The 57,671-nt window shown below is 45.9% G+C and carries 46 protein-coding genes and 2 riboswitches (1 of these 48 running past the window's edge); of the genes, 14 read left to right on the top strand and 32 right to left on the bottom strand.

Features of this window, described 5'->3' with window-relative positions; translation table 11 throughout:
* Positions 1-519, bottom strand: partial view of an adenosylhomocysteinase gene (gene ahcY, locus BLU87_RS05575; RefSeq protein WP_092345590.1) — the 5' end (the start) only. 921 nt of this gene lie to the left of the window's left edge; the window shows 519 of its 1,440 coding nt (coding positions 1-519); its start codon is at positions 517-519; its stop codon lies beyond the left edge, outside the window.
* A 223-nt stretch (positions 520-742) separates the two neighbouring features.
* Here ahcY and eno point away from each other — a divergent pair, with 223 nt between their 5' ends.
* Positions 743-2,026 carry a phosphopyruvate hydratase gene (gene eno / locus BLU87_RS05570; protein ID WP_092345588.1) on the top strand — a complete coding sequence of 428 codons (1,284 nt, stop codon included), beginning with the start codon at positions 743-745 and terminating at the stop codon, positions 2,024-2,026.
* 48 nt (positions 2,027-2,074) lie between these two features.
* Here the strand turns inward: eno and BLU87_RS05565 are convergent, their stop codons facing one another.
* The 3 genes from BLU87_RS05565 to cas6 form a co-directional block, all read right to left on the bottom strand.
* On the bottom strand, positions 2,075-2,473 hold the full coding sequence (locus BLU87_RS05565) for a Rossmann-fold NAD(P)-binding domain-containing protein (RefSeq protein WP_092345586.1): 399 nt from the start codon (positions 2,471-2,473) through the stop codon (positions 2,075-2,077).
* A 13-nt stretch (positions 2,474-2,486) separates the two neighbouring features.
* On the bottom strand, positions 2,487-2,783 hold the full coding sequence (locus BLU87_RS05560) for a TFIIB-type zinc ribbon-containing protein (protein WP_092345584.1): 297 nt from the start codon (positions 2,781-2,783) through the stop codon (positions 2,487-2,489).
* Between the two features lie 63 nt (positions 2,784-2,846).
* A complete protein-coding gene (cas6, locus tag BLU87_RS05555) occupies positions 2,847-3,800 on the bottom strand; it encodes a CRISPR system precrRNA processing endoribonuclease RAMP protein Cas6 (protein ID WP_092345582.1) in 954 nt (317 codons plus the stop codon).
* A 92-nt stretch (positions 3,801-3,892) separates the two neighbouring features.
* Between cas6 and tgt the strand changes: the two genes are divergently transcribed.
* Entirely contained in the window at positions 3,893-5,005 is a 1,113-nt protein-coding gene (gene tgt / locus BLU87_RS05550) for a tRNA guanosine(34) transglycosylase Tgt (RefSeq protein ID WP_092345580.1), read from the top strand.
* Positions 5,006-5,076: 71 nt separating this feature from the next.
* Here the strand turns inward: tgt and BLU87_RS05545 are convergent, their stop codons facing one another.
* From BLU87_RS05545 to dnaE, 6 genes are all read right to left on the bottom strand, one after another.
* Complete coding sequence (locus tag BLU87_RS05545; protein ID WP_092345578.1) at positions 5,077-6,492, bottom strand: dihydrolipoyl dehydrogenase family protein; 1,416 nt, start codon at positions 6,490-6,492, stop codon at positions 5,077-5,079.
* Positions 6,493-6,857: 365 nt separating this feature from the next.
* Positions 6,858-7,079, bottom strand: a complete 222-nt coding sequence (locus tag BLU87_RS05540; protein ID WP_092345576.1) for a tautomerase family protein — start codon at positions 7,077-7,079, stop codon at positions 6,858-6,860.
* Between the two features lie 154 nt (positions 7,080-7,233).
* On the bottom strand, positions 7,234-7,434 hold the full coding sequence (locus BLU87_RS05535) for a cold-shock protein (RefSeq protein WP_092345574.1): 201 nt from the start codon (positions 7,432-7,434) through the stop codon (positions 7,234-7,236).
* Between the two features lie 249 nt (positions 7,435-7,683).
* Positions 7,684-8,439 (bottom strand): septal ring lytic transglycosylase RlpA family protein, encoded by a 756-nt coding sequence (locus BLU87_RS05530; RefSeq protein WP_092345572.1) that lies wholly within the window; start codon positions 8,437-8,439, stop codon positions 7,684-7,686.
* 20 nt (positions 8,440-8,459) lie between these two features.
* A complete protein-coding gene (gene accA, locus BLU87_RS05525; RefSeq protein WP_175498278.1) occupies positions 8,460-9,425 on the bottom strand; it encodes an acetyl-CoA carboxylase carboxyl transferase subunit alpha in 966 nt (321 codons plus the stop codon).
* Positions 9,426-9,546: 121 nt separating this feature from the next.
* Positions 9,547-13,017 carry a DNA polymerase III subunit alpha gene (gene dnaE, locus BLU87_RS05520; protein ID WP_092345569.1) on the bottom strand — a complete coding sequence of 1,157 codons (3,471 nt, stop codon included), beginning with the start codon at positions 13,015-13,017 and terminating at the stop codon, positions 9,547-9,549.
* Positions 13,018-13,265: 248 nt separating this feature from the next.
* Between dnaE and BLU87_RS05515 the strand changes: the two genes are divergently transcribed.
* On the top strand, positions 13,266-14,303 hold the full coding sequence (locus BLU87_RS05515; RefSeq protein WP_092345567.1) for a GMP reductase: 1,038 nt from the start codon (positions 13,266-13,268) through the stop codon (positions 14,301-14,303).
* A 68-nt stretch (positions 14,304-14,371) separates the two neighbouring features.
* Entirely contained in the window at positions 14,372-15,685 is a 1,314-nt protein-coding gene (locus tag BLU87_RS05510; RefSeq protein WP_092345565.1) for a DUF3422 family protein, read from the top strand.
* 87 nt (positions 15,686-15,772) lie between these two features.
* On the opposite strand, the gene BLU87_RS05505 is transcribed toward BLU87_RS05510, so the two are convergent.
* The 6 genes from BLU87_RS05505 to BLU87_RS17595 form a co-directional block, all read right to left on the bottom strand.
* A complete protein-coding gene (locus BLU87_RS05505) occupies positions 15,773-17,011 on the bottom strand; it encodes an Ig-like domain-containing domain (protein ID WP_175498277.1) in 1,239 nt (412 codons plus the stop codon).
* A 10-nt stretch (positions 17,012-17,021) separates the two neighbouring features.
* On the bottom strand, positions 17,022-20,315 hold the full coding sequence (locus BLU87_RS05500; protein ID WP_092345561.1) for a putative Ig domain-containing protein: 3,294 nt from the start codon (positions 20,313-20,315) through the stop codon (positions 17,022-17,024).
* A gap of 115 nt (positions 20,316-20,430) precedes the next feature.
* Positions 20,431-20,508, bottom strand: a riboswitch (cyclic di-GMP riboswitch).
* Positions 20,509-20,666: 158 nt separating this feature from the next.
* Positions 20,667-20,745, bottom strand: a riboswitch (cyclic di-GMP riboswitch).
* A gap of 87 nt (positions 20,746-20,832) precedes the next feature.
* On the bottom strand, positions 20,833-21,420 hold the full coding sequence (locus BLU87_RS05495) for a Maf family protein (RefSeq protein WP_092345559.1): 588 nt from the start codon (positions 21,418-21,420) through the stop codon (positions 20,833-20,835).
* A gap of 37 nt (positions 21,421-21,457) precedes the next feature.
* Positions 21,458-21,835 carry a hypothetical protein gene (locus BLU87_RS05490; RefSeq protein ID WP_092345557.1) on the bottom strand — a complete coding sequence of 126 codons (378 nt, stop codon included), beginning with the start codon at positions 21,833-21,835 and terminating at the stop codon, positions 21,458-21,460.
* Positions 21,836-21,905: 70 nt separating this feature from the next.
* The gene (locus BLU87_RS05485; protein ID WP_092345555.1) at positions 21,906-22,919 is read right to left on the bottom strand and encodes a helix-turn-helix transcriptional regulator; all 1,014 of its coding nucleotides are present in this window, start codon (positions 22,917-22,919) and stop codon (positions 21,906-21,908) included.
* A gap of 122 nt (positions 22,920-23,041) precedes the next feature.
* Positions 23,042-23,923 (bottom strand): choice-of-anchor L family PEP-CTERM protein, encoded by an 882-nt coding sequence (locus BLU87_RS17595; RefSeq protein ID WP_092345553.1) that lies wholly within the window; start codon positions 23,921-23,923, stop codon positions 23,042-23,044.
* 321 nt (positions 23,924-24,244) lie between these two features.
* Between BLU87_RS17595 and BLU87_RS05475 the strand changes: the two genes are divergently transcribed.
* Positions 24,245-24,916, top strand: coding sequence for a 3'-5' exonuclease (locus tag BLU87_RS05475; protein ID WP_092345551.1), 672 nt, complete (start codon positions 24,245-24,247; stop codon positions 24,914-24,916).
* A gap of 12 nt (positions 24,917-24,928) precedes the next feature.
* A complete protein-coding gene (locus BLU87_RS17775) occupies positions 24,929-25,150 on the top strand; it encodes a SelT/SelW/SelH family (seleno)protein (protein WP_092345549.1) in 222 nt (73 codons plus the stop codon).
* A 17-nt stretch (positions 25,151-25,167) separates the two neighbouring features.
* Here BLU87_RS17775 and ilvY read toward each other — a convergent pair whose 3' ends face one another.
* Positions 25,168-26,052 (bottom strand): HTH-type transcriptional activator IlvY, encoded by an 885-nt coding sequence (gene ilvY / locus BLU87_RS05465; RefSeq protein ID WP_092345547.1) that lies wholly within the window; start codon positions 26,050-26,052, stop codon positions 25,168-25,170.
* Between the two features lie 152 nt (positions 26,053-26,204).
* Here ilvY and ilvC point away from each other — a divergent pair, with 152 nt between their 5' ends.
* Positions 26,205-27,677, top strand: coding sequence for a ketol-acid reductoisomerase (gene ilvC, locus BLU87_RS05460; RefSeq protein ID WP_092345545.1), 1,473 nt, complete (start codon positions 26,205-26,207; stop codon positions 27,675-27,677).
* A 275-nt stretch (positions 27,678-27,952) separates the two neighbouring features.
* Positions 27,953-29,503, top strand: coding sequence for an acyl-CoA dehydrogenase family protein (locus BLU87_RS05455; RefSeq protein ID WP_092345543.1), 1,551 nt, complete (start codon positions 27,953-27,955; stop codon positions 29,501-29,503).
* Between the two features lie 84 nt (positions 29,504-29,587).
* Here BLU87_RS05455 and BLU87_RS05450 read toward each other — a convergent pair whose 3' ends face one another.
* On the bottom strand, positions 29,588-30,076 hold the full coding sequence (locus BLU87_RS05450; RefSeq protein WP_092345541.1) for a ferritin-like domain-containing protein: 489 nt from the start codon (positions 30,074-30,076) through the stop codon (positions 29,588-29,590).
* A gap of 167 nt (positions 30,077-30,243) precedes the next feature.
* Here BLU87_RS05450 and BLU87_RS05445 point away from each other — a divergent pair, with 167 nt between their 5' ends.
* Positions 30,244-30,570, top strand: a complete 327-nt coding sequence (locus tag BLU87_RS05445) for a YajD family HNH nuclease (RefSeq protein ID WP_217637449.1) — start codon at positions 30,244-30,246, stop codon at positions 30,568-30,570.
* Between the two features lie 395 nt (positions 30,571-30,965).
* Positions 30,966-32,756, top strand: a complete 1,791-nt coding sequence (locus BLU87_RS05440) for a methyl-accepting chemotaxis protein (RefSeq protein ID WP_092345537.1) — start codon at positions 30,966-30,968, stop codon at positions 32,754-32,756.
* A gap of 51 nt (positions 32,757-32,807) precedes the next feature.
* Here the strand turns inward: BLU87_RS05440 and guaA are convergent, their stop codons facing one another.
* From guaA to BLU87_RS05400, 8 genes are all read right to left on the bottom strand, one after another.
* Positions 32,808-34,367, bottom strand: coding sequence for a glutamine-hydrolyzing GMP synthase (gene guaA, locus BLU87_RS05435; RefSeq protein WP_092345535.1), 1,560 nt, complete (start codon positions 34,365-34,367; stop codon positions 32,808-32,810).
* Positions 34,368-34,371: 4 nt separating this feature from the next.
* Positions 34,372-35,841, bottom strand: a complete 1,470-nt coding sequence (guaB, locus tag BLU87_RS05430) for an IMP dehydrogenase (protein ID WP_092345533.1) — start codon at positions 35,839-35,841, stop codon at positions 34,372-34,374.
* Positions 35,842-36,000: 159 nt separating this feature from the next.
* Positions 36,001-37,096 (bottom strand): peptide chain release factor 2 gene (gene prfB / locus BLU87_RS05425; RefSeq protein WP_217637441.1). Its coding sequence is split into 2 segments (ribosomal slippage): positions 36,001-37,026 and positions 37,028-37,096, totalling 1,095 coding nucleotides; the frame shifts between segments, so codons are not numbered across the junction.
* Positions 37,097-37,259: 163 nt separating this feature from the next.
* On the bottom strand, positions 37,260-39,344 hold the full coding sequence (locus BLU87_RS05420) for a TRAP transporter permease (RefSeq protein ID WP_092345532.1): 2,085 nt from the start codon (positions 39,342-39,344) through the stop codon (positions 37,260-37,262).
* A gap of 63 nt (positions 39,345-39,407) precedes the next feature.
* Entirely contained in the window at positions 39,408-40,436 is a 1,029-nt protein-coding gene (locus tag BLU87_RS05415; protein ID WP_092345531.1) for a TAXI family TRAP transporter solute-binding subunit, read from the bottom strand.
* A 196-nt stretch (positions 40,437-40,632) separates the two neighbouring features.
* Positions 40,633-42,003 carry a sigma-54-dependent transcriptional regulator gene (locus tag BLU87_RS05410; RefSeq protein WP_092345530.1) on the bottom strand — a complete coding sequence of 457 codons (1,371 nt, stop codon included), beginning with the start codon at positions 42,001-42,003 and terminating at the stop codon, positions 40,633-40,635.
* 13 nt (positions 42,004-42,016) lie between these two features.
* Positions 42,017-43,786 carry an ATP-binding protein gene (locus tag BLU87_RS05405; RefSeq protein WP_092345528.1) on the bottom strand — a complete coding sequence of 590 codons (1,770 nt, stop codon included), beginning with the start codon at positions 43,784-43,786 and terminating at the stop codon, positions 42,017-42,019.
* Positions 43,787-43,828: 42 nt separating this feature from the next.
* On the bottom strand, positions 43,829-45,022 hold the full coding sequence (locus tag BLU87_RS05400; RefSeq protein ID WP_092345526.1) for a class I SAM-dependent rRNA methyltransferase: 1,194 nt from the start codon (positions 45,020-45,022) through the stop codon (positions 43,829-43,831).
* Positions 45,023-45,217: 195 nt separating this feature from the next.
* On the opposite strand from BLU87_RS05400, the gene BLU87_RS05395 reads away from it, so the two are divergent.
* Positions 45,218-46,078, top strand: coding sequence for a class I SAM-dependent methyltransferase (locus BLU87_RS05395; protein WP_092345524.1), 861 nt, complete (start codon positions 45,218-45,220; stop codon positions 46,076-46,078).
* A 36-nt stretch (positions 46,079-46,114) separates the two neighbouring features.
* Here the strand turns inward: BLU87_RS05395 and BLU87_RS05390 are convergent, their stop codons facing one another.
* Together BLU87_RS05390 and BLU87_RS05385 are read right to left on the bottom strand one after the other, a co-directional pair.
* Positions 46,115-46,795 (bottom strand): YiaD family glycine zipper/OmpA-like lipoprotein, encoded by a 681-nt coding sequence (locus BLU87_RS05390; RefSeq protein WP_092345522.1) that lies wholly within the window; start codon positions 46,793-46,795, stop codon positions 46,115-46,117.
* 167 nt (positions 46,796-46,962) lie between these two features.
* Positions 46,963-48,276, bottom strand: coding sequence for a citrate (Si)-synthase (locus BLU87_RS05385; protein ID WP_092345520.1), 1,314 nt, complete (start codon positions 48,274-48,276; stop codon positions 46,963-46,965).
* A 347-nt stretch (positions 48,277-48,623) separates the two neighbouring features.
* Between BLU87_RS05385 and dusB the strand changes: the two genes are divergently transcribed.
* From dusB to BLU87_RS05370, 3 genes are read left to right on the top strand one after another with little or no spacing between them, the layout of a single operon-like run.
* Positions 48,624-49,604: a tRNA dihydrouridine synthase DusB gene (gene dusB / locus BLU87_RS05380; protein ID WP_092345518.1), complete on the top strand. Its 981-nt coding sequence runs from the start codon at positions 48,624-48,626 to the stop codon at positions 49,602-49,604.
* Positions 49,601-50,719, top strand: a complete 1,119-nt coding sequence (locus BLU87_RS05375; protein WP_092345516.1) for a two-component system sensor histidine kinase NtrB — start codon at positions 49,601-49,603, stop codon at positions 50,717-50,719. The genes dusB and BLU87_RS05375 overlap by 4 nt, the downstream gene beginning before the upstream one ends.
* A gap of 5 nt (positions 50,720-50,724) precedes the next feature.
* Positions 50,725-52,164 (top strand): sigma-54-dependent transcriptional regulator, encoded by a 1,440-nt coding sequence (locus BLU87_RS05370; RefSeq protein WP_092345514.1) that lies wholly within the window; start codon positions 50,725-50,727, stop codon positions 52,162-52,164.
* 65 nt (positions 52,165-52,229) lie between these two features.
* Here BLU87_RS05370 and dnaB read toward each other — a convergent pair whose 3' ends face one another.
* The 4 genes from dnaB to BLU87_RS05350 form a co-directional block, all read right to left on the bottom strand.
* Positions 52,230-53,600, bottom strand: a complete 1,371-nt coding sequence (gene dnaB / locus BLU87_RS05365; protein ID WP_092345512.1) for a replicative DNA helicase — start codon at positions 53,598-53,600, stop codon at positions 52,230-52,232.
* A gap of 199 nt (positions 53,601-53,799) precedes the next feature.
* Positions 53,800-55,221: a hypothetical protein gene (locus BLU87_RS05360; protein WP_092345510.1), complete on the bottom strand. Its 1,422-nt coding sequence runs from the start codon at positions 55,219-55,221 to the stop codon at positions 53,800-53,802.
* A 387-nt stretch (positions 55,222-55,608) separates the two neighbouring features.
* Positions 55,609-55,941, bottom strand: coding sequence for a quaternary ammonium compound efflux SMR transporter SugE (gene sugE / locus BLU87_RS05355; protein WP_092345508.1), 333 nt, complete (start codon positions 55,939-55,941; stop codon positions 55,609-55,611).
* Between the two features lie 134 nt (positions 55,942-56,075).
* Positions 56,076-57,215: a PQQ-dependent sugar dehydrogenase gene (locus tag BLU87_RS05350; RefSeq protein WP_092345506.1), complete on the bottom strand. Its 1,140-nt coding sequence runs from the start codon at positions 57,213-57,215 to the stop codon at positions 56,076-56,078.
* Positions 57,216-57,671 lie beyond the last annotated feature (456 nt).

The following is a 57,671-nucleotide window of genomic DNA, read 5'->3' as shown; positions in this document are numbered from 1 at the left end:
CTCACACCAGTCTTCAGGATCATCATCTGCCAGCTCAGGGACACTCCCTTTTTCCCATTCACTGCCCTTGAGCACAAACATGGTCGCATCGCCACCATCATCAAGGATCATATTTGGATATTCGCCTTCGGGCCAGGTAAGTGCCTGTTCTGTACACCACCAGTACTCTGCAAGGGACTCTCCCTTCCAAGCATAAACGGGGACCCCTTGTGGCTCTGTAACCGTCCCTTTTGGCCCAACAGCCACTGCGGCCGCAGCATGGTCCTGGGTAGAAAAGATATTACACGAGCACCAGCGCACCTGCGCTCCCAATTCAATCAAAGTTTCGATCAAGACTGCAGTCTGGATTGTCATATGCAGGGAACCAGAAATCCGTGCACCTTTTAGCGGATATTGCCCCGCATACTCTTTACGCAAGGCCATTAAACCAGGCATTTCCTCCTGAGCAAGCAAAATTTCTTTGCGTCCCCATTCAGCAGCCGTTAGATCTTTCACTTTAAAATCACGAAAAGTAGACACTTAGTTCTCTCCTTTGAAAAATTTAAATCGACGAAAGTCCTTCTTATCACAATTCAATTGATTGGAACAAGCCAAGCAAAATCATAGCCGTGATAAAACACCAGAAAAGGTCTTTATTTAAGCCGCTCTTGTGCTATAAATATTTATGTTTCATGCCTATAAACTGTCCCGAAATGAAAACGGGGCGATAACTTTTCACAGTTGACAACGCAAGGGGTTACAGATGAGTGAAATCATTGATATCTACGCCCGTGAGATTTTAGACTCACGCGGCAATCCAACAGTCGAAGTTGAAGTTGCACTTGAATCCGGTGTTATCGGCCGAGCAGCTGTACCCAGTGGTGCTTCTACCGGAGAACGAGAAGCACTGGAACTCCGCGACGGCGATATGAGCCGCTATTTAGGCAAAGGGGTGTTAAAAGCGGTCGAACATGTCAACGAAGTTATTGCCGTAGATCTCGTTGGCTGGGAAGCCAGTGATCAGGTGGGCATTGATCGAAAATTGCTTCTGCTCGATGGAACCGATTTTAAAAGTAAGCTCGGTGCCAACGCCTTGCTGGGGGTCTCTTTGGCTTGTGCGAAAGCAGCCGCTGAAGATGCCGGTCTCCCTCTCTACCAATATATCGGTGGAGCTAATGCTAAAGAACTACCTGTGCCGATGATGAATATTCTTAACGGTGGAGAACACGCTGACAACAACGTTGACATCCAGGAATTCATGATTATGCCAGCGGGAGCAGAGAGCTTCAAAGAGGCGTTACGCATGGGAGCAGAGATTTTTCACGCCCTTAAAAAAGTCCTAAAAGATAAAGGGTACAACACTTCGGTTGGTGATGAAGGTGGCTTTGCCCCGAACCTGAAGAGCAACGAAGAAGCTCTGCAGGTAATTATGGAAGCTATTGCAGCAACGGGTTATAAAGCCGGTGAAGATATCTTCCTGGCTATAGATGTGGCCGCATCGGAAATCTACAACGATGGCATGTACAACTTTGCCAACGAAAAACAGCCTCTCAAAACCGCCGCAGAAACAGTCGCATTTTATGCTGATCTGGTTGATCGCTACCCGATCATTTCTATTGAAGATGGACACGCTGAAAATGATTGGGATGGCTGGAAGCTGATGACCGAAAAACTCGGTGATAAAATCCAAATTGTCGGTGATGACCTTTTTGTCACCAATACCAAGATTCTCAAACAGGGAATCGATAAGGGGATAGCCAACTCAATTCTGATTAAGGTTAATCAGATTGGCACCTTGACTGAGACGTTGGAAGCCATTGAGATGGCTAAGCGGGCGGGATATACCGCGGTCGTTTCCCACCGTTCAGGAGAAACTGAGGATACCACCATCGCTGATCTTGCAGTGGCAACCAATGCCGGACAGATAAAGACCGGATCTCTCTGCCGGACTGATCGGATTTGCAAATATAACCAGTTACTCAGAATTGAAGATGAGTTGGATGATACGGCCGTATTTAACGGCAGAGATGTTTTCTACAACTTGTAAATAAAGACTCTGGGGATGGAAGATACTTCCATCCCCAGACTAAACAACTTAAGCAAGGTACAACGTATAGCTGCTCCCCTGTTTTTCACGCCTTAACGTCCCACTATCAGCCATTTTTTTAATCATCTTCTGAAGCTGTTTTTTATCTGCATCGACAAACTGAGCATAGAGCTCTGTCTGGATAAGACCAGGACTTTTAGCCACAGCTGAGATGATTGCCTCTTCGACACTGTCTTGTCCTGACATGATTTTGGCTGAACTGTCTTGCTGGTCTAAATCTGCCATATCAGGAAAATCTTCAACGGGCTTTTCTGGCGCTTGAGCCACAGCAGTGTGCCCACCCTCAGCTTTCTGTTCAGCACGGATTTCCCGCTCTATCGTCATCAGTTTCTGATAAAAATAGAACCCGGCTCCTACAACCAACAACAGAACAATAAAACAGAACATTCAAACCTCCAGATCAATTAGTGTTTTCACTCTCTCGATCAAACCAACGTCCAAACCAACTACGGTGATCCTTTGCTGCTAAAACTTTCAAGTCTTTTGGCCCAAGCCAAACGCCACCACAGTCTGGGCACTGGTCCAGAGGGACCCCATGAAAAGTGATCGGCTCCAAAACAGTGCCACACTTAGGACAATGCCCCAAGCTGGCAGTGGCAATTGCCTCCTGTTTCATTTTTTCCAGAGCTTCCTTCTCTTTTTTATGGAAGAATTCATTTTCAAGTGCCTTTTTACGGTCATCCCACGCATTGTTCATACGAACACCTCCGGCCGGGACTCAATCCCAGTTACGACCTCAACAGAAAGGAATATCCATCATTCAACTATAAATCAATCGATATTGTCCAGCCCCATATGGAGCTCCTTTGCCAAAGTTGAAAAAACTTCCCAATTGTAAAACCCAAAGCAACTCTGAGACATCATCAGCGTCAACACTTAAGGTTCCCATTAAACCACCTAGGTTTTGCTCACTCGGCTCAGCATTAAGAGTTCGCCAATCTTTCCATTGTAGATTGTTCTCGATCTCTTTCACCTGCTTTGACAGAGAAATTAACTGGGAGGGAACAAAGGTCAATTCAACTCCGGCATGGCCAGCCATGAGCGAACTTATGCGCCGCAGCAAAAACGGAAAAATCTTGGCAAATCCAGCCCGGAATAATGGCCTCCCTTGATGTAACAATCTGAGTGGAGTGATGATTTCAAGCTGGACAGAACTATCTGGTGAACGCTGTTGCTCCAGCCACCACGACAAACGACAAACCGGAGGATTCAAAGGAGTTTTCTGTTTACCATTGAACCAGAGCATCGACTTCAAGCCGCTGCCATCCTCAGCCTCTACCCCCTCTAAAACATACTGTCCAGTCCCGTGCCAAAGCCCTTGTTTTCCTAGTTGCTGGAGGAGACCGATAAAGGGGTCAATCAGGTTGATCCCAGAGCCAATAAAAAGAACTGGCAGACAGATCCGCTGCTTGGGGGCAATTAATCCATATTGAGACGTATCAGGTGAAATAACCAGAGCCGGAGATGGTTTCTGGACCTGTCGTAACAAAACGGGATCATGGGGGAGAGGAGGATGAAAAAGCTGCTTCAGTTTCCGCGAGGAGTTATCTTCATCAATACTGATCAGACTTTTAAGTGCCTGTAATAATTCGCGTCGCAGTTGCAGTAACCCCAGAGCTGGCAAGTCAAAATAATCGCTGGGTTCCAGGTAGAAATATAACTTTACATATTCTACTTGTTGCAGCTCAAAGGGAAACGGGGCATAGTAGCTCACTTGAAACCTCCGATAAGATTGCACCCTGAGTGAGATTTTGTTATATCCTGATGATAAACATCCTAATGCAAGCAATAAGGGAGAACAACTGAATGTTTCAGTTTAAACTATTGAAAGAAGACCCACACAGCCGAGCTCGACGTGGTCGCTTGGAAACACCCCATGGGACCATTGAGACGCCGATCTTTATGCCTGTCGGAACGCATGGAGCGGTCAAAGCGATGACTCCGGCTCAAGTTGAAGAAACTGAAGCTCAAATCATCCTCTCAAACACCTACCACCTGCATTTGAAACCCGGCGAAGGTCTGGTAAAAAAAGCTGGTGGACTGCATAAATTCATGAACTGGAAAAGACCAATCCTCACTGATAGTGGTGGCTTTCAGGTCTTTTCTCTCCCCAAAAAACGGATCGGCGATGATGGGGTTCACTTTCGTCATGAACTTACCGGTGAGGAAATTTTTCTGGGGCCCAAAGAGGCGATGCAAATAGAGAATGATCTTGGGGCAGACATTATCATGGCTTTCGACGAATGTATCCCCTATCCCACCACGCATGACTATGCCGCAAAATCGGTTAAGAAAACCATTCGTTGGGCCGAAAGTTGTTTAAAACACCATGCCAGAGACGATCAGGCTCTTTTTGGTATTGTCCAAGGAGGGGTATATGAAGATTTACGCCGTGAGTGCGCTGAAACGCTGACAGCCATGAATTTTCCTGGTTATGCCATTGGTGGCGTCAGTGTCGGGGAAGGACTTGATCTTTTAAAGCAAGTCGTTGAATACACAGAGCCATTCATGCCTAAAAACAAGCCACGTTACCTGATGGGGGTTGGTCTTCCAGAAGACATCCTGGAATCAATTGAACGGGGTATGGACATGTTTGACTGTGTCATCCCGACCCGCTATGCCCGCAGCGCCACACTCTTCACCAAACGGGGCAAAATCAGATTAACTAATCGTAATTTCCGTCGCGATTTCTTCCCTGTTGATCCGTCATGCGATTGCTATTGTTGCCGTAATTTTACCCGCGCTTATCTGCATCATCTTTATAATGCCAATGAAATTCTTTCAGCAACTCTGGCCGCGATTCACAATGTTCGCTTCTATCTCAATATGGTTGCTGGGGCACGAGCCGCGATTGAGGCTGGTGATTACTTAAGATTTAAAGAGGATTTTCTGGGAGAATATTTACCCTCCAAAAAATAATCAGTTTAGCTCATCACAATATAAAAAAAGCGGTTTGACATTCATCAGACCGCTTTTTTTAAGATCGCCAATTAGCGCATCAATGCCGCCGCAATCCTTTTAAGCCATGGATTTTTTAATCGCCGCATCATCCAGTTCTCACCAATGGTTTTGTTCATAAAAGACATGCTGGGGAAAGAGTGTTGCAGCATCATAATATCAGCAAGACGTAGCTTCTTCTGAATTGCCAATCCCCACTCGTTAATCATCTCAGCAGAGCCTTCACCAACAACCGATGCACCATAAATTCTACCAGTCTTGCTGGCGAGTACCCGGACAGAGCCGGTCGTCACCTGTTCGGCGATTGCTGCCCCATAATCACTATATTTGGTTTCAAACAGATCATACTTAATGCCAGAAGCGATTAATTCAGATTCACGCATGCCGACACCAGAAACCTGTGGCTCGGTAAAAACAGTCCAGGGGACAACATATTTACGAAAATCTTTTTTAAACGGCCAAGGACGCATAATATTCATCAACGCAACCATCCCCTGATGCATTGCCGAATGGGAAAACAGATGATTGCTGTTACAATCTCCGAGGGCGTAAATATGTTTGATATTTGTTTCCAGATTCCCATTCACCGGAATCCCTCGAGGTGAATAATTGACTCCGGCATTCTCTAACTTTAAACCCTGCAGGGTCGGGGTTCGACCTGCTGCCACAAGGATCCGTTCCGCCTCAAGTGATTCTCCCTCTTTGGTTTTCAGAATCACCCGACCTTCTTTAACGAAAACCTCACTGATCATCCGGCTGTTGTAAACTTCAATCCCTTCTTTTTCAAAAACCTCTCCAAGAGCTTCACCAGCAAAATTATCTGCAAAGGGTAAAAGGTGCGGATCCATTTGCACGATCATTGTTTTGCATCCCAACCGTGAAAAGGCTTGCGCCATTTCTGAACCAATGGCCCCACCACCAACAATCAGCATACTTTCAGGAACTTTTTCCAGATTAAATAAATTCTCATTGGTCAGAACATTGTCAATACCGTCCAAACCTGGGATCAGAGGGAGAGCCGGCTTGGTTCCAGTGCAGATAAAAATCCGTTTTGCCGTAATTTTCCGATCTCCGACTGCAACAGTATGCGAATCGACAAAACTTGCCCCCCCCTGACCGACAATTTTATCAACCTTCTCAAACTTCACGGCGTATTTCTTGTTATTGATATAATCAAGTTTTTCCTGAATCCGGGGAAAAGGGTTGCTAACGCCTGGCAACGGCATTTCATCGATATCCATGGCAGTAAACTTGGTAACGGCATGTCGTGTCTTTGCCATTCTCAACAATGCCTTACTGGGAATGCAACCAACGTTCATACATTCGCCACCGAGCTTGTTTTTTTCAATAGCGCAGACTTTCAAACCCATTGCAGCACCCATTGCCGAGACTGCCATCCCTGCCGGTCCAACACCAATCGTAAGCATGTCGTAATCAAAAGTAGTCATAATAAAAATCCTCTATCCTCTAAAACTCAGTAAACAGCGCTTTTATTATATATTCACTATATATTATTTAAAGTGCGAACACATAGATACTGAATTGCTCTACCGTTGTCAACAATCTTCAGACAAAACACAGGGAACCGGACCACACTTGTGGGTCTATAAATATTATTTTTGAGCAAGGAGATAGGTAGAACTGAAGATTCTGAGAGCAGACACAAGAAATGTAGGTTCACGAAGAAGCAAAGCAAGAATGCTTGCTTCATGCCCTAAGCCGGATGCGCATTAAATAATGCACTTAGGATTAAAGAGAAAGTCGAGACAGTATCCGTTAGAAGGGTGACTTTTGGTAAAAACTTAAGTAAAGATTACTGCTTTGAGATAAACGCCGTATCACCCTCTTTACGCAGAGACTTGACCGAACGTCCAGCTATTCCCCAGCTATCCACCGGAACTTCTTTGATCACAATTTGAGTCGAAGAAGGGTTCTTGTTAAGAACCTTAACTAATAAATCAGTAATACCTTCAACTAGCTGTGCTTTTTGTTCTTTTGTAGCGCCAACTGTCAAGTTGAGTTCCACATAGGGCATAATCACATCCTTTCAAACTTATGGCAGATAAAATATTCGCTAACTCATGCAACGGTATCAAGAGACAAATTATCAACCTGATGCCACAGTCACTCAAACGAAAAAAAGCTCCATGGTTACCCATGAAGCTTTTCCACTTAACAATTGATATATCTTAGAGCCGTACGATATTGGCCGCTTGAGGTCCTTTTTGACCATCAACAACATCAAAGCTAACGCGTGCACCTTCAGACAGGGATTTGAAACCCTCTCCAGTGATTGCTGAAAAGTGTGCGAACACGTCTGGGCCGTTATCCTGCTCGATAAAACCAAACCCTTTAGAATCATTAAACCATTTAACTGTTCCTTCTGCCATTTACTTTCTCCTTACTAGGTCCCCTGCGGGGAGTTACGTGATGCAGACCAGCGCCTGCAAGTCACAAAAAAACCACTCAGCCCTTTTGGTCTGTGTGGTTCTTATCTGACTATACAGTGAAATAATCTACACAAACTGGATCTGATACGACGGAACACTAGCACGGATAAAGGGGCAAATCAACCCTTTAGATCTTTTTTTTAAAAATAATTCAAAATAGCGATAAACAGTCCCGATAAAAAAACCGTATCATTCAAAGGCAACAACATAACTATCAGAGAATCCACCCCGTGCAAGATTCTTGGCTGCCTGTTCTGCTTGTTCCAGAGAAGTAAAATTCCCAACTCGCACCCGATACATTTTCTGTCCATTCCTAATTCCAGCAGATACAGTCGCTTGACCATATTGGCGATCCACTTTTCCTACCAAATTGTAAGCATTGGATGAGGTAGAAAATGCCGCTATTTGGACCGCAAAGGAGCCAGAATCATAATTACCAGGAGAACTAAAAGTTGTGGTTTTACTTGCATCGATTGACCGATAACCGAGGGCTTGCAGTTGCACCTGCGCCGTCCCTGACTCAACGATGCCCAACTGTTTGGCAGCCCCATAAGAAAGATCAATAATACGCCCGGCAACAAAAGGGCCCCGGTCATTGATCCTGACAATAACATGGCGGCCATTTCCCAGGTGAGTCACCTTGACGTAAACTCCCATAGGTAAAGTCTTGTGGGCTGCACTGACAGCATACATATCATACACTTCACCGTTACTGGTCTTACGGCCATGGAATTTCCGCCCATACCAACTGGCAATTCCACGTTGTTGAAACCCCTGATGGTCACGCAGAGGCTGATAGCGCTGGCCATCGACTTCATATGGCTTTTGCCAACCCTCTAACTCACGAGTCTCTGGTGTCTCAATCACTCTGGTGGTGTGTCCACTGCAACTGGATAGAAAAAGCAGCAACAACAGAGAGAAAGATGGAAGTAAAAATCGACGCATATGACTCATAAATTTACGATTTATACCTTAGGCTCTTCAAATTCAGCAATCGCTCTAAACCGCTGGTAGCGCTGTTCGATTAAACCTTCAGGAGAATATTCTTCTAACTCATTAAGGTGTTTCAGTAAATATTCCTTGAGTGATTGGGCTGCAAGATCATAATCTTGATGCCCTCCACCAAGAGGTTCGGGAATAACTTCATCAATAACACTACCTAAACTGTCAACATCCTGCGCTGTCAATTTTAGGGCTTCAGCGGCCTGATCTCCTTTACTGCCATCGCCCCACAAAATTGCAGCACAACCTTCGGGTGAGATCACCGCATAAACCGAATACTCCATCATCAACACCCGATTCCCAACGGCGATCGCAAGAGCCCCGCCAGAGCCACCTTCACCTGTAATTGTGACAATAACCGGAACACGTAACATCGCCATTTCTCGCAGATTTCTCGCAATAGCTTCAGCCTGCCCCCGCTCTTCAGCACCAATACCGGGAAAAGCTCCAGGAGTGTCAACAAAGGTAAAAATTGGCAGACCAAACTGATCAGCCAATTGCATAACACGCAACGCCTTACGATAACCTTCCGGGTTTGGCATCCCAAAATTCCGATGCACTTTCTCTTTGGTGTTACGACCTTTCTGATGGCCAATGACACAACATGGTTTTCCGTCAATACGGGCAAAACCGCAAACCAGAGCTGGATCATCCCGGTAATTCCTATCGCCATGAACCTCAGACCAGTCGGTAAAAATCCGTTCAATATAATCAAGAGTGTAAGGGCGCTTTGCATGTCGAGCAAGCTGAGTTCTCTGCCAGCGACTGAGGTTGGAATAAACTTCCTTTTTCAGTCTATCAGCTTTCTTTTCAAGCCTTTTGATCTCACTGGAAAAATCAACATTGTCGGTAGAGTATTCACGTAACTCCCCAATTTTAGTTTCAAGTTCGGCAATGGGTTGCTCAAAATCAAGATATTGATTCATCAAGGATCTCCCTGTCCTGAATATAATTGCTTAATATTATTCCGAGATTAACAATTAAACATAAATCTTCCGCAAGCGGAGGTCAACCCCAGATAGCAACAAGCCCGTTCTATGCACACCCATTTCATTCATAATTCATAACATTATACTCAAACAGAGCATTAACATCAGCTAAAGCTTCATCGGTGGCGGCCATCTTCAGTTTATCTGGCAAAGCAATAACGGTTTCACTGCGATTGGGAATAACGATATGCAACTTCACTTCACAATCTCCCCGATAACGCTGGACTATCCCTTTAAGCTGACGCATCTGCATCTCATCCAACCCTGGGGTCGTCAATCGGATGTGCACCCGCTTAGCCATGGCCTGCTTGACATCACGGAGTAAAGCAACTTCCGTTGCCAAAACTTTACAAGCCTCTTCTCCAACATCAAGTTCTCCGCTAACCAACAGCGGATCGTCCCCTTTAAGAAGGTCCATTGAAGCGCTATAGACTTCTGGAAACACAATGATCTCAACGGAGCCGCTCAGATCTTCCAAAGAGACAAAGGCCATCCTGTCTCCTTTTTTGGTAATAAGCTCCTTGATCCCCGAAACAATTCCACACACACGCACCTGCTCCTTATCTGTACGTTCGGACAGGGCTGATGCTTCACAGGTTGCAAATCGTTTGATCGAGTCACTATATCGTGCTAAGGGGTGACCGGTGACATAAAAACCCAGAATCTCTTTTTCATAAGTCAAAAGAGTTTTTTCATCCCATTCATCAACATCGGGTAAAACACCATACCCGTTGCCACCGACAGAGAGAATTTCTTGACTACCGAACAGGGAATCTTGTCCAGACTCGAGCTCACGTTGCAAACGTTGCCCGATATCCATCGCCTCTTCCAGACCGGCAAAAAATTGGGCCCGCTTACCTCCGAGAGAGTCAAATGCTCCACATTTAATCAGCGCTTCAACGACCTTCTTGTTCACTTTGCGCAAATCGACGCGTTCGCAAAAGTCCTGCAACGATGTAAAGGGTTCATCCTTGCGGACCTCCTGGATTGAATCAAGAGCCGCAGAGCCAACACCTTTGACAGCACCAAGACCAAAACGCATAACCTCTTCGGCGACGGTAAAAGAACGTGCTGAAGCATTAATATCCGGGGGGAGGACTTCAACCCCCATAGCACGAACCTCACTGATATTCTTAATCACCTTATCCGTGTTTTCCATATCTTCGGTGAGAAGAGCGGCCATAAATTCAACCGGATAGTGAGCTTTTAAGTATGCTGTTTGATAAGCAATCAGGGCGTATGCAGCTGAATGCGACTTGTTGAAACCATAAGCCGCGAACTTCTCCATCAGATCAAAGACTGCTTCCGCTTTTTTAAGATTAAGTTTGTTTTCCGCTGCGCCATCAAGAAAGATTTTCTTCTGCTTGGCCATCTCTTCAGGCTTCTTTTTCCCCATGGCCCGACGCAATAAATCAGCGGCACCAAGACTGAAGTTTGCCAAGACCTGAGCAATCAACATAACCTGTTCCTGATAGACAATAACGCCGTAGGTATCCTTCAGGATGGGTTCAAGCTGTGAAAAGTCATATTGGAACTGTTCGGTTCCGTGCTTTCTTTTGATAAACGAGTCAACCATCCCTGAGCCCAAAGGTCCGGGACGATACAAAGCCACCATGGCAATCAAATCTTCAAAACAGCTGGGCTTCAGCTTGACCAGATATTCTTTCATCCCGCTCGATTCAAGCTGAAAGACCCCAGTTGTCTCGCCGCGACTGAGTAAGTCAAAAGTTGTCTTGTCATCGTCAGAAATCAATTGCAGGTCAAACTTTTCATCTTTACTCTCACGAATAATTCGGACTGCATTTTCAATAACCGTCAGAGTTTTTAGCCCCAGAAAATCAAATTTAACCAACCCGATTTTCTCGACATATTTCATCGGGTACTGGGTCACTTGTCCGCCAGATTTGGGATCAACATAAAGAGGAAGATACTCAGGGAGAGGGCGGGGTGTGACCACAACGCCAGCGGCATGGGTCGACGCATGGCGAGTCAATCCTTCAAGAGCCAAAGAGATGCTTGCCAGCTCTTTTATTTTAGGATCTTTCTCAATCAAAGTTTTTAATTGTGGTTCCTGATCAATAGCCTCCTTCAGAGTAATCCCAAGAACAGTCGGGACAAGCTTGGCAATTCTATCAACCTCGCCATAAGGGATATTCAAAGCTCGACCAACATCACGTAAAGCCCCCTTCGCCTGCATCGTTCCAAAGGTAATAATCTGAGCAACATTGCCTGGGCCATATTTCTGCCGTACATAGTCGATAACTCGTTCGCGCCCGTAGATGCAAAAATCGACATCAATATCTGGCATGGAAATCCGCTCTGGATTCAAAAACCGTTCAAACAGAAGATTATACGGTATCGGATCGATATCTGTAATCCGAATAGCGAAGGCAACCAAGCTCCCGGCAGCTGACCCACGACCTGGACCTACGGGAATCCCATGATCTTTTCCCCAGTTAATAAAATCAGCAACGATGAGAAAATATCCGGGGAATCCCATCTGCTCGATACAGGTCAACTCTTCTTCAAGGCGATCATGATAAATCTGCAGATCGTCCTCGCTCAGATCACGAACCTTACGTATCTCCTTAAGGCGTTCTTCCAACCCCGATCGGCTTTGCTCTTCCAGCACTTGATCGAGTGATTTATCAGCAGGCTTGTCATATTGTGGAAAGTGGTAAGTACTAAAATCAAGTTCCAGATTACAACGTTCAGCAATCCGAATCGTGTTGGCAATAGCTTCAGGATGATCAGGAAACAGCTTGGCCATTTCTTCTGACGATTTGACATAGAATTCGTCATTTGGAAATCGCATACGATTCGGATCATCCATGGTTTTGCCCGTTTGTATGCACAACAGCACTTCATGGGCAAAAGAATCTTCACGGGATAAATAGTGACAATCGTTAGTCGCAACCAGAGGGAGATGCAACTTGGTTGCGATCTCGATAAGGCCAGCATTCGCTTTTGCCTGTTCCGGTAAAAAATTTTCCTGTAATTCCAGATAGAAACGGTTATCGTCGAAAATTTCAGCCATTTGTCTGGCACGCTCTAACGCCTCGTCAGAATGGTTCAGATTGATCAGCGTTGGCAATTCCCCACCAAGGCAAGCCGATAGAGCAATTAACCCTTCGTTATGCTTAAGCAGCAGTTCCCAATCAACACGCGGCTTGTAATAAAAGCCTTCTTGATAGGCAGCTGAGACCAGATGACAAATATTTTGGTATCCAGTTTGGTTCATGCAGAGCAGCACCAAATGGTAGGACGCTTCGGAGGAACCACGAGCGTTCCCTTTAGTAAAGCGGGATCCCGGAGCGACGTAAACTTCGCAGCCAATAATGGGCTTGATCCCGGCGCTCATCGCTTTGCTATAAAATTCAACAGCGCCGAACATGTTGCCATGATCAGTCACCGCAATTGCTGGCATCTTAAACTCTTTTGCACGGGCGATCAGTTCATCGAGTTTAATCGCTCCGTCCAACAAACTATATTGACTATGAAGGTGTAAATGTACGAAATCGGAATGTTCCATAAGTGCTATTTTATCCGCGAAGGAAGAAGGTATCAAATCAATCATCAGGGAAAAATCAGGTCAAGTGAAGCAGCCAGTAAAAGGAGACTTCTGGCCGCCTGACCACCGGCTGAAGATTAGCACCGCCAGAGTTCACGGGTCAATAATCTTCAAATGAAATATCACCTCTTTCCATGAACGTATATTTGCGCTATTTTTCCAAGGTACAGTAAAAACATCAATAAATTTGAAGATCATAGGGGAAACCAATGCGTATAGAATCTGGCTTAAAACTTGGCTTTAAAGATGTCCTCATTCGTCCAAAGCGTTCCACTCTAAGAAGCCGTTCTCAAGTCAATCTCGAGAGAAACTTTTCCTTCTTACACAGTCAGAAAGGCTGGGCTGGAATTCCTATTATTGCCGCTAATATGGATACAGTCGGAACCTTTGAGCTGGCTGAAGTTCTTTCAAATTTCGGGCTATTGACAGCGATCCATAAACATTACAGCCTGTCGGAATGGCAAAACTTCCTGAGCCCAAAAGACGACTCTTTTTTTCAGCATGTTATGGTGAGTACCGGTACTGCTGATGCCGACTTCACCCATCTGCAAAATATCCTCATCCAGCACCCAAAACTGGAATTCATCTGTATCGACGTCGCCAACGGTTACGCTGAGTCATTTGTCGACTTTGTCAAACGATGCCGTGAGAACTACCCCGATAAAACGATCGTAGCTGGCAATGTGGTGACCGGTGAGATGGTGGAAGAGTTACTTCTTTCCGGAGCGGATGTTGTCAAAGTTGGGATCGGACCAGGTTCTGTTTGCACGACACGGGTCAAAACTGGTGTTGGCTACCCTCAACTTTCAGCAGTCATTGAGTGCGCAGATGCCGCTCACGGACTCGGAGGACACATCATTTCCGACGGCGGCTGCGTCAGCGCTGGAGACGTATCCAAAGCCTTTGGCGGTGGTGCGGACTTTGTGATGCTCGGGGGGATGTTTGCCGGACACGATGAAAGTGGTGGTCAGTTGATTGAAAGAGACGGCAAACAATTTAAACTGTTTTATGGCATGAGTTCAGAAACGGCCATGGCACAGCATGCTGGTGGTGTCGCTGAATATCGTGCGTCAGAAGGGAAAACCGTCGAAGTCCCTTATCGAGGAGCTGTCGCTGCCACAGTGAAAGATGTTCTCGGTGGAGTCCGTTCAACTTGTACCTATGTTGGCGCATCGGCACTCAAAGAACTGACCAAACGAACCACCTTCATTCGCGTCCAGGAACAGGAGAATAAAACCTTCTCGTAGCATAAAACGCTAACACAAGGATCATATCCTAATGACGCCTGAACAATTATGCAGTGAGGACAAGACAAATGAGTAAAAATGGCGGGATTGAGTATCAGCTCCACCCCATGCGTGACACCCTTTACAACGAGCTGCATATAAGACCATTCCATGCAATGGCGTCGCCTCAACAGATTACCCATTTAGCCGCTTGTTGTGGGAATCCAGAAGCTCTGCAGAAATCATGTGATCTGGTGTCTGAACTCTGCAAACGTTACGAAATCAACCCCCCTCCGAGTGATGCGGTGACCTTCTATCAGAATTTTGGCAACTTCACCATCAACTGGGAACGGCATGTTGAATTCTACTCATTGACCATTATGCAACCAGCCCCGTCTCAAGGAAAACCGTTTGAATACACAGCGGTCGATCTCCTCCCATCAGACTGGCTTAAACAGCTTCCCGGAGAAGTGCTTGCAGCTTTTCACATGATCATTGACAACCAACAACTCAGTTATGATGAACACGCCCTGTCGCATAACTTTGAAGGCCACCCCGTGATGATGAGTAGTGCCTATGGTGGCAAAACCCAAATTCTTACAGCATTCAAGCTTCATGGTGATGGTTATGGCCGATTTATGATTTGTCATAACGGGATGAGCACGTTACAAACGGGACGGCTAACCCGACGTTTGATCGACTTAGAAACTTACCGGTTATTATCACTCCTTTCATTACCGATCGCAAAGAGGATCTCTCCCCAGCTACTCATTATGGATAAACAGATGGCTGACATCCTCAATCTTGTGGCCGAGCAGAAAACCGCCAGCAGTGAACGGCAGTTACTGGAAAAAATAACCACAATTGAAGCCCAACTCGAAACCTATCGCGCTGAAACTACGCAACGATTTTCAGCGACACAAGCCTACCATCAGTTGGTTAAAGACCGTCTTGAGCGAATTAATGAAGAAAAGATAGATGGCCATCTATCGATAGGCGAATTCATAAATCGTCGGCTGAATCCAGCACTGCGGACCTGTGAGTCAGTGCAACAGTGGATGGAGGACCTATCCAAAAGAATTGAACGGGCAAGTGACTTAATGAGGACCAGAGTCAATCTTAATCTTCAGGAACAGAACCAATCTCAGCTTTCGGCCATGAATCGACGTAGTCGTCTGCAGTTTCGATTACAGGAGACCGTTGAAGGTTTATCCATTGCTGCGATCAGTTATTATTCTGTCGGTCTTCTCAGCTATCTATTTAAAGGACTTCCACTAGAACAATGGGGATTGAACAACAACGTCCTGTTGGCCTGCTCAATCCCCGTTGTCCTGACAACAATCTGGTATGTAACTCGCCGTATCAAACGACGCTTAATTCAAGACCAGGAGATAAAGGCATAAATCAATAACGACCATAACACCCACCCCGGAGCTAAGATGCCACCCTTTTAGCGCAGAGTGGCGTCAAATCGCCCATAATCAGGGCTGTCAAAAATCAGGTAGCGGTGGTGGAACCTGGTCAAAAATTGTTGTGAAACTCCAGCTCACATCATCCCCTAACGAGTTGCCAAGAGCGTCCGCTAATTCCCCTTTTACTGTCACCTGATAGCGACTGAAAGGGATAAGCAGCTGACTCGGAGTGAAAGAGATACTCAGGGATTCACGATCATAATTCAAAACCCCGGACACCGATCCATTAGGACCGGAGAGATCAACAATGTTGTTGCTCAATAAGGTCTCATCGAGTGACTCATCAAAAGACAAGGAAACAACGACATCCACGGATGCAGTATCATCTGCGGGAGGATATTGACTCTGGATACTGGGAGGAGACATATCCCAGGTTTCAAAGTTCTGCTCCAACCGCTGCTCATAAAGAGCCAGCGCCTCAGCATCCAACCTGTCGGTATTTATTGCATCAGCGATGTTATTAGTCAAAGCAACGACATCGACAACCGAACCCTGATTGCGCTCGGCGTTTAAGGCTTGCTCGATCACCCCCGCCTGCAAGAGAATCTGATCACTCACCATATAAGAGACCAGCGACTGTTCAGTCGCACCAATAATCCCACCTAAATTCTGTCTGATACTCTCCCGCACGCGCCCCATCAGGGTCGCAATGACTTGTGCCGCTTTATGCGTACGACTGTGTTCGGTGATTAAGGCGCTATTAACATTTTCGGGTTCAATATAATCAGTAAAAAGAGAGACAGAATCGGCAATACCGAACCGGGAACGGATGGCAATCTCAGCCTGCTGGTGAGAAAAGGATGGATTTTTGTCACGCTCCAGTTTAACCAAAGTTGTCAAGGGAGAGACAAATTGCCAATATCCAGGCGATGACTCAAGGAGATAATTATAGGCAACCGTGGTTCCGGTATCTTCATCAACCGTCTGTCCGGCGACAACTTGAGCAACAACCGGATACAGGTCACCCTCTCCAGGGCTTACGTCTAACTGATAAGACCCGCCAGACGTAGATTGTGTCGTCGGCTCTCCATTGTCGTATGCATGATTATTATTCCGATCAAGAAAGACTCGTGCTTCACGAAGATAACCATCCGCGACTTTTCCGGTCAACATTGTCACAACAGGAGAAGACGCATCATCAGCAGCCTTACTCGTCCCGCTTGAGTCTCCACCGCCACCGCCGCCACCACATGCTGACAACAGACATAAGGAGCTCAGAGCAAACAAAGAGATAATGATTGAGATAAACCTTGTCATGGTCATTCTCCTAATCCTGCAGAGGCTTTAGAATAATTAATGATGCTTCTTGATCCGTCGGATTCACATAGATCCAATAGCCTACCCATGGAACCAGAATTGCCGATTTACTTCCAGCGGCACTGGCAAATTCGTTCCCATTATCCCAATCAGCCCCTAAGTAAGAATAAATAACATCGACAACCAGATTATCGGCAACGGCGGTCAACCAAGGAACCGGGTCAGCATCCCCCAAACGGATCTCGATATCGGCCAAAGAGACATTCCCGCCATAGGGATTACTGATCAGATTCCAGCCTGAATGCACTTGAAATTCATGCGTGGCTTCACTGATGTCACCATAAAGGCTGAAATTCGGCAAGCTCGACTGTCGGGTATTCTTCAGGACATAACCTTCACCCGTCGCTATTGGGGCACCAATATCAACCAACTCGAAATGGCCACTGATTTCAGATTGGGGAACCCAACGATAGATCTGGCTATCATTGAAAGCCTCAGTCGCAGTGAGAGCATACGCATTAATCTTTGCGGCGAGACCGACAACATTCTTGCCGTTGAGAAGAGACACAACAGGCCCGGGCAAATCACCACTGGCAGGATAACGCCAGATATGGTTTCCAGAGGAGTCTTCAGCACTAAAATGGAAGCTATGCGAAAAAGCTGGTCCTAATCGGGCAGTCAATACATAATCGGCACCACTGGAAAGAAGTCCTGAATCAAATTCCATCTCGTATTTATATTGATCAAGGATCAAGAAAACCCTGCGTTGATCCGCGGGCACTGAATCGCGCAGAACAACCTTAAATTGATAATCGAGATTCTGCTTCGGCTTGTTATCAACCAAATTGTTGCTATCATCACCGCCATCAACCCTCTCAACTCCGATGAGCCCTGAGGAGATGGGATTATAGCTGAGACCAGTAGGAATCGTCGCAAATACAGCGGTAATGGTGTGATGAGCACCGATATTTTCAAATTCATACCGGTCAACCGTACCGACAGAAACATTATCAACCAATAGATCGTGGATATAATATCCACTCATTGGCGTCAGTTGATACCCCTGCGATCCGCCATAAAGGACAGCCGTATCTCCTTCTGGGGTCAGATATCCACCAGTCCCAGCGGTAGCAGATATAACCCATCCAGACTGAGTACTGTCCAGCGGGAAACCATCACGGACATCAGCAATCCCGTCATTATCATCATCAAGATCGCTGTTATTGCCGATCTGATCACCATCAGTGTCCAACCATTCGCTATTATCGTCAGGAAAAGCGTCCAGATGGTCTAAAATACCATCACCATCAGAATCCTGTTGCACATACGCCAACACCTCAATGGAGAACGGTGAAAGAGACATGGTACTAATGCTGTCACTGACACTGATAAGAATGTCAGAACTCGTGCCAACCTGAGCTGCTGTCGGAGTGCCACTCAGTTCACCCGTTGCAGTGCTAAAGTCTGCCCAGCTAGGTTTATTAGTAATGGAAAAAATTAACGGGTCGCCATCAGGATCGCTGGCAACCGGGGTAAAAGAGTACCGTGCAGTCGCCATAGCTGAACCGTTGGGGTTACCGCTGACAACAGGGGAGCGATTGTTATTCGTCACCGTTATTTCGACTGTCTCTGCATCACTAAGAGTTCCATCAGATGCTTTGAAGACCACGGTAAAACTACCGGCCTGAGTATAATCCGGGGTCCAGCTAAAGCGCCGTTGGGACTCATCAAAAACAGCACCATCCGGAAGGCCCTGCACACTATAGCTGAGACTATCACCATTGCTATCACTGGCAACAACAACAAAAGATAAGGGTGAGTTCTCTTCCACAGACTGAGCGCCAATGGCAGAAAACACTGGGGGTTCATTCCCGTTATTCACCGTAAAGGTAACAGTTTCAGAATCGCTGAGAGAACCATCACTGACGACAAATTTAACCTGATAACTCCCCGATTGCTCATTCCCTGGGATCCAATTAAATGAAAAGGTTTCAGCGGTGAAAACTGCACCGGCAGGAAGACCACTGGCACTGTAAGTCAATGGATTGTTATCAGGGTCTGAAGCATTGACGACCAGATTAACACTATCGCCTTCAGTGATGACCTGTGTACCAATCGCATCAAGGACTGGAGCCCGGTTCACGTTCGTAACGTTGAGGGTAATGGTTTCAGAGTCTTCAGCTGAACCGTCACTGACCGTAAAGGTCACCGGATATACACGGGTATTTGTTGACGCCTCAAAGGACGGGGTCCAGCTGAACAGACGCTGGAGAGGGTCAAAGGTAGCTCCGGATGGCAGATTTTGAGCACTGTAATCCAAGGCATCACCGTCAGAGTCAACCCCACTAACGGTAAAACTCAATCGCTCTCCTTCTCCAACAGTTTGAGTTCCAACCGAATTCAGCACCGGGGGACGGTTCACGTTGTTGATGGTTATGGAAATTTGCTCTGAATCAGTCAAAGTCCCATCACTGACATAAAATGTGAGAGAATAAATTCCAGCCTGATCAAAATTTGTCGGCCAGGTGAAGATCCGATTAGCTGCATCAAATGTCGCTCCTGAAGGCAAATTAGTTACACTGTAAACCAAGTTGTCACCATCAGGGTCCGTAGCACTAACAGGAATATATTGGGTCTCACCTTCACTAACCGCTTTGTTTCCTATCGCCGACAATTCAGGGGCTCGATTGAGCGCAACATCTGCCACAGTAATATTAATTGTTTCGGTATCAACACTTTCGCCATCACTGACAGAAAAGGTCACCGCATAAATTTGCGACTGGTCAAAGGTTGGCGTCCAACTGAAATCACCTGTTGCCGCATCAATGCCGGCACCATTCGGTAAATTGCTAGCGGTATATGTTAGCGGATCACCATCGGCATCTGTTGCAGTAAGGTTAAAATGTAAAGTCGCACCCTCAGAGATTGAATAATCTCCAATCGGGGCAAGAACAGGAGGGGTATTGCTGTGGCTGATAACCGGGCTATGTACGATATTAGAGTAAGTACTCTCATTGTCAGAATCGTCATATGCCGTCACTGCAAAGTAATGATCCATGTCATCCGGTAAATCGTGGATGACATAAGTCAAAACATCTCCAACCAAGAGAGGGGAATCCCCCTCAGTAGCGCCTGAACCATTCCAAGAACCTGTAGATTCAGTCCCATAATAGATTTTGTAGCCTGAGACATTGCTTGGACTAGCATCCCACGAGAGAGTGACCGTTTTTGCCCATACATTGGTCGAAATAGTGCCGACCAATAAAATCAGTAGAATAAATGTTGCGATTATCTGTCTTTTCATTTGTACCCCCGATGCCTTTCCGTGAGTGTCGATACAAAAATGCGCTCACCACCATTGCCGAAGATGAGCGCATTCCAGACAAACCAACCACTGGGAGCTTTTACGCTACATTCCCTTCAGCAACCCGGCTATCCTGGAATAAGGATCCGTGGCTTTGCGTCCCCAGATCTCTCTGGGTTTGCCCTTTCGGAGACAATTTATTGTCTTTCATTCGCACCTTTGAGTGCAGTATTTCGATAAATACGCTCCTAGCAAATATACCATAAACAAAAAAAACGCTCACCCCGTTGCCGAAGTGAGCGTTTCCCAAGACATAGTTACAAAAGGCTTGAAGAAGTCCGCTGAATCTTCTTCGGCAACCCGGCTGTCCTGAAAAACAGGATCCGTGGCTTTGCGTCACCGGATTACTCCAGCTTTGCCCTTTCGGTAGATAGCTATGCGCTAATTATACTTATATTTCAATAGTATTGAGATTCAAGAAAAAAATCAACCCCCGAAATGAAAAAATCTTCATCTTCTAAGATTCCAGGATGTTAACTCCGGCCACCGCCAACATGCTGACCAACTTTATTAACGGCAGACCGATCAAAGAATTATAATCTTCTCCGGACATCTTCTCCATCAGAGCAATTCCAAGCCCTTCAATTTTAAAAGAGCCTGCACAATCGAATGGTTTTTCACGCTGCAAATAATTAAAAATCTGATCATCGCTCAGTTGCCGAAAAGTGACCGAATAAGTGGCATAGTCAACCTGGACAACACCACTGCGGCTGTCGAGCAAGGTCAATCCAGTATAGAAACTGTGGGTTCGTCCGACCATCTGTTTTAATTGCTGGAAAGCAGCCTGCAAATTCCCCGGCTTACCGAGGGGCCGTCGTCTCTGATCAACAAAAACTTGATCTGCCCCAATAATCAAGGCGTCAGGGTATGTCTCTGCTAAACTCTGGGCCTTGCCAAGGGCAAGATGACGAACCAATAATGCCGGGGCAACGTTAGGATCAATTTCTTCAATAAATGTAGGAGCTACCGCAATAAAGGGTAAGTCTAACTGCTGCAAAAGTTGCTGACGATAGGGGCTGGTTGAAGCCAAAATGATCGTTCTCATAAAAATCCTTTATCAACCAACCTGAACCTATAAAGCGTTAAGCTGCAAGACAATCAGTTGGAGATGGTGTTGAAAATTCTATATTCGCATGTTCACATAATGACAGATCATGACGAGAAGAACCAACGCTAAACTGTAATCCTTTCACTGCGGTCAACATCTCTTGCAACAATAAAGATTCATCAACTTCATCGGAAAATGATTCCACTTCTCCAGATTCAGTCCATAGGGGCAAAACCTGAGCATACTCCCGCTGTCCAAGAAAAACTTCCCCCCACAATTCACATGAGCCATCACCAACTAACCCACGGATCACGCCGGTTGACTTTCCTTCAGAGCGCTGTAAATCGATATCACGAATATCAAAATAGATGCTGCATTCTTTTGTCCCACTTGCTGGGGATAACCAGATCATAACGTCCTCCTTCAAAAAGGTATCGAGTTACCACCTAAGCTCGCACAAGAAAATGCCATAATATGTCACACTAGGGTTCGATTTGTTGAAACTCCAAGCCTTTTTGCAAACCGGCGACGAATTTTTCTCGTAGCGATTGCGGACTGATGACTCGAACAAAAGGTACAAACGAAAAAAGCCAAGCAAGAATCTCTTTATCACCACTGGCACTAAAACGAATAATCAGAGAACCATCGTCCTGTTCTTCAATCAATTGATCTGGATGCCAAATCCGTTCCCGGACAAGGTGGGATATTTCTTTATCGAACAACAGTTCCAGTTGCTGGGGATCGTCCTCTGCGATCAACCCAAAAGCAGTTCCTGTCAGCTGCTCTACCCGATAATCTTCGGGAACCTCGAATCGTTCGGCCTGCAATTCAACTTTCGTAATCCGCTCGACGGCAAATAATCGCAAGGCGCGACGATTGTGGGCATAACCGCCAATATAGAGGCCGTTTTTAAAAAACAATAGCGTATAGGGATCGATCAAGTAAGAAGACTGCTCCCTCTTTGCCGGACGATAAGAGATCAGGCAACGCTTCTGCAGCAATAGTGCCTGCCGTAGATCCTGAAGCAGTTGATGCTGTTGCGAGTAATCCTTAAACCCAAGAAAACGGGGAGATGAAGCCTCAGCTAATCGTTCCAGATGAGCAACGCTGCGTGGCGGTATACTTGAGCGAATTCGGGCAAATATTGCCTCAAGATCATCCTGGAACGGTGTGCCGCGCAAAAAAGCCAATTGCCCGCGGCACAGATAAAGGGTCATCAACTCTTCAAGTGAGAAGGTGATCGGCGGCAATTTACTAAAACCGGAAATAAAACTATAAAGAACGTGGCCATCGTCCTGCCGCTCATTCACCAGAGGATAACCGGCATCAACAATCGCTTGCAGGTCGCGATAAATAGTCCGCCGGGTGACCTGACATTCTTCGACGAGTTCATCGACCGTTGCTCCGTAACGGGATTCGAGGATACGGATCAAATCGTGAAGACGGGATGCTTGACTGTATTTTTTAGGCGCACGGCCGAGCTTGCGTTTTGTCATAATTTCCCTGTAGCAAAATCATGTGTAAAATAATTCGACAAATAAACTGAAAGTAACAACAATAAAAAAGGGTGCCCAAAAGCACCCTTTTTTATAACAAATTTCACAGTAAACCATTCATTTTATTTTTTTATTTTTCTACGCGCAAACGCTAAACCCAGCAGACCACTGCCCAACAGAATAATGGTACCGGGTTCAGGAACCGGAGCTGTTCCGTTTCCTGGATCAACAGGAGTATCTGAAAAAGACCCACCCTGAATAAAAACTGCTGAATCAAGAATACTATCTCCTGCATCAGCTATTGCAAGTTTTATGGTATGTATTCCAGCAGACAAGTCAAGGGCAAAGGCCGTAAACACATCAGTAAAACCATCATACCCAAGGTCATAAAAAGGGCCACCATCGCTTAAATCATTATTGTTGAAAAACTCAGCATGACTTGCACCTGCTCCGTAAGGATTCCCACCATTTACATTATTGATCGACACAGGAGTGTTAGTCCCTGGGATTAAAGCAATATTCACTCCATCCAGAAAAAAGCCAAAGACATCGTTAAATTCGGAGTTGGTATACTCATTATACTCTTCAGAAGCAAACACGTAATTGAAGTATAAATCACCGCCTGCAGTTTCGAAATCAAACTGTAAAAAAGATGTGTCCTGAATGCTATAGCCTGGAATAAGAGGGGCTAAATCAGCATCATAACCTGTCCCAACAACACCTGTTGAGTCATCTTCCATGTTAGGTCCAGCAGCAAGCATTGCGTCACCACTTGTCAAAATAATTCCAGTTTCCATTCCAATGCCTGAAGATAGGCCATCAGCAAAAAAACCGGAAGAGGACGAACTGCCAGTGTAAGTCACGGTCCCCACAGTTGTAATCCCTGCTCCAAGAATTCCACCAGCCAAAGCATTACCATCATCTGATGTTACAACGGTCAACGCAAACACAGGGCTAACCGTCATCAAAAAGCCAAGAATTAAAATAGCTACGGTCTTTTTCATTTTATATCTCCTTTCATTTCCTATTGTGAAAGAAAACTATTTTAAAATTAGGTTCACCAAGCAACCTAATCCGAATAGAATCTCATTGAAGCATAAGAAGTGCCAACTCGGTAACTTTATAATATTAGTCAACAAATAAAGCTTACATTGTCGGTCTTCTTACTTTGTTAAAAAGATCGACACTCTTTTACAAAGTATGTTTTGTATGTCGAAATCACTTTTTTTACCTCCTCCATGATTGACACAGAAGCAGCAGCAGGAGACAATCAACACTATTTAGAGGTTAAACTGTAATTATTATTCAAAGAGAGAATAAAGGTCATGCCGACAACCTATCCAACAGAACCCCTTATCGTTCTTGATTTCGAAACCACGGGGCTGTATCCAGCCAAAGGGGATCGGATCATTGAAATCGGGGCTGTATTGATTCGAGAGGAATCCATCGTTGACCGTTTTCAAAGCCTTGTAAATCCAGGCTTTTTGGTCTCTCGTGAAATAGAAACGATCACGGGAATCAGCAACACCATGCTCAGTGAAGCCCCACCAGCGGCTGAAGTCATGGCGTCGTTTTTAAAGTTTCTCGACACTCGCCCACTGGTGGCACACAACGCTTCCTTTGACAAATCATTCCTCGAGGCGGAACTGGATCTTCTGGACAAAAAACGACCCTTAAACTTTGGCTGCACCCTTCAGGTCGCGCGGAGGTTATATCCAGATGTCATCAATTACAAACTGGAAACTTTAATCCGCTACAAAGAGATTCCGGTTAACAGTCAGTTTCATAGAGCGTTGGCAGATGCTGAAATGACAGCAAAACTCCTAGTTAAAATCATTGCAGATCTAAAATCACAATTTGGTTTTGAAAGCATCCCTTTTGATTTGCTGAAAAAAATCGGCAAAATGAATAAAGAGTTGGCTTTTGACCTCCTACTAAAAGAGGCCGAAGAATCTCGCAACAACCAGATTGGGATGACAGGAAATCTTTTTGGTTGAAAAGGAATTTTTATGAATATCAGTATCGAATATTGTAACAGTTGAGGCTATCGCCCCAAAGCCGCCAGTCTGGCAGCAAAAATAAAGCAACAGTTTGAAATTGAGGTAGAGTTGATTCCTTCCAGTGGAGGGGTATTTGAAATCGTCGTTGATGATCAATTAATTTACTCAAAAAAAAGAACAGGTGAGTTCCCTGTTGAACAGTTCATTATCGGTATTCTGGAAAAAAACTGATACCATCGACAACAATGTCAACTGATCTGGCTCTCCGCGAGTTGCCACAATGCTTGAACTGCCGCCTTTTGCAAATTTTGTTTCGTCGAACACAGCCCGACAATATAGGGCTCCAGTTGCGGTGCCTGTCTCAAAATAACAACCTCATTGCGAAATGGACTCCGTTCAAGGACTAACCGCGGAACAATCCCGACCCCACAACCCAAATTGACCATAGGGACAATGGCTTCATTTCCAGACACTTCAGAGCTGATAGTCGGGACAATATGATTCTTCCGCAACCATTTATCCAAACGTCGTCGAGACAATCCTGATTGTGGCAGAACCAGTGGGAGTTGATCAAATTTCAGGGATTCACTCCCCTTCTGGAGAATTGAAGCAGCAAACTGCTTGCCGGCAATAAAAATCAGCGGTGTCGTCATGATCGGCAAAAACTCCACCCCTGCGTTACGCCGATCCGGCAAGGCAGCGACAGCAATATCAATCTCTCCAGCTTCCACTTGATTCACAGCCCCTTCGGCGGCTCCAGTCCGAAGTTCTAAATGCACCTCAGGATAAGCTTTTCGATAAGCCTCCAATAAATCAGGAAGAATACTGTAGACAGCCGTCACAGATGCGTAGAGAGACAGGGTGCCAGCAATATTACGAGCCACCGACAGCGAACCAAGGAAACTGGCATAATCATGGAGGGCCTGTTTGGCATAAAGACTGAATTGTTCACCGGCATATGACAATTGCACCGTCCGATTATCACGTTCAAACAGGGCTTGACCAAGTTCCTCCTCCAACCGTTGAATCGTCCGTGTCAACGCTGAAGGGCTTAAGTTACAAGCTTGACTGGCACGTCCAAAATGGAGAAACTCTGCGGCCGTCAGAAAAATTTTAAGCTCTTTCATATCCATCGTTGCTGTCCTCCACCGTATTGCAATTATCGCAACACAATATATACAATAAATCAATTTACGCAACACCTTTCGTTAGTCTATTCTATGCTATATTTCAAGTTAATCATGAATTTCACACTTAAAACACCCACACCATAAGGAGCTCGACGATGAGTCAAAATTACTTCAATTCCCTCCCCTTCAGTCGCAAATTACAAGAACTTGGAACTTGCCGATTTATGGATGCCGATGAATTTTCTTCCGGCTGTGAATATGCCAAAGGGAAAAAAATTGTCATTGTTGGCTGTGGCGCTCAAGGGCTCAATCAAGGGTTAAATATGCGTGATAGTGGTTTGGATGTTTCTTACACACTACGCCAAGGGGCAATTGCTGAAAAACGGCAATCCTACATCAATGCAACGGAAAACGGTTTCAAAGTAGGAAGCTACGAAGAGATGCTTCCTGGTGCGGATATCGTCATGAACCTCGCCCCCGACAAGCAACATACTGATGTCGTCAATACTGTCGTTCCCTTGATGCGCAAAGGGGCCACTTTTTCTTATGCGCATGGATTTAACATCGTTGAAGAAGGGACGGAAATCCGCAAAGACCTGACCGTTATCATGGTCGCCCCCAAATGCCCTGGAACAGAGGTTCGCGAAGAGTATAAACGGGGGTTTGGAGTCCCAACCCTGATCGCTGTTCATGGTGAAAACGACCCTAATGGCGATGGCTTAGAGATTGCCAAAGCCCTCTGCTCAGCCCAAGGTGGTGACCGCGCCGGGGTCCTGGAATCATCATTTGTGGCTGAAGTAAAATCTGACCTGATGGGAGAGCAAACCATCCTCTGCGGAATGTTGCAAGTTGGCTCTCTACTTTGTTTCGACAAAATGGTTGCCGATGGTATTGATGCTCCCTGGGCGGTTAAACTGATTCAACAAGGTTGGGAGACCATCACCGAAGCCCTTAAGCATGGCGGGATCACCAATATGCTCGATCGGCTCTCGAATCCTGCCAAAATGGAGGCCTTCGATTTAGCCGAAGAGCTCAAAGAGATCATGCGGCCATTATTTGAAAAACACATGGATGATATCCTCTCTGGTGAGTTTTCCCAAACCATGATGGCAGACTGGGCTAACGACGACAAAAATTTACTCAAGTGGCGTGAAGAAACAGGACAAACTGCTTTTGAAAAAACTGAAGCTGCCGGAGAGATTTCTGAACAAGAATACTTTGATAAGGGAATCCTGATGGTCGCTATGGTTAAGGCCGGTGTGGAGCTCGCTTTCGAGACCATGGTTATTTCCGGGATTGAGCCAGAATCAGCCTATTATGAATCTCTCCATGAAACACCATTGATCGCCAATACCATAGCACGTAAAAAACTCTATGAAATGAACCGCATCATCTCCGACACAGCAGAATACGGTTGTTACCTGTTTGCTCATGCCTGTGTCCCGCTGCTAAAGGATTTCATGGCCTCAATCAGCACTGATGTCATTGGCCGAGGACTGCAGAATCAAGACAATCAGGTGAACAATCAGGATCTGGTAGAAATTAACGCAGAAATTCGCGGGCACTTGGTCGAAGAAGTTGGTCAGGTTTTACGCGAAGCAATGCAGGGGATGAAAGCGATCGCTTAAAATTATCCACATCAGTTGTGCCAAACCATAAACGGTGGTATTGTTTATTAAACAACTTGTGAAGGGAGCAAATTATGATTGTTGCTGAGCCACCACAACTTGAAACTGCAACCAGTTAAGACAATCTGTTTAAAAACATAAACAATTCATACTAATGGACAAAAAAGCCTCGATTTAAGTCGAGGCTTTTTTGTCGTCTACGCCCCCCTGCAGGATAAAAGCTGCTATATTTACTGGTAAATACTATTTCTTACATACTTTAGGGGAGCACTGTCATGACTGTTTCAGCAACATCAACAAACACAAATGCTTACAAACCTTTCGCCCAATTCATCGAAGAATTCAAAATTCAGCTCAAGCACTTGTTTTATGTTCGCAGTAATATTGACCAATTAAGTACCAAACGTGGTATGCCACCATTTATGTTACGGGAAATAATGTCCAGTAACCCTTTAGCAACCTACATTCCGACAGAATATGGGGGGCGAGGTGGTCATATTCATGAAGGTCTTGCCTTAACAGCTGCTGCCAGCTATCAATCGCTACCCCTTGCCCTTGGTTTTGGGATTAACTGGGCCCTCTTTTTGCAACCGACCGGCAAGTATGGTCAAGAAGAAATCAAGCCCGCTGTCTTTAACGATTTCCTCCGTAACAGAAAAATGGGCGGGTTGATGATTACCGAACCTGATTTTGGTAGTGACGCTCTTCACATGAAAAGCTCCTATACCTATAAAAACGGTCAATATCATATCCAAGGAACCAAACACTGGGCAGGATTGACCGGTTGGGCCGACTACTGGTTACTCACCGCCAGACATAAAAATGCCGCTGGAGATTTAAAGCGTGACATCGATTTTTTTATCTGTGATGCCAATAGTCCGGAACAAAACATTGAAGTAGAAGAGTTCTATGAAAACCTCGGCATCTATCTTCTCCCTTATGGCCGTAACCGGATTGACGTTAAAGTTCCTGCCATCCATAAACTCCAACCAAAGAGTACTGGAATCAAAATGATGCTGGATCTTCTACATCGTAGCCGAATGCAATTTCCTGGGATGGGAATGGGTTTCCTGCAACGCATGCTGGATGAAGCCGTACAACATTGCCAACAGCGGTTCGTCGGCGGCAAAAGCCTGTTTCACTATGATCAGGTTCAACAACGGATATCGCGAATCCAATCAGCTTATACAGTTTGTTCAGCCATGTGCCTCAATAGTAGCCAGAAAGCCGGTGTTGAAAACAATTTAGCCCCTCATGGGCTGGAAGCCAACGCGGTCAAAACCTATCTCACCGATCTGATGCAGAGCTCAGCCCAATCCCTGCTGCAACTGGTCGGAGCCAAAGGCTATCGCTTAAATCACATTGCCGGACGCGCCATCGTTGATAGTCGTCCATTTCAGATTTTTGAGGGATCGAATGACATCCTTTATATTCAGATAGCGGAAACAATCCAGAAACAGATGCAAAAAGCGAAGCAGCAGAACCTGTTCCAGTTTTTGTATCAACATGAATTGACCCAGCATGCCGCCGAACGGCTCAAAAAATTATTCGACTTCAACCTCAACCCACAACTGCCACAGCGCAAACTTACCGAACTCGGTTGTATTATCAGCCGGGTCGTGGCTATGAATCTGGTCTTGAAGTTAGCAACAACGGGCTTTAAAAAAGCATTGATCGATGATTGTTTAAACAATATCAATCAAGAAGTCTCGTCATTGATGGGGCTCTTTACGACAAAAAACTCGACCGCGTTTATTGATAATTACTCAGAAGCGGGTTCATGGTTTGATTGTTTTACTAACATTGATCAACCCCACAAACCATAAAGACATTAAACAAGCCCCGACCATTGGACATAATAGTCGGGGCTTGCTGCTGCAACCCGTTGCTGAAAGGGCAACTAGCGGCCACTAATATTCATTGAGATTACTGAATTCCCCCCAAACCAGCGACTGCGTCGGCGCGTTAACAAAATCGAAGATATTTTCCAGAATATTAAAGTGTTTATCTTCCTCAATAGCAATTTTCAACAGCAACGCTTTAACTTCAGGACTGTCCTCTTTAGCTGCCGCGTCACGATAGAGCTTGGCGCTCTCCTTTTCAGCCTGCATTGCATGCTGGTAAGCATCCAGATTTGTCTTCAATAACTTTTGGGCAGAGAGATCTTCCTGCATTTGGCTAAAAATATTTTTTGCCCCCTCCAAGGCGACACTATCCGGCATTGAATCAATATTTTGATTTTTCTTCAGCTGAGCAAAAATATCGTAGTGCTTTTGTTCATCTTCAGCTAACTCACTAAAGATCTTCTGCAATCCCTCTGACTCGGTTTCCTGTGCCAGCTTTTCGTAGAAAGCCTTACCATCAAGCTCCATCTTCAACGCATAATCAAAAACATTCATATTTCTGCTCCTATCATATGGATTTATGTGAGAATATATAGTTTAACTCTAGCAAAATGATGACAACTGTAAAGACACTACGATGAAAATTGTGCAGGAGCCACGATATCATGACAAACATTAAAAACAGATTAAGCGAAGATAAACGCAATCAAATTGTCTCGGAAATGCGCCAAGAGGAGCAACAACGACAGGCCGGGTATCGGGAAAAAGCATTAAAACTGTTTCCCCATGTCTGTGGCCGCTGTGGTCGTGATTTTGAGGGGAAAAAAGTGCGCGAATTAACCGTCCATCATCGGGATCATAACCATGACAACAATCCCCAAGATGGTAATAACTGGGAACTCCTGTGTATCTATTGCCATGATCATGAACATACCCGTGGAGTTCAAGAAGACCGAATAGAAGGAAGCGGCGATGCATCCGAACAGGCTGACTCCCTCTCCTATTCACCCTTTGCTGCCCTCGCTAAAAAAATTTCGCAAAAACAATAGCGTCAATTTGCCACTGCCATCATGGCTTAGACCGAACCTGCAAAATTGACTCTGATACATGCTCTTGTGGTTTGAGAATCGTCGCATTCACTAAGAAGAAAATAGATAAAGCCCCGTTTTTCCCCTGTCAAAGACTAGTCATTCCCCACAATTCAGCTGAAATAATTAAATTATATATTTTGCGATCATGGGAACAATTACTATGGCTGCTTATCCTCTGAGAAAAAATCGCGAAAAAACAATGAGTTGGTGAAATATCAACACCTTTTGATATGAAAATTTAAAAAGCTTGATTTTATTCTTAAGATTTATTTATTATGATTGACAAAGCTTATAACTTTGTTCTATTTCATCTCAACCTTGAATTACAACGGCGTAACTAACAAGGATTCCCTATGTCATTATTTCGAGATATCTATGTCCGTATCGAAAAAAGCGTATTCAACACTTTATTTCGAAAGCTATTCGGCAATATTACATTCATGTTTTTTCTACAACTTTTATTGTTTATCAGTATCTATTCTAATATCAGAGCATTACGCAATATTCTCAATTCAGCGGATAACCCGCAAACAATATTGTTAACCAACATTGTCGACCGGGCGTCATTGCAAGCCATTACCTTGTTTTTTATTTCATTTATCGTAACAATCGGTTCGTTTCTGTTTTTACGCTATCTATTTATTCGCCCCGTTGACAATCTGAACCGGCAGCTGGAAGAGATGAATAGTGGCGAAATGAACCTGACGAATCAATTACACGCAACGACTCATGATGAGTTCCAAGACCTGGCCTATAATTACAATAACTTCCTTAATCAACTTCGAGGAACAGTCCACAGTCTGCGGCAAATGGGTATCAACGTCGCCGTTGGTGCCACGACTGTTGTTAATCAAGCAAAAGAGGCCTCAAGTAAGGCAATCAGCCAAGGAGAACTATCTGCGGTTGTTTTTGCCAACAGTGAAGAAGCGACACAAACACTGGGAAGGATCTCTGACAATGCTCAACACATCGCTGCCTCAAACTCCGAAAGTTTAAATTCAGCGCGTGATTCCCTAAATGAATTACAGTCGGTTAATCACAATATGGAAGAGATGTTGGCGCAGATCAAACAACATGATCAATCAATTAAGATTATGGGCGATAAATCCCGGGATATTCGTAAAATTATCTCGACCATTCAGGGGATTTCTTTTCAAACAGGTCTCTTATCTCTTAATGCTGCCGTTGAAGCAGCTCGTGCGGGTCAGGCGGGTAAAGGGTTTTCCGTCGTGGCCAGTGAAGTCAAAAAGTTATCAGAAGATGCAAACAAAGCCAGTGAACAAATCGCGGACCAGATTACTGATATGCTCAGCAGCATCGATCATGCCCTTGCGGAAGCAGACAAAATTAATCAAGCAGCAACCCACACCATGAATGTTTCACAGACAACATGTGACCATTACGGCAATCTTATCCGGGAATTTGATGATAATCACGGTTTACTGACACAGATTACCGCTTCGGTTGAAGAGATTTCAGCAACAAATATGGAAACACACAGACAGGTCTCTGACATTCGGGATTTAAGTTATATTGTCGGCGAACGCACAACGTCTTCAGAGCAGATAGCAGTCAACCTGCAGACGACCAGCGAGTCACTGCAGCAATTGGTTGCCAAATTTATTACAGGTGAAGGGGCCTTTGAACAGATCTTAGCCCTGGGACGAAACTTTCGTGATAAAGCGGCAGAACATATTGAGCAATTATCCAAGACAGGTGTCAACGTTTTCGACGTTAATTATAAAGAAATCCCCAACACCAACCCGACAAAATATTCGACCAGCTATGACCAACTGTTCGCTCAGCACTTGCAGTCGTTATACGATCAGACCCTCAGTCAGATTCCTGCGGGGATTTTTGCTATTTGTGTCGATGTGAATGGCTATGGACCAACCCATAATAGTTGTTTCGCGGAACCGCTGACGGGTCATCCAGAGCATGACATTTCTAACAGCCGAGATAAGAGAATGTTCAACGATCCAACCGGTTCCCGCAGTGCCAAGAACACAGAGAATTTCCTCCTACAAACCTATATGCGGGATACGGGAGAAGTCCTCAGTGACCTCTCTCTGCCAATCCTGCTTGCAGGTCGACATTGGGGAGCCGTTCGATTGGGCTTCAACCCAGAGGTGCTACTGAAGTAAGCAGCAACAATAATGGCCGCCTGAAAATTCAGACGGCCATTGTTATGTTCTCTACTCCCACTCGATCGTGGCAGGTGGTTTACTTGAAATATCGTAGGTCACCCGATTTATCCCTTTGACCTCATTGATGATGCGGTTGCTGATGCGGGCGAGATCTTCATAGGGCATCGGATACCAACCTGCGGTCATAAAATCTTTTGTCTCCACTGCTCGTAGAGCCACAACATACTCATAAGTTCTGCCATCCCCCATGACTCCCACCGATTTAACTGGCAAAAATACGGCAAAAGCCTGACTTATTTTATGGTAATGGCCACTGGCATAAAGTTCATCAATATAAATGGCATCGGCACGGCGCAAAATATCACAATATTCCTCTTTGACTTCACCAAGGATACGCACTCCAAGCCCAGGCCCAGGAAACGGATGGCGCCAAACCATCTGCTGCGGTAAGCCGAGTTCTTCGCCGATAGCACGAACCTCATCTTTAAATAATTCTCTGAGAGGTTCCAGCAGTTTTAATGTCATATAGTCCGGCAAGCCACCGACATTATGATGACTCTTGATGTTATGGGCTTTACCTGTCTTCGCCCCTGCAGACTCGATAACATCGGGATAGATGGTCCCCTGAGCCAACCATTTAGCGTCGACAACCTGTTGAGATTCTTCTTCAAAGATGTCAACAAACAGATTGCCGATAATTTTACGCTTCTTTTCAGGATCAACAACGCCGGACAAAGCATCATAAAAACGCTGTTGAGCGTTCACACGGGTCACTTTGACCCCCATGTTCTCGGCAAAAGTGGCCATAACCTGATCACCTTCATTCAGTCTCAGTAGGCCGTTATCGACAAAAACACAGTGAAGTTGGGCCCCGATTGCCCGATGGATCAAAGCTGCCGCGACTGAAGAATCAACCCCGCCAGACAATCCAAGAATCACCTGATCGCTGCCAACCTGTTCACGAATCTTGACAATAGCATCTTCGACAATTTGACCGGGAGTCCATAATCCTGCGCAGTTACAGACTTTACGTACAAAGGTATTGATCAGTAACTCACCCTTGGGAGTATGATTGACTTCTGGGTGAAACTGAACACCATACAGATTGAGAGCAACATTCTGGATCGCACAAACAGGAGCATTGCTGGTTTTAGCGACGACTTCAAAACCTTGCGGCATAGTCTCGACATGATCACCGTGACTCATCCAGACCGAGCTGACACCATCGCTAAAGAAACCATCAAATAAAGGGCCCGGAGTCCCCAAACTTAATAAATCTGCATGTCCGTATTCCCGTTTCCCTGCGGGGACAACTTGCCCACCAAAATGGCGACTCATCAGTTGCATGCCATAACAGAGCCCCAGAACAGGTACTCCCAATTCAAATAACTCTTCGGTGATCTCTGGTGCCCCCTCTTCGTAGACCGACTTTGGTCCACCAGAGAGGATAATCCCTTTGGGTTGAAACGCTTTGATATCATCCAAGCTCATATCAAAGGGGTGTAACTCACAATAAACCTGACATTCCCGTACCCGTCTGGCAATCAACTGGGTATATTGAGAGCCAAAATCAAGAATCAGGATCTTGTCACTATGGATATCTGCCATGTTATCAGTTGCTCCGTTCCATGCGATAATTCGGTGCTTCCTGAGTGATCGTCACGTCATGAACGTGAGACTCACGCAAGCCGGCATTGGTTATCCGGACAAATTCCCCTTTTTCCTGTAACTCCTGGATGGTGCGACATCCGGTATAACCCATCCCCGAACGGAGCCCGCCCATGAGTTGATGGATGTTATCGGAGAGAGGACCGCGAAATGGGACCCGACCTTCGATACCTTCAGGAACCAGCTTGACATCCTCTTGCTCCCCTTGAAAATAGCGGTCTTTACTCCCCTGTTTCATTGCCCCCATACTCCCCATGCCACGATAGGATTTATAGGTACGCCCCTGAAACAGAATTGTTTCCCCTGGTGACTCTTCTGTCCCTGCAAACAGAGAACCGATCATAACCACATCCGCACCAGCGGCAATCGCTTTAGGGAGATCGCCTGAAAACTTTATCCCGCCATCAGCAATGAGTGGCACACCGGCTGCCTTTGTGACCTTGGAGACTTGCTGTATTGCAGATACCTGAGGGACGCCAACACCGGCAACCACCCTTGTGGTACAAATTGATCCTGGCCCAATGCCGACCTTGACCGCGTGGACACCAACATCGATCAGCGCCTTCGCTGCAGCACCGGTGGCAATGTTCCCCGCCATCAACTGAACTTCGGGATAGGTTTTACATAACTGGGCAATGGCATCAATGACATATTGGCTATGGCCATGGGCAGTGTCAACCACCAGAAGATCCGCCCCCGCATCGACAAGTGCAGCTGCACGCTGATCCAGATCAGCCCCGACACCAACTGCAGCACCAACACGCAAACGACCGAGAGAATCTTTACAAGCGTGGGGGTATTTGCGAACTTTTTCGATATCTTTAATAGTGATTAAACCTTTGAGATCACCATTGTCATCCACCACCAGAAGCTTTTCAATGCGGTGTTTATGCAGATGGTACTTGGCTTCTTCAAGGGTTGTTCCAGGGGGGACCGTTACCAGTTTATCTTTGGTCATGACATTTTCGATAGGTTGATCCAGATTGGTTTCAAAGCGCAGATCCCGGTTGGTCATGATGCCAACCAATTTACCCCCTTTGGTAATGGGAACGCCGGAAATCCGGTATTTCTTCATCACCGCCAAAGCTTCATAGATTTTCTGATCCGGCTCCATGGTAATGGGATCGACAATCATGCCACTTTCCGATTTTTTGACTTGATCAACCTCGGTCGCCTGAGCTTGAACACTCATATTTTTATGAATGATCCCCAAGCCCCCTTCACGAGCCATACAAATAGCCGTACGCGATTCAGTCACCGTATCCATTGCCGCTGAGAGGAGCGGAATATTCAATTTAATCAATGGGGTTAATTGGGTTGTCAGATCGACTTCTTTTGGTAAAACTTGAGAGTGCGCAGGTAACAAAAGAACATCATCAAAAGTTAACCCTACGGGGACTTCAGTGTATTGCATGACTACTCCTTCAACAGTGGGGAAATATTTAACCGCAGAATTTAGTCAAAAAAATCCGGTTAGTCAATCAATTAGCAAGGAAAGTCCTGCACTACCTGATCGAGATCCTAAAAAAGGGCCGATGAGATCACCTTGATGCTCGCCTGTTTAATCGGTCGATCATTTTCCTTTTAAAAGGTAAGCCTCGATAAAGGCATCAAGATCACCATCAAGAACTGCATCAGTATTGCCGGTTTCATATCCAGTGCGATGATCTTTGACCATGCGATACGGATGCAGAACATACGATCGAATTTGGCTCCCCCAACCAATGTCCTTCTTATCCTCGGAAAAAGCAGCGGCCTCCTCTTCTTTCTTGCGGATTTCCATTTCATAAAGGCGCGCTTTTAATTGCTTCATAGCTGTGGCACGGTTGCTATGCTGCGAACGTTGATTTTGACAAGCAACGATAATACCGCTCGGAATATGGGTAATGCGGATAGCTGAATCAGTTTTATTAATATGCTGACCACCGGCGCCGCTAGCACGAAAGGTGTCAACTTTGAGATCTTTATCCTCAACTTCAATCTCAATTGAATCATCAAGTTCAGGAAAAATAAATACTGAACAAAAAGAGGTATGCCGACGAGAGTTCGCATCAAAGGGGGAAATTCGCACCAAGCGGTGAATCCCACTCTCGGACTTTAAATATCCATAGGCATAATCACCTTCAACGCTGATAGTTGCACTTTTTAACCCTGCATCGTCACCAGCCTGGTATTCGGTAAACTCAACCTTGAAGCCTTTCCGTTCACAGTAACGCACATACATTCTCAAGACCATATCTGCCCAATCTTGAGCCTCTGTCCCACCAGCTCCTGCATTAATGCTCAGAGTTGCATTATTAGCGTCATGTTCCCCGGACAGCATGCGAGCAAACTCCATCTGACCGATCAACTTGGTTAACTCGGGGAGTAAAGAGTTGACTTCGGATAATGTTTCAGTATCTTCCCCCTCCTCACCCAATTCAATAAGGACTTGAATATCTTCTAACTGTTGTTTTGTGGAGACACAATCCTCAACCACCTTTTTCAATCGGGTGTGCTCCTTTAAACGCTCTTGAGCCTCATCTCCTCGATCCCAGAAGTCTGGTTTGGCGATCTCTGCTTCAAGTTCAAAAACCCGTTCCTGTTTTCCTGGAACGTCAAAGATACCTCCAGAGTTCCTGAAGCTTATCTTGCAGATCACTCGCTATTTCTTTCGGCTCACGGAACATTTTACTCCTCCTATCGATGGTGTAAATATCATTATAAGTCAATAAACGCTGACTATAACTGAACCAACACTAAAAATACAATCAACAGAACAACAAAAGACCAACCTATTTTACCAGTTGGCCTTTTATTGTTATTGCAAAATTATACTGATGATAAAAAAAGCTAGGCAGCCACAGAAGCAGCTCCCGCTGCCTCATCAACGCTCCGCCGGTTGAGGACAAAAATTCCAATCAACACGAGCAATCCAAGCAGGTGAACAAACCAGACCGTGGGCCATAACAGCGCTATTGCAGATCCTAAAGTCAACAGGCGAAACAAGATCGTCAACTTGTTCTCCATAAATCCCTCAATTGCAGCCGCAAAGGCATAAAGACCAAACAGGGCAAAGAAGAAGATGGAGAACACTTCTGTCCAAGATCCGCCAATGAATGGGGTATAAGCAAACAGGAGCGGAACAATGTAGATACCTTTAGCGACCTTCCACGATTGCACTCCTGTCGCCATCGGCTTCGTTCCAGCTATTGCTGCACCGGTAAAAGCTGCCAGTGCCACAGGTGGGGTCACATTAGAGTCCTGACTAAGCCAAAAAACAATCAAATGAGCCGATAACAGAGCATACATCAACACCGATTCACTTAACATCGATTCGCGCACTGCACTAATCAAATCAACCGGGACAGCATCTATGATAGCCCGTGCTGCCGCATGATTCATCGGGTTACCGATCTCTGCCAGATGCTCTGGTGCCGCCAGCATGAAAATCGTTTTAGCCGTTTCAGAGACTTGACCGTTAGCCAAAGCTTCCACCAGCATCCCGTCTGCTATCAATCCATGTAACGCGGGAGCAGAGAGCGTACCGAGGACAATGTAAGCGGCTGTCACTGGTAGTCCCATACCCAGCACCAAAGATGCCAGAGCAACCAGAAGAATAGCGATAACCATGCTATGACCTGCCCATTGTGTAATCATCAAAGAGAAGGTGTTGCCGATTCCAGCGGTAGCAATAACATTGACAATCAGACCGACAGCACATAGGAGGATAGCTGTCATGACCATATTCTTTGCTCCCATGGCCATGGCTTCGATAATCGCCTTCACCCCCATTTTATTTGGACTGAGCCAAGATGAGACCACAACTGCGACAATACTTATTCCAGCGGCATAAGTCGGGGTGAAACCGTAAATGAGCAGGGCAATGAGCACTCCAATAGGAGCGAGAAAAACAATCCCACCTTTCTTGAGGACTTCGATGGCAGAGATTTTTTCATCATCAAGGGCCGTGACGAAACTCCGCTTCGCCTCAATTCTGACAAAAAATGCTACGGTTGCAAAATAGAGAATAGCCGGAAGAATACTCACCAGAACAATCGTGTTGTAAGATATCTGGGTATAGGTCGCCATAATAAAAGCACCAGCCCCCATAATCGGAGGCATTAACTGCCCACCGGTTGATGCAGCGGCTTCTGTCCCGGCAGCAAATTTAGCGGGGAATCCAGCTCGTTTCATCAATGGGATAGTAATAACGCCAGTCGAAGCCGTATTTGCGACAGCAGATCCGGAAATAGTCCCCATCAATCCAGAAGCCATAACCGCAACAAGCCCAGGACCACCAACCATGCGACCGGCCACTGCGCGCGCGAGATCAATAACAAATTCTCCGGCACCAGAACGGAGGAGAAAGGCACCAAACAGGATAAACATGAAAACATATGTTGAAGAAATTTGTGCGATCGTACCAAACAGTGCATCATCGCCATAAATACTACGAAATAAAATAGTCTCAGGAGATAATCCGGCAAATTTAAAGACTCCGGGAATCATTGTTCCCCACCAACCAACATAGGTCAAGGCGATAACAATAAGGACAGGGATAAACCAACCTGCGACTCTCCGAGTAAACTCCAGAGCACAGACAAGCAGGACAACTCCAACAACCCACTCAGTCATCGACATGGTGACACCACGAGCATAAATGGCATCTTCCATAGCAATCATATAGACAGCTGAACCAGCGGCGGTTAAGCCCAAAAAGACATCCGTAACACGCCAAGCAATTGAACCATCCCTCCGGAACGGGTAAACCAGCGCTGCAAGCAGAGCAAATCCGGCAAAATGCAATGAATTCTGCCACAAGGAGGGCAGCACAGTCACAACATTGAACCAGATGTGCATCACTGAAATAGCAACACCGAGAATCAGCATGATCGTTGTGTGGAGAGGATGGACTTCAGTTTCGGGTGACGTCATAGTAACTATTCTCCAGATAAAAAAACAGTCACCCCCTTAAGGGGTGACCATAGAATAAACAGATTAATCAGCAATCAGACGGGCAGGAACATTAATCCCAACTTCTTTATAATATCTTAGTGCACCAGGATGCAGAGGCATTGGCAAACCGGAAATAGCTTTTTCTACAGCCATCACTTTTGTAGCACCATGAATAGCACCTAAAAAGGCGAGGTTTTCATAAATAGTTTTGGTAATCTTATAGACAGCTTCTTCATCGACATCGGCACGGGCACTGAGGAAGTTTGGTTGAGCAATGGTATTGATATCTTTTTCTTGACCAGGGTATGTGCCCGCAGGAATCACAAAACGGGTCCAAAGAAACATACCACCATCAGCTTGTTTCATCTGCTCATCAGTGACATCCAGAATAACCATTTTGTCGCCCAGATTAGCTGCTGCCTTGGTAACAGCACTTGCGGGAACACCAGCAGGAATGCCGAATCCAGCGATCTGACCATTTTGCAGAGCATCAGCGCTCGGGCCATATCCGACATGAATCAGCTTGTAGTCTTTTTCGATATCAACGCCGAGGTTACCAAGTAAAACGGTATTCGAACCTAAGGTACCGGAATTCTTTTTCCCCATCGACATCGCCTCACCCTTCATAGCAACAAGGTCAGCAACTGTTCCGGTTTTCGCAAATTTCTTCATCACCGCAAAATGCTCAACATTTTGCCACAACATCGTTACTGAACGAAGCTCCTTTTGTGGACCTTCACCTGCAATCGGGCCGGTACCATTCCAAGCATAAGCACCATAAAGGCCCTGAAGGATGGCAAATTGAACCTCGTTATCGCGCAGAAGCTTAATATTTTCACCAGAGCCAGCGGAGTTAATAGCTGACATTCCTATCTTCTCCGTCGGTTGCAGTTTAACCTTGACAACTGTTGAAAGTGCGACACCAACAGGATAATAGGTACCACCGGTCGATGCAGTCGCTAACAAATAATTGCGTTCTACAGGAGCAGCCTGAACTGTTGCAATTGAGCTGCACAGAAACACGGCAACAAGTAAAAAGGTTGCTTTTTTAAATCTTTTAGCAATTGACATTTTATCCTCCTCGGGATCGGTTAATGTTGTCTCCGAAAATGGAAACACTATTTTATTTTTCTCAACCGATGATAGAGCAATAGGTATGCCAAGCTTATTCACTACAAAGAAAGGGGGGATGGAGTGTCGTTGACGATAGTTTTCAGCAAAATCATGCCAGCAAAAAATCTATTTCGGCAAGATCTTGCCGAGCAGTCTAGAGGTAGTTTTTCCTGTCGAGATGATGTCGAGACATCTTTTCGTTTAATGTCCGTCGCGGCAAATCTAACTCAGTCATCACCGCCTGAACATCGCCACAATGGCGAATCAAGGCTTGTTCAAGCAATAAACGCTCATGATAACGCATCAATTCCTGCAGTGAGGTATTTTCAGAATTTATTGCGCCTTGATGCGGAGACCGGAGCACCGTTGTCAAACGTTGTCCGATGGGGATCGAAGAGAGAACATACCGCTCAGCAATGTTTTTCAACTCCCGAACATTTCCCGGCCAGTCATGATTCATCATCAGACCGATATCGGCACTCGGCAATGAAACTTCGGGGCGATTGTAAGCCACAGCAGCAAGACTGACAAAATAATTGAACAACAACAGAATATCTTCACCTCGTTCACGTAACGGCGGCACCCGCAATTCAACCACATTAATCCGATAATAGAGGTCTTCACGAAAGGTTCCGGTGGAACACTCCGTCAGCAGGTCCTTACTGGTCGCACTTATCAAACGGATATCAACCGGCTTCGCCTCGTTGCTCCCGACTCTGATCACTTCGCGTTCTTGCAAAGCACGTAACACTTTAACTTGCAAGGGTAGCGGCATGGTTCCGATCTCATCTAAAAAGAGAACTCCCCCCTGCGCATATTCAAAACGACCAATGCGCTGCCGATCAGCACCGGTAAAAGCTCCACGCTCGTGACCAAAGAGTTCACTCTCAAAAATATTCTCAGGAACAGCGCCACAATTAACGGGGACATACTTCCCTTCCCGACGCGCCCCGAAGGCATGCAGGCAACGGGCAACCACCTCTTTTCCGGTCCCGGTTTCTCCCTGTATCAGCACTGGTGCATCAGTATCAGCGACATCAAGGATCTCCTCTCGCAAGCGGCAGATTTCAGGGCTGTTGCCAATCAAACGTTGCTCAATCCCACACACCCCTGCTAAACGACGTCGTAACTCATGGTTCTCCATGACCAAACGACGCTTCTCACACGCACGACGGACAATATCGAGGAGGTATTCTGGGTCAAAGGGTTTTTCAATAAAATCATAAGCCCCCTTTTGCATAGCATCAACGGCCATCTGCACATCACCATGAGCTGTCAATAAAATTACAGGGATATCTGAGTCAAGAGCATAGAGACGGGTGAGAAAGGTCATACCATCCATCTTTGGCATGCGGATGTCGCTGACAACAACTCCGGAAAACGTGCTGGAGAGTTCAGCCAGCGCGGTCGGTGCATCTGCGAAGCTCTGGACATCGCAGCCGGATAGTTCCAGCCACTGCGCTGTCGCTGTGCGCATTTCGACATCATCATCGACTAAATAAACCCGGTTTTCACCTTCTGTCATTCTTTTGCTCCGTTCATTTTTGTATCCGAGGAAGCTTAATGGTAAAACAGGCTCCTCCGTCATCAAGACTCTTACCCTTGATACTGCCGTCGAGATCCGTGATAATCCGATAGGAGATCGAGAGCCCCAAGCCTAACCCCTCACCAACATCTTTGGTCGTAAAAAACGGGGTAAATAACTCCCCCATATTGTGTTCGTCAATTCCAATCCCACTATCGATGATAACAATTTCAACATCCTGCGGCAGGGCAGTGACTTTAATCTGCAACACTTTTTTTTCACTATTTTTCATGGCATCGACAGCATTACGAATCAGATTCACGAGCACCTGTTTTATCCGCACCTGATCACCACTTAAGACTACCGGGGCGGCGGGAACCTCGGTCTGTAAAGAGATGCCAAAATCACTGAACATTGAGGCAGTCATATTTAACGCGCCATCAAGGCAATCCTGAAGCACAACTCGCTCCTTACGCTTCGGAGGAATTTTGTGGGCGAACGTCTTTAGTTGAGCTGTAATCGATGCCATATGTTCGGTCATTCGAGTAATAGCCGAGAAGGTTTCACGGACCTTGCCTGTTTCCCCCCGGTCAAGCAATAGATGGCCACTGGCCGCCTGAGTACGGATAGCGGTGATAGGCTGGTTCAATTCATGAACAATCCCCGCCGCCATATGTCCTAATGCCGCTAACTTCCCAGCCTGAACCAATTCTTTCTGGGTCTCATGCAAAACACTTTCGGTCCGATTCCGTTCGGCAATTTCTGCCTGTAGACGCAGATTCATTGCCTGAATCGCCTCAGCTTGATGTGCCTTCCGTCGTGAAATCTGCTTTTGCCGCCGCTCTCGGCCATATAAAGATAAGGCGAGAAGAAGCAAAGTCAGGACTATCCCGATAATCATCACCGCCTGGCTTCGTTCCTGCACTGGAGCCAACGGCGCCACATGATGGAGTTGCCAACCAAGATCTTCCTGAGGCCGCGAGAGAAACAGATAAAGCGCCTTATCAAAACGGACGATCTTTTGCCCCTCAGCCAAAACCTCAACTGTCTCCAGAGGCAACAATTCAAGAGCTTGAGCCCCGTATTGTCGCCCAGCAAGGATCATAGTTCTCTGGTTTTCAGAGAGTTGCGTCAGCGTCCGGTACTTCCAATCCTCCCGACTGGAGAGGAACAAAACGCCATTGGCATCACTGACCAAAACCGTTTCTCCCCCCTTATGCCAATCATCCTGTAATGGGGTCAGATCAACCTTAGCGATAGTTGCCCCCAGAAACTGGCCATTATCGCAAACCGAATGAGACATGAAATATCCCGGCTTTCCAGTGGTTGCACCGATAGCAAAAAACCGCCCCTTCAATTTGGATTTTGCATCGGTGAAGTAAGGCCTGAACCCATAGTTATGGCCAATATAGGTTTGTGGATCCTGCCAATTGCTCGCCGCCAGAGTGTCGCCCACAGCGCTCATCACGTAGAGAGTATCAGAACCGGCCTCAGCGTTGAGGGATTGCAGATAATCATTCACTAAATCAGCATTAAAGGAAGACTTCAGCAAAATTTTGATATCAATATTCTGAGATAAAACGTAAGGGAGGTAAGCGTACCGGCTCAGAGCTTCATGCAAAGTACCAGAGTACAGTGTCATCCTCTCTCCGCCGACTTTTATCAGCGTATTCAGGGCATCGGTATAAGCCCATCGAGTGGCCTGCCAGACAAGAGTTGTCGCCAGCAGCAGACTGATAATCAACACCCAGAACAAGCTGATATTTCTGAATAATTTCTTCATGAGCAAGCGTAGATCCACCTAAAAAGAGGGTTAAGTGACGGATTAACTTTTGACACTGATGACAAATTTGAGATACCGACCTTCAGGAAAACTCACAGAGCAAGGAAAATCTTCCGGCTGACCGCCGATAAAGATTGTCCTCAAGTCATCACCTGACTGCAAAGCCCCCCGCCGTAACTCTTTCAGATAATCCTCCATAGAGACCTTTTGATGATTACTGGAACTGACGAGAAGGCCACCAGATTCCAAAAGAGGCAAACACGCCAACACCAGCTTTGACGTTCCCCCATGAGTAGAAAAACGACTCTTACTCGTAGTCGAAAAGGACGGGGGATCAAAGAGAATAATATCAAAACAACGCTGCTGTCCCTGCATTTTTGCCAGTTCGGTAAAAACATCATTGACGACAAATTCATGTCGCTTCGGATTAATCCTGTTGATGGAAAAGTTCTCCCGCGCAATATCCAGATACTTTGCCGAAACATCGACACTGGTCACCTTTTGAGCTCCAGCAGCCGCAGCGGCAACAGAAAAGGCACCAGTAAAAGCGAATAAGTTCAGGACCCTTTTTCCTGCAACCCGCTCCGAGAACTCCTGTCGGTTACGCCTCTGATCCGGAAACAGCCCCGTATTGAGACCTTCACGTAAATCAACCAGATAATTCAATCCATTTTCTGTCACCTGCAAAGGGACAGGGGCCGCTGTGCCTGCAATCACCCGGCTGTATTCCTTGCTGCGCCGCTTCGCCTCCAAGGCACGGGTTTCCTGTGGCCTCAATTTACGGTAGACACCCATCGGCTGAAAAACATTGCGTACTGCGGTCGTCAATCGATCCAGATGAACATCCCAGGCAGAAGTGTACAATTGCAGCATCAAATAGTCGCCGTAACGGTCTATCGTTACCCCGGGCAACCCATCGCCTTCGCTATTGAGCCAACGGTACGCATCGGTCTCCTGGAGGCGCGCATGCACACGCAACTGTTTTGCCAAAAGAAGCTTCTCTTCGAACCATTCCACAGTTATTTGAATTTTTTTCCGATCAAGAATTCGCGCTACAATCCGATCTTTGGGATCATACAAAGCCGTAGCCAAATGCTGATTCTTATCATCAACAAGCGCAATCAGATCACCTGCTTCTCCGGAAGGCCACTGTTTTGTATAGCGATCAGCGAGGACCCAAGGGTGTCCCAACTCAAGCATACGAATTGTTTCGGGGCCAACGCGACATTTTTTCATAGAACATCCTTTATTCACACCGACGATATGGATTAAAACCATCGGAATTGTAACTGAGTCAAACCTTGACGCCAAGTGCCAGTTTAAGAATAAGATACTATTTCAGTAGCAGTTTCAATATTAAGCTGTTAATTATTTCCAAAAATATTACAGTACAATGCTATAATGGCGAAGGAATACATAGAAGGAGACCGAATGAACAGCAAATTTAAAAATAGAATTCGTGAGCAGTTCGGTAGAACTGCATCAGCATATGTTGAGGCAACCCATTTTTCCGGGGGCGAAGATCTGGAAGAAGCAGCAAAGCTACTCAAACCTTCCCATGATGACAATATGCTCGACGTTGCCTGTGGTGGCGGTCACATGGCTCTTTTCTTTGCGCCAATGGTCAGACAGGTTGTGGCCTCGGATTTAACTATGCAAATGCTCAAAAAAGCACAAGAGCATATTGCCGAAGAGGGACGCGTTGACAACGTCGTTTTCCGCGAAGCAGATGCAGAAGACCTCCCTTTCCCTGCAGGGTCTTTTACCCTGCTCACCTGTCGCATCGCTCCCCATCACTTTCCAGATGTTCCCAAAGCGTTACGTGAATTTCACCGGGTTCTCCGTCGAGGCGGTCGAATGGCCATCATTGACACCTTAATGCCTGCAGACCCTGAAATCGCAGAATTCTTTCAAACCATGGAAAAAATGCGTAACCCGACCCACATAAAAGCATTCAATGAAGAACAATGGCGTGAAATGATTCAGGATTCTGAACTGATACTCCAAGAGATCCAGATTATTTCCAAAACCCATGACTTTCAAGAATGGACCAAAACCGCAGGACTGAATCGTGCAAAAGTTCAGGAGTTGAATAAGTTTTTCATGGACGCTCCCCAAAAGATCCACGATTATTTTCAAATTGAATCTTTTGCCGGTGAAGTAGAGTCGTACACTGATAAAAAGTTATTGATCTACGCCACCCGGAAAGAGAAAGAAAAACACATCCACCAGAAGACAGCACCAGAAGTTCTAGATGAGATAGATAAACCTTCTGATGCAACGAAAGACTAGGGCAACCTCAGCGGGTTGCCCTAGCAACCTTTAGATTCAATATTGTCCAGCATTATCATTCGGGACAACAAAAATCTCTACACGGCGGTTTTGCGCCTGACCGGACACAGTATTATTACTAGCAATGGGTTCCATCTCACCATGCCCTTCTGTCCCCATCCTTGCAGCACTTACCCCGCGCATAATTAAATAATTGGCAACGGCATTCGCTCTTCTTAGTGAAAGCTCAAAATTGTATTGATCAGAACCAACATTATCCGTATGACCAACCACGACTATCTGGGTCTGAGGATAACGACTCATAATGTCAGCGATCTTTGTCAAGGGTGAGTAAAATGTTGATTTTATATTCGCTGAGTTAAAGTCAAACGAGACCTCACTATTCATCGTCAGCTTAAGAATCTCATTCTGCTGCCGTTCAATTTCTATCTGATGCTGTGCCTGTTCATTTGCCAATTCCTGTTCAAACTCAGTCTGTTGCTTATCCATATAGGCACCGGCTCCAGCACCCAACGCACCACCAGCTGCACCACCGATCAGAGCCCCTCTGAGAGCGCCCCCAGAATGATCATTATGGTATCCGATTAAAGCTCCCGACACCGCGCCGACCAGAACGCCAACCCCCGCCCCTTTCTTCGTATTTTGATGGGTTGTATTAGTTGCACAACCAGCAATAAATAAAAAAACAACCAAAACAGCCAAAAATCTTTGTTTCATAAATACCCCTTTTAACATCTGGAAAATATAACTGTGACTGTTTGGAATTATACTCGATTCGAATTGAAAAAAATAGCGCCCTCCGTACAGACAAAACAAAATCCATAAAAAAAGGGAGGCCCCAAACGGGACCTCCCATAAACAAAGAACAATAAAATCTAACTCGCTTACTTGATACCAGCAGCAGCCTCAAGCATGTCAGTCGTAACAGACTTAGGACGCTCAATGGCATAACCAAGGGCACGGTCCCAAGTGATATTTGGCAAGCAACCAAGGGCACGACCGATACCGAACAGAACGGTATAGAATTCGTACTGGGTAACACCATAATACCATTGAATAACGCCCGACTGAGCATCAACATTTGGCCATGGGTTTTTAGCTTTCCCTTGTTCAACCAGAATATCTGGTGTGACATCAAAGATCATGCTGACCAATTTAAACAGTGGGTAATCTTTGAGACCTTCAGTGTTGAGGCAGAATTCACGCTGTGAGGTATAACGTGGATCAGTTTTCCGCAGAACAGCATGACCGTAACCTGGGATAACCTGGCCGCTGTTAAGGGTAGCCCAAAGAGCTTCTTTAAGTTGTTCTTCGGTGGGTAGTTCGCCACCCAGTTTGGCCATGAAGTTTTGTGTCCAACGAAGAACTTCTTCGTTAGCCAGACCATGTAAAGGACCAGCAAGACCGTTGATACCAGCACTGTAGGCATAGTATGCATCTGACAAAGCAGAAGCAACCAGGTGAGTGGTATGTGCAGAAACGTTACCGGACTCATGATCAGAGTGGAGGATGAAATACATCCGGGCCACATTTTTGTAATCTTCGCTTTGACCAATCATATGAGCGAAGTTACCACCCATATCCAGATCAGGATCGGCATCAATATGAGTGTCACCTTTGTACTTCATCCGATAGATATAAGCACCGATAGGACCAAGTTTAGCCATCAGGTTTGTGGAATCCTCATACATATCTTCCCAGCAAGTCATTTTATTGAATTTGCCAGCAGCGTAGTTGTTAGAGAAGACCGAATCACGTTGCATTGCCAAAATAGCAGAAGAGAACATAACCATTGGATGGCTGTCACGTGGCAGAGCACGAAGAACATCAATAACATATTGAGGAACCTGGGAACGGCTCTTCCAGTCTTCAACGACTTCGAGAGTTTGTTCCATCGTTGGAATGTCGCCGGTCATCAGCAGATACCAGAAACCTTCGACGTAAGGATAGTCACTACCAGGAACCTTGGGCAGCGCAGCAAAGGTTTCAGGAATAGTGTAACCACGGAAACGAATCCCTTCCATTGGATCCAGATAGGAGATATCAGTAACCAGACACTTGATACCACGAGCTCCACCGATAGCCTGACCGATAGTAGATTCACCGAGACTCACATCAGCAAATTCTTTAGCCAGTCGAGTTGTGCGGGGGCGATGCGCAGCAATCTTTTCTGCTAGAACCTTTTTCAAAGTTGACATACTCTCTCTCCTTTTTTTGGACGTTAAATAAACAATCGAGAAGCCCATCTGGGCCAAGAAAGAAATTCCGCAAAGCGGAAATATCGAACTGCACAAAAAAACATCTTTTTATGCAGGCTATAAAACTAATTTTGAAGTGGGTTTACAGACCCTTTTTCTCAAGTCCGTAAACCTTCTTTCGCCTAAATTCACAAATATTGTTCTAGCAATTCACTTCCCCATTGTCAAGCGGTAAATTGTATACAGTATTCAATTTTATACTCCTAAAAGTTGTGTGGGTTCAGACCACATAACAGGTGTTTTTTCCTTGCCACTCAGGCCCAGAGAGCATAAAATGCCTAATAATTATGCATACACAACCTATTCAAATAAAGTCACTGCAACTGGTTAATCCTGTCATCCTCGCACCCATGGCAGGGATCACCAACCTACCTTACCGCAGAGTGATGAAATCCTTTGGCGCCAGCCTGGTTTTTTCAGAAATGATAAGTGCTAACGGGTTGATCCGTGATGGCAAGAAAACCCGGTTACTTCTGACCTCGCATAAAGATGAATTTCCCCTTGGGGTTCAGCTGTTTGGAGAAGATCCCATGGTTCTTTCCAAAGCGGCTGAAAGCATCAAGGATGAAACCACCTTACTGGATTTAAACATGGGCTGCCCAGTTAAAAAAGTGGTGCGGAACGGAGCAGGAAGCGCCCTCCTTCAAGAACCGCTCAGGGTGGCACAAATCGTAGCTGCGGTTCGCAAGGTCTACCCCGGCCCATTGACAATAAAAATACGTTCAGGTTGGGACGAACAATCTCTTAATTTTTTAGAAATCGGTCGCATCGCCGAAGCAGAAGGAGTTGATGCTATCACCCTCCATCCCCGTCCTCGAAGCCAAGGCTTCTCAGGAAGTGCGCGCTGGGAACACATTACCGCACTAAAATCGGAGCTAAATATACCAGTGTTTGGAAGTGGCGATATTTTCAATCCTGAAGATGGTATTGCGATGCTTCGGAAGACCGGTTGTGACGCTATTATGATAGGTCGTGGGGGATACGGTAATCCGTGGCTAATCCGACAAATCATTGAACAACTGGCGGGTAAGCCAGTGACAATTCCCACGCCACTGGAAAAGTATCAGACCGCATTACAACACCTGCAATTACACCACGACCAATTCGGAGAAAAAAAAGCTATTTTAGAAATGCGCAAACATCTTTGCTGGTACACACGGAGTATGGAAGGTGCTGCACTTTTCCGCGCCTCTTTACAAAAAACCGAACAGCTTGATCACATTCGAGAACTCGTCAGGATTTTCTTTTCTCAAGCTGAGGCCGCATGAATAGATTGTCACACCAAGAATATGCCTTGATTTTAGAAAATATTGATGACGCAATCATTGCCGTCGATATGCAAGGGATGATCACCTATTTTAATGCTTCGGCGCAGCTTTTTTCTGGATTATCAGAGAAACAGTCCATCGGTCAATCGTTTTTTGAGTGCTTTAAAACCCAGAAAACTCTCTGTTATCTGGCACGGACGACCCTTGAAAATGGACGTTCCATTTCCAGCCATGAAACCATAACCTTGAGAACGTCAAACTCCAAACAACATCAGGTCAGTGTCACCGCTTCACCTATCTTTCCAGCTTCCGCTCCACAACAAGGAGCGGTCATTGTCCTTCATGATCTAACCCGGGTTCGCTCTTTGGAAGGTGCGGTACGGAATGCCGATCGCCTGGCAATGATCGAAACAATGGCTGCTGGCTTGGCGCATGAGATTAAAAATCCCCTTGGCGGCATCAAAGGTTCTGCACAACTCTTACAGATGGAACTGGAAGGCAACGATGAATTGCAGGAATACACGCAACTCATTGTGCGGGAAACAACACGGGTCAATCGCATCATTGAAGAATTACTGAACCTTTCTCGTCCACGAAAAACTCAACTTGAATTTGTTAATATCAGCCAGATTCTCAATGAAATTATAACTCTACAGAAGAATACGGTTAGTGATCGTGGCATCGTCTTTGCCTGGGAACTGGATCCGAGCATCCCAGATATTCCGGGAGACCATGACTTGTTAATGAGACTGTTTCTGAACCTGATCAAGAACAGCTGTGAAGCGACACAGGATCATAGTAAGATTACCATCGCGACCCGCATTGACACTGAATATCATTTACGACTTCCGGATACCCGTCCTACTCCTATGGTTCAAGTATCCATCAGCGATCAGGGACCAGGCATCTCGATTCCGGAACTGGAGAAAATCCTCACCCCCTTCTATACGACCAAAGAGAGCGGCAACGGTCTCGGACTCCCCATTTGTCAAAAAATCATTACTGATCATGGCGGAATGTTAGAATTCATCAACAGAGATGAAGGGGGAACTCAGGTAAAAGTTTCACTGCCGTTACTCCGCAATCAAAGCGAGGATAAAACCGCTAAAGGATAAATCGCATGGCTATTCAACGTATTCTTGTCGCTGACGACGAAGAAAGCATCCGCTGGGTTCTATCTAAAGCCTTGAAGAAACAAGGATTCAGTGTTGACCTTGCTGAAGATGGCTCACAAGCCAGAAGTCTGGCACAAAAGAACCACTATGATCTGGCTATTTTGGACATTAAAATGCCTGGGGTTCAAGGTCTAGATTTACTTAAGTTGTTTCGTGCTGAATCGCCAGACACCTTGATTATTATCATGACGGCTGAGGCAACGATGGAAAATGCTGTCTCCGCCATGAAACATGGTGCTTATGACTACCTGACAAAACCTTTTGACCTGACGGCCCTCGATGCCATCATTCTCAAAGCAGAAAAAGCGGCGGATTTGACAGGGAAAATTGATCATCTCAAAGAGGAATTACAGGATCATTACAGCGTTGGGCGGGCGATCATCGGCAACAGTCAAGCGATGCAGGATATCTACAAAATTCTCGGTCGAGCCGCTGGTTCTGACGTCACTATTCTGGTCACTGGAGAGAGTGGCACCGGCAAAGAACTGATTGCCCGGGCAATCCACGTTAACAGTCAACGACTTGGCAAACCATTGATCGCTTTAAATTGTGCTGCCATTCCCCACGAGTTACTGGAAACTGAGTTATTTGGTCATGAGCGGGGAGCTTTTACTGGGGCGACAGAACGTAAAATCGGAAAGTTTGAACAAGCTAACGGGGGCACTCTCTTTCTGGATGAAATCGGCGATATGCCTTTGGAATTACAAGCAAAACTTTTACGAGTCCTGCAAGAAAAAGAGATCACCCGCACCGGGGGGAACCAGACAATTCAAGTTGATGTGCGGATTGTCGCCGCCACCAATCAGGATATTCTTTCACGGGTCAAAGAGAAACAGTTCCGTGAAGATCTTTATTATCGACTCAATGTTGTCCCAATCAAGATGCCTCCGCTGCGCGAAAGGCGTGATGATATCCCCTTGCTAGCCGATTTTTTTCTACAGAAATCCAAGCAGGATCTCGGCATTGATGCCATGGAGTACAGCGAAGAATTATTAGAACTATTCAAAACCTACAACTGGCCAGGGAATGTTCGAGAGTTAGAGAACAATATTAAAAGAGCAGCCCTCCTCTCTCCGAATCAGGTCCTGACCCCATTGGATTTTCCAGATTTACTCGAAGGGAAAAAATATCAACGCCAAGACGAGTCGCTAGAAACCTTGGTTGCACAAAAACTTGAAAATTCGCTCTCCCAGATGAATCTTCACGAGATGGACACCCTTTACGAAATGGTCCTCCATCAGGTCGAACGCCCTCTGATTAATATCGTCTTGCAAAAAACCCGTGGCAATCAGATCAAGGCAGCTCAGATCCTTGGGATTAACCGTAACACGTTACGAAAAAAGATAAAGACCTTGGAAATTGACGTCAAACGTGGTGACGCATAGACAACTGACAATTTATCCGGACTGCATTTTTAAATGCAGTCCTGCCTATACCATGGACACTCCGATTAATAGCTGTCATCCCGTTGAGCCTGATTTTCAAAACGGGTAAATTCGCCCCGGAAGGTCAGGTGGACGGTACCGATTGGACCATTTCTCTGTTTACCGATAATCAGCTCAGCATCCTTATCATGCCCCTTTTCACAGGTTCGCTCACGGCTTTTACAATCTTCGCAATACACCGCTTCACGATAGACAAACATGATAACGTCAGCGTCCTGCTCAATCGCACCAGATTCACGTAAATCTGCCATCATCGGGCGCTTATCGGTCCGGCTTTCCAGAGAACGGTTCAACTGTGACAGTGCAACAACCGGCAATGCCAACTCTTTGGCTAGCGCCTTGAGAGAACGGGAAATCTCAGAAATTTCCTGCTGCCGACTTTCGGGGTTGCTACCACGCATCAGTTGCAAATAATCGACAATGATCAATCCCAATCCATGCTCAGCTTTCAAACGTCGCGCTTTGGAACGTAACTCCAGCACGGAAATCGCTGGGGTATCATCAATAAAAAGTTGGGTCTCATTTAATTGACCTGCAGCCATCGTCAGCTTCGGCCAATCGGATTCGCCCAAATGTCCGGTGCGCAACCGACCAGCATCGACCTTTGCCAAAGAACAGAGCATCCGTTGCACCAGTTGCTCTTTACTCATCTCCAGCGAGAAAATCACTGCCGGGACCGGATTGTCGGCATGGGTGGTTGCATATTCCACCAGATTCAGCGCAAAAGCGGTCTTCCCCATAGAAGGACGGCCTGCGACAATAATTAAGTCACTAGGTTGCAACCCGGCCGTCATCTTATCCAGATCGTGATAGCCTGTCGGCACTCCGGTCACCAGTTCTTTACGTTCGTAGAGGGCCTCTATCGACTTAAAAGTGTCTTTAAGAATATCCCGCACCGGAAAATAAGAGGGCCGCATTCTGTTTTCAGAGATTTCGAAGATCGATTTTTCGGCCTGATCAAGGATCTCTTCCATATCCCCGCCGTCATAACCACGGGTTGCAATAGCCGTTGAGGCCTCAATCAATTTTCGCGCAACGGATTTTTCTTTTACCAGTTTACAGTAATAGCTGATATTGGCAGCCGTCGGGACATAATCGACCAGAGTCGCCAGATAGGTGCTGCCACCCACCTCTTCAAGCTCACCACGATCTTTAAGAACAGCGGTTAAAGTGACCAGATCTGCCGGTTCACTTTTTTCGGAGAGGAGGATCAATGCGCTGAAAATTTTCCGGTGGCTGCCACGGTAGAAATCATCAACTGTCAAGAACTCCAATGCCCGGTTAAGGGCCTCGTTTTCGAGCAACACCCCCCCGAGCACTGACATTTCAGCTTCTAGATTTTGTGGTGGTAAACGATGTCCGTGTTTCTCTTCCATAACAACTCCTGAATTCAATAGATCTGGCAGGATATCAGAGTCGGGATGATTTAAAAAGGATGAAGACCGTCAGGGGAAAAGAATAGGACGAGCCACGTTTAAAAGACGAACAAAATAGATGGTTAATCTTTTTTCATTCGAGAGACGTAAAAGGGGCGCGAACAAGAAATCCGCACCCCGAACCTGTTACGCTAAAACCTTAGAGTGGATCGATATCCTCACTCAACCAACGCTTCGAATAGGTTGCGAGCCAATCTCCTGCATCTAGGAAACCACCCCCCAAATCAGAGCGATATGAAAGATTTCCCGTAGAAAGGTCATTCACCCCCTTTGATGACATCACCACGTTGGCTTGCTTCTCACTTGCTTCAGCCTCCGAGGGAATGGACCAGAGGGAGTACCAATTCTCAGCTGAGCTGAGGTCGGGCATCATCAGAGAATTCTCTGTTCCCTGCCTGCCAACGGTGACTATAGTCGTCGTAGAGTAATCAATACTGTTTGCTGTGCCGTTGAAGTAACTGACATAGGCAACAGTGTTTGCAGGAGTTTCATCCCAACTCATACCTGGCAACATCGAACCGCTACTGGTATCGGCAACATGCTGAAGTTCAAGAGGGACCAAGATGCTAAGATCCAGGTCTTCATCAAAAGAGAAACCCGGGGAAGCGAAACCTTTAGAATAAAAGAGTGATGATTCCTCATCAAGATCAATGCCAAGCTCGAGCAGGTAAAAACCGCCGGGCGCAACGACAGATAGATCTTCAGGAGCAGAGTATCTGACAAACGTTGCCCCTTCGTTAGATTCATAGCCCATAGAAACCAGTGTTTTGTTCGCGGTTTGCAGATAGACTTCGAAACCATCCGTCTGAACACCGTCGTCAGAAAAATAGCCACTCGGATTGAAGGTAAAAGTATATGATGAGTCAAGGGAAACAACATCTTCAGCTGTGCCAAAATCAACATCTGTCTGCGCCGATGCCTCAAACGTCCTCACGATCATCTCTGAAGGGTAATTAACATTATTGGGGGTTCGAGTCACTACGAGATCATATGGGACGGTTTCTGGAGAGAAGATGATTGGATTTGAATCCCAGACAGTGTCATAGTCACCACCAACATAAACCTTTCCCCAATCATCACCAAGAGAACTTTCTGCCACAGTAACCTCTAAAGACGTTTCGTCCTGATCGAAAAAAGTCCTTAAGTCAAAACTGGGGATCTCATTCGTAGTGGTCTGCAAGGTGGTTGTGTAGACACTTTGATCCTCTGCATTGGCGATAAGTATGGCTAAACCGTATCGGCCGGCAGAGTCAGTCACCGGTGGAGTGAAGATAAGATCATCAGGCATCTCAATCTCCTCCCATTCACCATCACCGTCCTGAAATGCGATCCATTGTGCGTCTTCAATAACCAAAGTTGACTTGCCACCATCCGAATCGCTACATCCGCTAACAGAAAGAAGAATCAACACAAAGGTCAGCAAGAAGAAAAGCTGTCGAAATCGTAATCTTTGTTCGATAACATCTTTCGAGAACTCAGCCTTAGGTATCTCGCCTGTTGCCTCTGAAAAAAGATGGCATGATGATTTCTCCACCGTTGCAAAAAATCGTGATTTGTTCATGAATACCTCCTATTTTATGGTGATGCTACATACTACCTAAAAGCCCGATCTCAATATCAATAGAGATCAGGCTATGTTCTTGGTCATTGTGGCAGTTCCATTAAATATTACTAAAACCTTTGACTTAGACACCAGGCAGATACAGATTAGTGCATGAGCTTTGCTCGTCCGAGAGTCAAAACACGGCACCTCTGCTTTGAGCAACATGCCGTGCCGATGCTCATAATTATACCTCAAAAAAACAACAACAAAAGCGTTGTCGCAAGAAAGTTAAATAGCATTTATTATAGCAAGAAAATAAAAAGGGGCAAGTTTTGTCTTAATGGAGGGTAAAACTTAATAAATTCTTCTGTGCAATCTTTCACAGCAAATTGTCAAACTGTCTGTTCAGTTGTTTCCTGACGAGGAAGCGTAAACCTTCAGGCCGATGATGCCGACAACAATCAAAAACAAGCAGACGATCCTCATGATCTCCTTGGACTCACCAAAAAGAAACATGCCCGTTATCGCCACACCTACGGCGCCAATCCCTGTCCACACGGCATAAGCAGTCCCTATTGGGATTGATCTCATAGCAACTGAGAGCAAACCAAAACTAATAGCCATTGCAGATACCGTCAGCAAGGACGGAACGAACTTAGTGAATCCTTCAGTATATTTAAGACCAACCGCCCAGCCACACTCAAAAACCCCTGCAACAACCAGATAAAACCACGCCATGACTTGTTACTCTATCCTTTCACATCAAGTAAATTTACGAATTATAGCAACCAAAGGGGATCATACAGGTTTCTTACCTTTTGTGGCATGACAAAAGTGTGGGACGAAGAGCCGCACAAAACGTATTTTCCACCTTATTGTTTTGGCGTAAGTCGAAGCAAACGGCCATCATCCCCGTCCTCCAGAACCCAGATAGCACCTTCAGGTCCCTGTTCAACCTCACGGATGCGTTGATCCATAGCAAAACGTTCGACCTCTTTGGCCTGATCTCCATCGATTTGAATCCGTATTAATGATTTTGATCTCAGCCCACCGATAAAAGTATTCCCCTGCCACTGCGAAAATATCGCGCCAGAATAGATGATCAGCCCCGATGGTGCAACAGTAGGGATCCAGTAGACCTCAGGGGCATGAAACTCTGGTCGCGTATCATGGTCGGGAATAGGAATTCCGGAGTACTGGTCTCCCCAGGAGACAATTGGCCAACCATAATTATCACCAGCAACGATCAGGTTAAATTCGTCACCATGTCTGGGGCCCATTTCATGAGTCCACAGCTGTCCTTGTTGATCAAAAGCAATCCCAAGCAAGTTGCGGTGCCCAAGCGACCAAAAAGTTTTCGCCAGTTCTCCCTTATCTTGAAACGGATTGTCAGGCGGGACGGTGCCATCGGCATTGAGGCGGATAACCTTACCCAGATTTTGCTCCCAACTCTGCGCAGGGGCCTGTTTTTGTCGTTCCCCAGAAGTGATAAATAAGTAGCCATCTGGATCGAATGCCAGTCGGTGAGAATAATGGCCACTCCCTGAGACTTTGGGAGTTTGCCGCCAGATGACCGTAAAGTTTTCCAGGTGCGGCGATGTGGCCGCCGGATCAAGTTGAGCTCGTGCGACAACGGCGCCCCGATTTCCTGCCCCATCCTGTTCAGCGTAGGATAAATAGATCCAATGGTTTTCTTTATATTGAGGATGAAGCACGATATCACCCAACCCGCCCTGACCGCTGTAAGCGACTTCGGGTAAGCCTTTGACTGACACTTTGGAATCGTCATCCAGATCGACCAAAAGCAATGACCCTTGTTTTTCAGTGACCAGCAAGTTTCCACTCGGCAAAAAAGTCATAGCCCAAGGCTCATTAAATGAGCCAAAACTCTCATATTCAAGAATTGAACCCGCATTCCCTTTAATCGTGTTTCCAAATAGCCATGCATAAGCGTTGCTTGAAACCAGGAGACATAAAAGGGATAGATAACTGATTAAACGTAGTGATTGCATAATCCTCTCCATTTCAAAGTTGGCATAAAATGGTGTTTAGATGATTCTACCATTTTCTACACTTTTGAGTATTGGGGGTGGAATTTTTCTAGTGTTAGGCTCCCCTCCCCCGTGTGACGCAGCCGGAATGAAACAGCTGATTTGAGAATCAGAGCGGCAAATGTTTGAGGGCGACAGCCAGAGTTTTTGCCGCTCATCAAAGCAGCTGTGGAAGGGAGGGAACCCGTAGGGCAAGGAGGTCAGGTGCCTTTTTTTGCTGACTTTTTTGTGGCACGACAAAAAAGCCAGGCGTCGGGCAGGGCCGCAACCCCGCGACCTTATGGGTTATCACACAAAGTCAGAGAAGAACCGGCGGGTCTCGTCCCGCCAGACGAGTGACTTTTCTATCACGACATAGAAAAGGCACCAAAAGAGGTCGCCCCAATACCAGCGCCTGCCAAGGCAGGTTCCTTCCGC

The sequence above is a fragment of the Desulfuromusa kysingii genome, from assembly GCF_900107645.1.
In the GTDB taxonomy this organism is placed as follows: Bacteria; Desulfobacterota; Desulfuromonadia; order Desulfuromonadales; family Geopsychrobacteraceae; genus Desulfuromusa; species Desulfuromusa kysingii.
The sequence above is the reverse complement of the archived record's forward strand: the minus strand, read 5'-3'. Positions and strand labels throughout refer to the sequence as shown.

Coding starts and splice junctions, on each gene's coding strand:
- BLU87_RS05420 (WP_092345532.1), bottom strand. CDS start 39,344: ATGACGTCACCCGAAACTGAAGTCCATCCTCTCCACACAACGATCATG.
- sugE (WP_092345508.1), bottom strand. CDS start 55,941: ATGGCGTGGTTTTATCTGGTTGTTGCAGGGGTTTTTGAGTGTGGCTGG.
- BLU87_RS05440 (WP_092345537.1), top strand. CDS start 30,966: ATGTCATTATTTCGAGATATCTATGTCCGTATCGAAAAAAGCGTATTC.
- ilvY (WP_092345547.1), bottom strand. CDS start 26,052: ATGGATATGAAAGAGCTTAAAATTTTTCTGACGGCCGCAGAGTTTCTC.
- BLU87_RS05385 (WP_092345520.1), bottom strand. CDS start 48,276: ATGTCAACTTTGAAAAAGGTTCTAGCAGAAAAGATTGCTGCGCATCGC.
- BLU87_RS05515 (WP_092345567.1), top strand. CDS start 13,266: ATGCGTATAGAATCTGGCTTAAAACTTGGCTTTAAAGATGTCCTCATT.
- BLU87_RS05535 (WP_092345574.1), bottom strand. CDS start 7,434: ATGGCAGAAGGAACAGTTAAATGGTTTAATGATTCTAAAGGGTTTGGT.
- tgt (WP_092345580.1), top strand. CDS start 3,893: ATGTTTCAGTTTAAACTATTGAAAGAAGACCCACACAGCCGAGCTCGA.
- BLU87_RS05495 (WP_092345559.1), bottom strand. CDS start 21,420: ATGAGAACGATCATTTTGGCTTCAACCAGCCCCTATCGTCAGCAACTT.
- BLU87_RS05545 (WP_092345578.1), bottom strand. CDS start 6,492: ATGACTACTTTTGATTACGACATGCTTACGATTGGTGTTGGACCGGCA.
- BLU87_RS05410 (WP_092345530.1), bottom strand. CDS start 42,003: ATGACAGAAGGTGAAAACCGGGTTTATTTAGTCGATGATGATGTCGAA.
- BLU87_RS05560 (WP_092345584.1), bottom strand. CDS start 2,783: ATGAACAATGCGTGGGATGACCGTAAAAAGGCACTTGAAAATGAATTC.
- BLU87_RS05360 (WP_092345510.1), bottom strand. CDS start 55,221: ATGAACAAATCACGATTTTTTGCAACGGTGGAGAAATCATCATGCCAT.
- dnaB (WP_092345512.1), bottom strand. CDS start 53,600: ATGGAAGAGAAACACGGACATCGTTTACCACCACAAAATCTAGAAGCT.
- BLU87_RS05400 (WP_092345526.1), bottom strand. CDS start 45,022: ATGAAAAAATGTCGCGTTGGCCCCGAAACAATTCGTATGCTTGAGTTG.
- BLU87_RS05455 (WP_092345543.1), top strand. CDS start 27,953: ATGACTGTTTCAGCAACATCAACAAACACAAATGCTTACAAACCTTTC.
- BLU87_RS05450 (WP_092345541.1), bottom strand. CDS start 30,076: ATGAATGTTTTTGATTATGCGTTGAAGATGGAGCTTGATGGTAAGGCT.
- BLU87_RS05375 (WP_092345516.1), top strand. CDS start 49,601: ATGAATAGATTGTCACACCAAGAATATGCCTTGATTTTAGAAAATATT.
- dnaE (WP_092345569.1), bottom strand. CDS start 13,017: ATGGAACATTCCGATTTCGTACATTTACACCTTCATAGTCAATATAGT.
- BLU87_RS05405 (WP_092345528.1), bottom strand. CDS start 43,786: ATGAAGAAATTATTCAGAAATATCAGCTTGTTCTGGGTGTTGATTATC.
- BLU87_RS05445 (WP_217637449.1), top strand. CDS start 30,244: ATGCGCCAAGAGGAGCAACAACGACAGGCCGGGTATCGGGAAAAAGCA.
- BLU87_RS05505 (WP_175498277.1), bottom strand. CDS start 17,011: ATGACAAGGTTTATCTCAATCATTATCTCTTTGTTTGCTCTGAGCTCC.
- eno (WP_092345588.1), top strand. CDS start 743: ATGAGTGAAATCATTGATATCTACGCCCGTGAGATTTTAGACTCACGC.
- BLU87_RS05500 (WP_092345561.1), bottom strand. CDS start 20,315: ATGAAAAGACAGATAATCGCAACATTTATTCTACTGATTTTATTGGTC.
- BLU87_RS05490 (WP_092345557.1), bottom strand. CDS start 21,835: ATGATCTGGTTATCCCCAGCAAGTGGGACAAAAGAATGCAGCATCTAT.
- BLU87_RS05510 (WP_092345565.1), top strand. CDS start 14,372: ATGAGTAAAAATGGCGGGATTGAGTATCAGCTCCACCCCATGCGTGAC.
- BLU87_RS17595 (WP_092345553.1), bottom strand. CDS start 23,923: ATGAAAAAGACCGTAGCTATTTTAATTCTTGGCTTTTTGATGACGGTT.
- BLU87_RS05395 (WP_092345524.1), top strand. CDS start 45,218: ATGAACAGCAAATTTAAAAATAGAATTCGTGAGCAGTTCGGTAGAACT.
- BLU87_RS05565 (WP_092345586.1), bottom strand. CDS start 2,473: ATGTTCTGTTTTATTGTTCTGTTGTTGGTTGTAGGAGCCGGGTTCTAT.
- guaA (WP_092345535.1), bottom strand. CDS start 34,367: ATGGCAGATATCCATAGTGACAAGATCCTGATTCTTGATTTTGGCTCT.
- BLU87_RS05370 (WP_092345514.1), top strand. CDS start 50,725: ATGGCTATTCAACGTATTCTTGTCGCTGACGACGAAGAAAGCATCCGC.
- BLU87_RS05350 (WP_092345506.1), bottom strand. CDS start 57,215: ATGCAATCACTACGTTTAATCAGTTATCTATCCCTTTTATGTCTCCTG.
- BLU87_RS05475 (WP_092345551.1), top strand. CDS start 24,245: ATGCCGACAACCTATCCAACAGAACCCCTTATCGTTCTTGATTTCGAA.
- BLU87_RS05540 (WP_092345576.1), bottom strand. CDS start 7,079: ATGCCCTATGTGGAACTCAACTTGACAGTTGGCGCTACAAAAGAACAA.
- BLU87_RS05530 (WP_092345572.1), bottom strand. CDS start 8,439: ATGCGTCGATTTTTACTTCCATCTTTCTCTCTGTTGTTGCTGCTTTTT.
- BLU87_RS05485 (WP_092345555.1), bottom strand. CDS start 22,919: ATGACAAAACGCAAGCTCGGCCGTGCGCCTAAAAAATACAGTCAAGCA.
- guaB (WP_092345533.1), bottom strand. CDS start 35,841: ATGCAATACACTGAAGTCCCCGTAGGGTTAACTTTTGATGATGTTCTT.
- BLU87_RS05390 (WP_092345522.1), bottom strand. CDS start 46,795: ATGAAACAAAGATTTTTGGCTGTTTTGGTTGTTTTTTTATTTATTGCT.
- BLU87_RS05415 (WP_092345531.1), bottom strand. CDS start 40,436: ATGTCAATTGCTAAAAGATTTAAAAAAGCAACCTTTTTACTTGTTGCC.
- ilvC (WP_092345545.1), top strand. CDS start 26,205: ATGAGTCAAAATTACTTCAATTCCCTCCCCTTCAGTCGCAAATTACAA.
- dusB (WP_092345518.1), top strand. CDS start 48,624: ATGCATACACAACCTATTCAAATAAAGTCACTGCAACTGGTTAATCCT.